The organism is Aerococcus sp. HMSC23C02, assembly GCF_001806805.1.
GTDB classification, from domain to species: domain Bacteria; phylum Bacillota; class Bacilli; order Lactobacillales; family Aerococcaceae; genus Aerococcus; species Aerococcus sanguinicola.
This window is the reverse complement of sequence record NZ_KV786060.1, coordinates 402,288-459,958: the sequence shown is the minus strand read 5'-3', so window position 1 is coordinate 459,958 and position 57,671 is coordinate 402,288. Positions and strand designations below refer to the sequence as shown.

49 protein-coding genes (1 of these 49 only partly in view) are annotated in these 57,671 nt (G+C 47.6%); 39 read left to right on the top strand and 10 right to left on the bottom strand.

The window, feature by feature from the left end:
- The 3 genes from HMPREF3090_RS08795 to HMPREF3090_RS08785 all read left to right on the top strand — a co-directional run.
- Positions 1–624, top strand: partial view of a pyridoxal phosphate-dependent aminotransferase gene (locus tag HMPREF3090_RS08795; RefSeq protein ID WP_230081929.1) — the 3' portion only. Its footprint begins 531 nt before the window's first position; only the last 624 of its 1,155 coding nucleotides appear in the window; its start codon lies beyond the left edge, outside the window; it ends in the stop codon at positions 622–624.
- Positions 625–1,059: 435 nt separating this feature from the next.
- The gene (locus HMPREF3090_RS08790) at positions 1,060–2,526 is read left to right on the top strand and encodes an MFS transporter (protein WP_070486487.1); all 1,467 of its coding nucleotides are present in this window, start codon (positions 1,060–1,062) and stop codon (positions 2,524–2,526) included.
- A gap of 116 nt (positions 2,527–2,642) precedes the next feature.
- Positions 2,643–3,530, top strand: coding sequence for a DMT family transporter (locus HMPREF3090_RS08785; RefSeq protein WP_067974345.1), 888 nt, complete (start codon positions 2,643–2,645; stop codon positions 3,528–3,530).
- A gap of 431 nt (positions 3,531–3,961) precedes the next feature.
- Here the strand turns inward: HMPREF3090_RS08785 and HMPREF3090_RS08780 are convergent, their stop codons facing one another.
- Both HMPREF3090_RS08780 and HMPREF3090_RS08775 read right to left on the bottom strand, forming a co-directional pair.
- The gene (locus tag HMPREF3090_RS08780) at positions 3,962–5,320 is read right to left on the bottom strand and encodes an HD domain-containing protein (RefSeq protein ID WP_067974349.1); all 1,359 of its coding nucleotides are present in this window, start codon (positions 5,318–5,320) and stop codon (positions 3,962–3,964) included.
- An 18-nt stretch (positions 5,321–5,338) separates the two neighbouring features.
- A complete protein-coding gene (locus HMPREF3090_RS08775) occupies positions 5,339–6,169 on the bottom strand; it encodes a lipoate--protein ligase family protein (RefSeq protein WP_168140270.1) in 831 nt (276 codons plus the stop codon).
- A 120-nt stretch (positions 6,170–6,289) separates the two neighbouring features.
- Between HMPREF3090_RS08775 and HMPREF3090_RS08770 the strand changes: the two genes are divergently transcribed.
- The 5 genes from HMPREF3090_RS08770 to HMPREF3090_RS08750 all read left to right on the top strand — a co-directional run bounded on the left by HMPREF3090_RS08770 (position 6,290) and on the right by HMPREF3090_RS08750 (position 11,114).
- Complete coding sequence (locus HMPREF3090_RS08770; RefSeq protein ID WP_067974355.1) at positions 6,290–6,730, top strand: YwiB family protein; 441 nt, start codon at positions 6,290–6,292, stop codon at positions 6,728–6,730.
- Between the two features lie 63 nt (positions 6,731–6,793).
- The gene (gene rpoE / locus HMPREF3090_RS08765) at positions 6,794–7,387 is read left to right on the top strand and encodes a DNA-directed RNA polymerase subunit delta (RefSeq protein ID WP_067974358.1); all 594 of its coding nucleotides are present in this window, start codon (positions 6,794–6,796) and stop codon (positions 7,385–7,387) included.
- A 294-nt stretch (positions 7,388–7,681) separates the two neighbouring features.
- On the top strand, positions 7,682–9,289 hold the full coding sequence (locus tag HMPREF3090_RS08760; protein ID WP_070486485.1) for a CTP synthase: 1,608 nt from the start codon (positions 7,682–7,684) through the stop codon (positions 9,287–9,289).
- Positions 9,290–9,484: 195 nt separating this feature from the next.
- Positions 9,485–10,744 (top strand): UDP-N-acetylglucosamine 1-carboxyvinyltransferase, encoded by a 1,260-nt coding sequence (locus HMPREF3090_RS08755; RefSeq protein WP_070486483.1) that lies wholly within the window; start codon positions 9,485–9,487, stop codon positions 10,742–10,744.
- A 112-nt stretch (positions 10,745–10,856) separates the two neighbouring features.
- A complete protein-coding gene (locus HMPREF3090_RS08750; RefSeq protein WP_067974368.1) occupies positions 10,857–11,114 on the top strand; it encodes a type B 50S ribosomal protein L31 in 258 nt (85 codons plus the stop codon).
- Between the two features lie 154 nt (positions 11,115–11,268).
- Here the strand turns inward: HMPREF3090_RS08750 and HMPREF3090_RS08745 are convergent, their stop codons facing one another.
- Positions 11,269–12,198, bottom strand: coding sequence for a LysR family transcriptional regulator (locus HMPREF3090_RS08745; RefSeq protein WP_070486481.1), 930 nt, complete (start codon positions 12,196–12,198; stop codon positions 11,269–11,271).
- Positions 12,199–12,680: 482 nt separating this feature from the next.
- On the opposite strand from HMPREF3090_RS08745, the gene HMPREF3090_RS08740 reads away from it, so the two are divergent.
- The gene (locus HMPREF3090_RS08740; protein ID WP_083272449.1) at positions 12,681–13,619 is read left to right on the top strand and encodes a LysR family transcriptional regulator; all 939 of its coding nucleotides are present in this window, start codon (positions 12,681–12,683) and stop codon (positions 13,617–13,619) included.
- A gap of 89 nt (positions 13,620–13,708) precedes the next feature.
- On the top strand, positions 13,709–14,425 hold the full coding sequence (locus tag HMPREF3090_RS08735) for a class A sortase (RefSeq protein ID WP_070486479.1): 717 nt from the start codon (positions 13,709–13,711) through the stop codon (positions 14,423–14,425).
- A gap of 406 nt (positions 14,426–14,831) precedes the next feature.
- On the opposite strand, the gene HMPREF3090_RS08730 is transcribed toward HMPREF3090_RS08735, so the two are convergent.
- Positions 14,832–15,593, bottom strand: a complete 762-nt coding sequence (locus HMPREF3090_RS08730; protein WP_070486477.1) for an SMI1/KNR4 family protein — start codon at positions 15,591–15,593, stop codon at positions 14,832–14,834.
- A 172-nt stretch (positions 15,594–15,765) separates the two neighbouring features.
- On the opposite strand from HMPREF3090_RS08730, the gene HMPREF3090_RS08725 reads away from it, so the two are divergent.
- The 11 genes from HMPREF3090_RS08725 (at position 15,766) to HMPREF3090_RS08675 (ending at position 26,471) form a co-directional block, all read left to right on the top strand.
- Positions 15,766–16,554 (top strand): hypothetical protein, encoded by a 789-nt coding sequence (locus HMPREF3090_RS08725; protein WP_067974384.1) that lies wholly within the window; start codon positions 15,766–15,768, stop codon positions 16,552–16,554.
- A 3-nt stretch (positions 16,555–16,557) separates the two neighbouring features.
- On the top strand, positions 16,558–17,646 hold the full coding sequence (locus HMPREF3090_RS08720) for a D-alanine--D-alanine ligase (RefSeq protein ID WP_067974388.1): 1,089 nt from the start codon (positions 16,558–16,560) through the stop codon (positions 17,644–17,646).
- Between the two features lie 10 nt (positions 17,647–17,656).
- Positions 17,657–19,087: a UDP-N-acetylmuramoyl-tripeptide--D-alanyl-D-alanine ligase gene (gene murF / locus HMPREF3090_RS08715; RefSeq protein ID WP_067974392.1), complete on the top strand. Its 1,431-nt coding sequence runs from the start codon at positions 17,657–17,659 to the stop codon at positions 19,085–19,087.
- A gap of 398 nt (positions 19,088–19,485) precedes the next feature.
- The gene (locus HMPREF3090_RS08710; RefSeq protein WP_067974396.1) at positions 19,486–20,970 is read left to right on the top strand and encodes a degradosome RNA helicase CshA; all 1,485 of its coding nucleotides are present in this window, start codon (positions 19,486–19,488) and stop codon (positions 20,968–20,970) included.
- Between the two features lie 12 nt (positions 20,971–20,982).
- Positions 20,983–21,360 (top strand): holo-ACP synthase, encoded by a 378-nt coding sequence (gene acpS, locus HMPREF3090_RS08705; protein ID WP_067974399.1) that lies wholly within the window; start codon positions 20,983–20,985, stop codon positions 21,358–21,360.
- A gap of 193 nt (positions 21,361–21,553) precedes the next feature.
- Positions 21,554–22,696 (top strand): ABC transporter ATP-binding protein, encoded by a 1,143-nt coding sequence (locus tag HMPREF3090_RS08700; RefSeq protein ID WP_067974402.1) that lies wholly within the window; start codon positions 21,554–21,556, stop codon positions 22,694–22,696.
- Positions 22,696–23,343, top strand: a complete 648-nt coding sequence (locus HMPREF3090_RS08695) for an ABC transporter permease (RefSeq protein WP_070486475.1) — start codon at positions 22,696–22,698, stop codon at positions 23,341–23,343. The genes HMPREF3090_RS08700 and HMPREF3090_RS08695 overlap by 1 nt, the downstream gene beginning before the upstream one ends.
- Positions 23,336–24,298, top strand: coding sequence for an osmoprotectant ABC transporter substrate-binding protein (locus tag HMPREF3090_RS08690; RefSeq protein ID WP_067974405.1), 963 nt, complete (start codon positions 23,336–23,338; stop codon positions 24,296–24,298). Before HMPREF3090_RS08695 ends, HMPREF3090_RS08690 begins: the two co-directional genes overlap by 8 nt.
- 1 nt (position 24,299) lies before the next feature.
- Positions 24,300–24,962, top strand: a complete 663-nt coding sequence (locus HMPREF3090_RS08685; RefSeq protein WP_067974408.1) for an ABC transporter permease — start codon at positions 24,300–24,302, stop codon at positions 24,960–24,962.
- Between the two features lie 9 nt (positions 24,963–24,971).
- Positions 24,972–25,592, top strand: coding sequence for a DUF2179 domain-containing protein (locus HMPREF3090_RS08680; RefSeq protein WP_070486473.1), 621 nt, complete (start codon positions 24,972–24,974; stop codon positions 25,590–25,592).
- 372 nt (positions 25,593–25,964) lie between these two features.
- The gene (locus tag HMPREF3090_RS08675) at positions 25,965–26,471 is read left to right on the top strand and encodes a QueT transporter family protein (RefSeq protein ID WP_067974411.1); all 507 of its coding nucleotides are present in this window, start codon (positions 25,965–25,967) and stop codon (positions 26,469–26,471) included.
- 90 nt (positions 26,472–26,561) lie between these two features.
- On the opposite strand, the gene HMPREF3090_RS08670 is transcribed toward HMPREF3090_RS08675, so the two are convergent.
- The 4 genes from HMPREF3090_RS08670 to HMPREF3090_RS08655 all read right to left on the bottom strand — a co-directional run bounded on the left by HMPREF3090_RS08670 (position 26,562) and on the right by HMPREF3090_RS08655 (position 31,773).
- Entirely contained in the window at positions 26,562–27,440 is an 879-nt protein-coding gene (locus tag HMPREF3090_RS08670; RefSeq protein ID WP_070486471.1) for a MetQ/NlpA family ABC transporter substrate-binding protein, read from the bottom strand.
- Positions 27,441–27,669: 229 nt separating this feature from the next.
- Positions 27,670–29,049, bottom strand: coding sequence for an MFS transporter (locus HMPREF3090_RS08665; RefSeq protein ID WP_198434427.1), 1,380 nt, complete (start codon positions 29,047–29,049; stop codon positions 27,670–27,672).
- A 442-nt stretch (positions 29,050–29,491) separates the two neighbouring features.
- Positions 29,492–30,868 (bottom strand): MFS transporter, encoded by a 1,377-nt coding sequence (locus HMPREF3090_RS08660; RefSeq protein WP_083272448.1) that lies wholly within the window; start codon positions 30,866–30,868, stop codon positions 29,492–29,494.
- Positions 30,869–31,521: 653 nt separating this feature from the next.
- Positions 31,522–31,773, bottom strand: a complete 252-nt coding sequence (locus tag HMPREF3090_RS08655; RefSeq protein WP_067974425.1) for a DUF896 domain-containing protein — start codon at positions 31,771–31,773, stop codon at positions 31,522–31,524.
- A gap of 169 nt (positions 31,774–31,942) precedes the next feature.
- On the opposite strand from HMPREF3090_RS08655, the gene HMPREF3090_RS08650 reads away from it, so the two are divergent.
- The 7 genes from HMPREF3090_RS08650 to tsaD all read left to right on the top strand — a co-directional run bounded on the left by HMPREF3090_RS08650 (position 31,943) and on the right by tsaD (position 38,857).
- The gene (locus HMPREF3090_RS08650; RefSeq protein WP_067974428.1) at positions 31,943–33,373 is read left to right on the top strand and encodes a biotin/lipoyl-binding protein; all 1,431 of its coding nucleotides are present in this window, start codon (positions 31,943–31,945) and stop codon (positions 33,371–33,373) included.
- A 12-nt stretch (positions 33,374–33,385) separates the two neighbouring features.
- Positions 33,386–34,177: an ABC transporter ATP-binding protein gene (locus HMPREF3090_RS08645; RefSeq protein WP_067974432.1), complete on the top strand. Its 792-nt coding sequence runs from the start codon at positions 33,386–33,388 to the stop codon at positions 34,175–34,177.
- Positions 34,178–35,398 (top strand): ABC transporter permease, encoded by a 1,221-nt coding sequence (locus tag HMPREF3090_RS08640; protein WP_067974435.1) that lies wholly within the window; start codon positions 34,178–34,180, stop codon positions 35,396–35,398.
- A gap of 690 nt (positions 35,399–36,088) precedes the next feature.
- Positions 36,089–36,823, top strand: coding sequence for a tRNA (adenosine(37)-N6)-threonylcarbamoyltransferase complex dimerization subunit type 1 TsaB (gene tsaB / locus HMPREF3090_RS08635; protein ID WP_067974439.1), 735 nt, complete (start codon positions 36,089–36,091; stop codon positions 36,821–36,823).
- On the top strand, positions 36,792–37,394 hold the full coding sequence (gene rimI, locus HMPREF3090_RS08630; RefSeq protein ID WP_168140269.1) for a ribosomal protein S18-alanine N-acetyltransferase: 603 nt from the start codon (positions 36,792–36,794) through the stop codon (positions 37,392–37,394). Before tsaB ends, rimI (HMPREF3090_RS08630) begins: the two co-directional genes overlap by 32 nt.
- The gene (rimI, locus tag HMPREF3090_RS08625) at positions 37,387–37,821 is read left to right on the top strand and encodes a ribosomal protein S18-alanine N-acetyltransferase (RefSeq protein WP_070486469.1); all 435 of its coding nucleotides are present in this window, start codon (positions 37,387–37,389) and stop codon (positions 37,819–37,821) included. The genes rimI (HMPREF3090_RS08630) and rimI (HMPREF3090_RS08625) overlap by 8 nt, the downstream gene beginning before the upstream one ends.
- Positions 37,822–37,840: 19 nt before the next feature.
- Entirely contained in the window at positions 37,841–38,857 is a 1,017-nt protein-coding gene (gene tsaD / locus HMPREF3090_RS08620) for a tRNA (adenosine(37)-N6)-threonylcarbamoyltransferase complex transferase subunit TsaD (protein ID WP_067974451.1), read from the top strand.
- Between the two features lie 206 nt (positions 38,858–39,063).
- Here the strand turns inward: tsaD and HMPREF3090_RS08615 are convergent, their stop codons facing one another.
- A complete protein-coding gene (locus tag HMPREF3090_RS08615) occupies positions 39,064–40,995 on the bottom strand; it encodes an ABC-F family ATP-binding cassette domain-containing protein (RefSeq protein WP_070486467.1) in 1,932 nt (643 codons plus the stop codon).
- A gap of 170 nt (positions 40,996–41,165) precedes the next feature.
- Between HMPREF3090_RS08615 and HMPREF3090_RS08610 the strand changes: the two genes are divergently transcribed.
- On the top strand, positions 41,166–43,232 hold the full coding sequence (locus HMPREF3090_RS08610) for a glycoside hydrolase family 3 protein (RefSeq protein WP_070486465.1): 2,067 nt from the start codon (positions 41,166–41,168) through the stop codon (positions 43,230–43,232).
- A gap of 78 nt (positions 43,233–43,310) precedes the next feature.
- On the top strand, positions 43,311–43,937 hold the full coding sequence (locus HMPREF3090_RS08605) for a redox-sensing transcriptional repressor Rex (RefSeq protein ID WP_101603602.1): 627 nt from the start codon (positions 43,311–43,313) through the stop codon (positions 43,935–43,937).
- A 103-nt stretch (positions 43,938–44,040) separates the two neighbouring features.
- On the opposite strand, the gene HMPREF3090_RS08600 is transcribed toward HMPREF3090_RS08605, so the two are convergent.
- On the bottom strand, positions 44,041–44,235 hold the full coding sequence (locus HMPREF3090_RS08600) for a hypothetical protein (RefSeq protein WP_067974465.1): 195 nt from the start codon (positions 44,233–44,235) through the stop codon (positions 44,041–44,043).
- 248 nt (positions 44,236–44,483) lie between these two features.
- On the opposite strand from HMPREF3090_RS08600, the gene HMPREF3090_RS08595 reads away from it, so the two are divergent.
- The 9 genes from HMPREF3090_RS08595 (at position 44,484) to HMPREF3090_RS08555 (ending at position 57,289) form a co-directional block, all read left to right on the top strand.
- Positions 44,484–44,756: a co-chaperone GroES gene (locus HMPREF3090_RS08595; RefSeq protein ID WP_067974468.1), complete on the top strand. Its 273-nt coding sequence runs from the start codon at positions 44,484–44,486 to the stop codon at positions 44,754–44,756.
- A gap of 61 nt (positions 44,757–44,817) precedes the next feature.
- Positions 44,818–46,443, top strand: coding sequence for a chaperonin GroEL (groL, locus tag HMPREF3090_RS08590; RefSeq protein ID WP_067974471.1), 1,626 nt, complete (start codon positions 44,818–44,820; stop codon positions 46,441–46,443).
- A 429-nt stretch (positions 46,444–46,872) separates the two neighbouring features.
- Positions 46,873–47,424 carry an NADPH-dependent FMN reductase gene (locus tag HMPREF3090_RS08585; RefSeq protein ID WP_067974474.1) on the top strand — a complete coding sequence of 184 codons (552 nt, stop codon included), beginning with the start codon at positions 46,873–46,875 and terminating at the stop codon, positions 47,422–47,424.
- Positions 47,425–47,560: 136 nt separating this feature from the next.
- Entirely contained in the window at positions 47,561–48,970 is a 1,410-nt protein-coding gene (locus HMPREF3090_RS08580; RefSeq protein ID WP_067974478.1) for an aldehyde dehydrogenase family protein, read from the top strand.
- 647 nt (positions 48,971–49,617) lie between these two features.
- Positions 49,618–50,997 carry an argininosuccinate lyase gene (gene argH, locus HMPREF3090_RS08575; RefSeq protein WP_067974482.1) on the top strand — a complete coding sequence of 460 codons (1,380 nt, stop codon included), beginning with the start codon at positions 49,618–49,620 and terminating at the stop codon, positions 50,995–50,997.
- A 335-nt stretch (positions 50,998–51,332) separates the two neighbouring features.
- A complete protein-coding gene (locus HMPREF3090_RS08570; protein ID WP_067974485.1) occupies positions 51,333–52,571 on the top strand; it encodes an argininosuccinate synthase in 1,239 nt (412 codons plus the stop codon).
- Positions 52,571–54,082, top strand: a complete 1,512-nt coding sequence (locus HMPREF3090_RS08565) for an ABC transporter substrate-binding protein/permease (protein ID WP_230080801.1) — start codon at positions 52,571–52,573, stop codon at positions 54,080–54,082. Before HMPREF3090_RS08570 ends, HMPREF3090_RS08565 begins: the two co-directional genes overlap by 1 nt.
- 335 nt (positions 54,083–54,417) lie before the next feature.
- The gene (locus HMPREF3090_RS08560; RefSeq protein ID WP_067974492.1) at positions 54,418–55,764 is read left to right on the top strand and encodes a hypothetical protein; all 1,347 of its coding nucleotides are present in this window, start codon (positions 54,418–54,420) and stop codon (positions 55,762–55,764) included.
- Between the two features lie 130 nt (positions 55,765–55,894).
- On the top strand, positions 55,895–57,289 hold the full coding sequence (locus HMPREF3090_RS08555; RefSeq protein WP_070486463.1) for a sugar transferase: 1,395 nt from the start codon (positions 55,895–55,897) through the stop codon (positions 57,287–57,289).
- Positions 57,290–57,671 lie beyond the last annotated feature (382 nt).

Genomic DNA, 57,671 nt, shown 5'->3' with positions numbered 1-57,671 from the left:
ACTTACAGCAAGGCAGAGATCCAGGCTTTAGCTGAAGTGATCCGAGCTTACGATGTGCTGGTGCTCAGTGATGAAATCTATGCGGACTTAGTTTACGATGGGGACCACTATTCTATCTACCAAGAAATTCCTGACCAAACCATTCTGATGGCCGGCGTCTCCAAGACTTACGCCATGACGGGTTTCCGGATTGGTTTCCTCCACCTGCCGGCTGACTACTATTCTTACTTCTTCACCTACCACCAAGCCCTGGTTACCTGCGTGTCAACCCCTGACCAGTACGCTGCCCTAACCGCCTACCGTGATTGTGACGATGTAGTGGCAAGCAATCTAGCAGAATTTAAAAGACGGCGCCAAGTCTTAATAGACCGCCTATCTGCTATGGGGATGGATTTTATTCAACCGGATGGTGCTTTCTATCTCTTTGGTAAGGTTCACCCAGCTTATGGGGATGATGATTTCCGCTTCGTTGAGGACTTAATCGCCAAGGCTAAGGTCGGTGTGGTGCCGGGTTCCGTCTTTGGTCCTGGTGGCAAGGGTTGGTATCGTCTCTCCTATGCGGCCAGTTATGAAGACTTAGTGGAAGCCATGGACCGGCTGGAAGTTTTTGTAAAATCACTTTAAACATCTTTTTTCGATTAAGAGGTTGTGACCCTGTCCTGCCTCTTTTTTATTTTTAAGGCAAAATTGTTTTCAATGAAAAGGGAGGGCTAGAAAGGTTGATATATAGGCCTTATGAGGCATTTATTAGTCGAAAATAAGAAAAATATAATGAATTCACATAAAACCGCTTCCATTTTTAAAAGAAGTATGCTATTCTATGTCTTGTAGATCAGAAGGATGAAGCGATTCGCATGGTGAACCAAGGCAGAAAAGCTTATCCTATCACGATCTATGCGGAGAAGCTCCTCCTTAAACCAGGCCACTTGGAATAGAGAAAACCATATTCGTGAATCTATTCACTATTGGGCTCTTTTTAAAGAAAAATGAAAACGGTTTATTGGGGCTTTGAGGCAAAAAATGAAGGGAAGTTCCCTGAAAAATATTGGAGGTATATGTATGGCAAAGTTAGTATTAGAGGATGCGAAATACCATCGCGCGAAACCCTGGGAGATTGCCCTGTTCTCCATGAACAACTCGGCATCTAACCTTTACCTTTTCGCTTTTGGTTTCCTCACTTATTATGCGACCGGGGTGGCTGGTCTGACCACACTCTTGGTTTCTTCTGTTTTGGGTATGGCCCGTTTATTCGATGGGATTATTGACCCAACAATTGGTTTTATTATTGATAACTTCAACACGCGTTGGGGTAAGTATCGTCCGATTATGTTGGTATCTAATATTGGTTTGATTTTATCTTTCTTAATGATCTTTAACCTACATAATTTATCTGGAACGAGTCAGACAGTCATGCTATTTATTTCTTTAGTTTTCCATAAAATTGTCTACTCCTTCCAACAAACGGTAACCAAGGCTGCTCAATCTGCCCTAACCAATGACCCTGAGCAACGGCCACTCTTTACTTTATTCGATACGGCCTTCTCATCCATTGGGGTCTTCGCAGTTGGCCAATATGTGGTATCGAACTTGCTCTTACCACAATACAATAATGAGTATAATGGCGACTTCTTTAGCGTCTTTATCCCAGGTATTTGTGTGATTTCTCTTGTCTTAACGGTCCTGGCGATGATCGGTTTAGCCCGTAAAGACCAGACCAAATACTTCGGCCTTGGTCATGAAGCAGACCAAAAACTTTCTTTACGCGATGTTTGGAGCATCATCAAGGGTAACCGTCCTTTACAGATTTTGGCACTCTGCGGGGGTCTCGTGAAATTTGTGGCCCAATTAATCGGGGACCAGACCTTCCTTGTCCTTCTCTTCGGAATTATTCTTGCGGACATGCAGTTAGTCGGCCAAGTCTCCCTCTATCTCATCATTCCACAGTTCATTATGATTGCTATCTTTACCCGCTTGGCAGGTAAGAAAGGCTTGAAATTTACCTATAGGACTTCTATCTTGCTCGGTTTAGTATCTTGGATCTTAATGACCGTTGTACTTGCAGTAACACCTGATACCACTCAAATCTTCTCACCAGCTGGTTTCCTTGCTTATTGCTTCCTTGGCCTCTGGGTAGCTGCCAAGATCTTTACCACCTATCCAACGTCAACCGTTCTAACAATGTCTGCTGATATCACGGACTACGAAACAGCCCGTTCTGGTAAGTATGCCGCAGGGGTTATCGGGACCATCTTCTCCCTGACTGACTCTATTGCTTCTTCACTTTCACCAATTGCTTTAGGTTTAGTTTTTGCGGGGATCGGCTATGTTGATGGTTTCCCACAACCTAACGAACCGCTGAACCCAGCTCTGATGCAAGGGGGCTATATCCTCTTAGGGATTGTTATTGCGGTCTTCGCCTTAACAGCTATCTTGATCCACTTCTACCCACTTGATCCTCAAACCATGGAAGACGTTCAAGCTAAGATTGCAGCCAAGAAAGCTCAGAAATCGAATGAAACAGCTTAATTGAAAGCTAGCCAGGAAAGGGGGTGCCCTTTCCTGGTTTTTCTTTTGCCTTCATCTTGTCTAATCCGCGATTGCTTTAGTATGATAGATGAATAAAAATGATGGGAGATGGTCGGATGACGAATAAGACAAAAGGGATTTTTTTAGCAGCTTTTGGGGCCTCGATGTGGGGCTTTTCAGGTATTTTGGCCCAAATTTTTTTTGAAGATTATGGTGCGAGTTCAGAATGGTTGGTCTCTTGCCGCTTGGTCTTCGCAGGGCTCTGCTTATTGGCCTATGCCAAGTGGGGACAGGGGACGGACGTTTTGTCTATTTTTAAAAATACTAGGGACCGGCGTGAACTTTTCCTCTTTGCCTTGCTGGGCATGCTAGGGGTCCAATACCTCTTCTTCAAGACGATTGAAGGGAGTGGGGCAGGCATGGCCGCGATTCTCCAGTTTACTTCACCCATCTTTATCTATGCCTACCTGGTCTTAAAGGGTGAGCGGTCAGCGAAGAAGCTTGAGGTCGCCTTGGTTGCGTCTACCATCCTGGGCGTGGTCCTCCTCGTGACGCGCGGCCAGTTCGATGGGCTCAGTATTTCTCCCTTGGCTTTAATCACTGGTCTGGGATCAGCTGTTGCAGTGGCTTATTATACCCTCCAACCGCGTCGCATCCAGAAGCGCTATGGGTCTACCCTTGTGGTTGCTTGGGGCATGCTGCTGGCGGGACTGGCCTTCCAATTGATCCAACCTCTCTGGCTCTTAGACTTTACTTTGGATGGTCGGGCTATCTTGCTTTTACTTCTGATCATTAGCTTCGGGACAGCCTTTGCCTTCCTCAGCTACTTATCGAGTACGGCCTATATTAATCCGGGTCTGGCTAATCTCATGACGGCTCTCGAGCCCCTCCTAGCCAGTATCTTATCTGTTCTGGTTCTTGGCCAGCCCCTCAACTGGGCGGAGTTATTGGGGATTGCCTTGGTGATTGTCTCGATTATGGCCTTTTCTCGCCTTTCTGAATAAAAATATAGGCATCAAAAAAAAGCGGTCTTTGCCGCTTTTTTTGATAAATGGTGTGATGAGCATGCCTTTCGCTTTTGAATTTGTCCCTTGGATGTTTAGAGGATCAACCCGGCTAAAGTCGTCTTGAACTTTAGGCATATTTGATTTTGGCTCCAGAGGTCCACTTCTACCCGCGCTCCCTCAAACCCTTTCTAGTCGGGTTCGCAAGAGCAGACTTGAAGTGATTTCACCCAATCGGAACGATCGGCTAAAGCCGCTCTTTTCCTCTTGGGCTCCAATCATTCAAGCCTAACCGCTCTTGCTCACACCCTTTCTAGTTGGGTTCGGTCTGGCAACTTTCCTGTCACTTCACAAGTCTCCGCCGCAGTCTTTCAGACTGCTCTGGTGACTTGCTCCAGTGAAGGAAAGCTAAACGCCAGCCCTCACACCCTTTAACTAGGCTTGAGTTTGCCGGTTCCGGTCATCTGGTGGAGGTCGTCCAAGAGAGGTTGGAAGAGGTTGAGCTTGTCAGGGTTCTTCCCGGCATAGAGTTCGCTGGGGAAGTAGAGGCGTTGGTCGCCAATCTCTTGGCCTGTGACTGCGCGGATGAGCTGGCTGGCCTGGGAGAGTTCGGTTGTGGTGCCATCCTTGCTGATGATTTCTAGCTGGGTCCGTGGTTTCTTGGCGTTGGGCCGGTAGAAGTCATAGGGGAGGTCGAAGTTGCTGTTTTGGGCGGTATAGTAAGTGGTGTCATAGCCCAGAGCTTGGATTTTCTCCTTGACTTCAGCCACTAGGTCCTGGTCTTCAGGTTCATAGGTCACTGACTTGAAGGGTTTACGGTTGATATAGCGGTGGGCTAGGTCAGTGAGGATGGGGTCGTCGCTCGTGGCTAGCCAGTGCTGGAAGTAGGTCTCCAAAACCCCATCATCCAGGTGGAGGTAGTCGGTCAAGGTCCAATTTCCTCGGAAGAAGGGGAGGAGGAAGGGGGAGGTCTTGACGAAGTATTTAGGATTGCCCTTGTAGAGGGCTTGGGCCCGGGCCAAGAGTCGACTGAGCAGGACTTCCATGCCCCGGGAAACGGGATGGAAGTAAACCTGCATATACATCTGATAGCGGCTCACCACATAGTCTTCGACGGCATGCATGCCAGCTTCGTTGAAGATGATGCCGGTTTTTGTTGGTCGCATGACGCGGAGGATCCGGTTGAGGTCGAAGGTTCCATAATGGGTCCCGGTGAAGTAGGAGTCGCGTAAGAGATAGTCCATCCGGTCAGCATCGCACTGGCTAGAAATCAACTGGACGACTTGGGGATTGGGGTAGGTGTGGTCAATGACGGCAGCTACCTTTTGGGGGAAGTCGTCGCTGATGGCAGCGAGGATTTTGTGGACTTGGGTTTCGTCATTGAGGATAATTTGCCGGGTAATGGCCTCGTGGTCGGTGTCGAAGAGCTTCTCGAAAGTATGGGAAAAGGCTCCGTGACCGATATCGTGGAGGAGGGCGGCACAGAGAACGACGAGCCGCTCGCTGTCGTCCCAGAGCCCGTCGCCTTCGCTCTGTGAGGGATAGTTGCGGACGAAGCGATCGCAGATGCGCCGGGCGATATCATAGACGCCCAGGCAGTGGCTGAAGCGGTTGTGGACGGCGCCGTGGAAGGTGAGGTGGGCGGTGCCCAGCTGCTTGATCCGACGCAGGCGCTGGAATTCAGGCGTATTGATTAAGTCCAAAATCACTTGGTGCTGGACCCGGATTTCGGAGTGGACCGGGTCGAGGAAGATTTTCTCGCGGATAGTCTGTTGGCTGCTAAGCGACATGGCTGGGCTCCTTTCTGCTTAAATGTCCTGGTTGCGCTTGCTCATCTTGGCCAGGTCCTTGCTGAGGTCTATTTGGTCCAGGTCAAGGAGGCTTTGGCTGGCGGTATCGGCGCTTAAAGCGTCCTGGATGGCTGCCTTGAAGCGGTCCAGTTGACCGAGTTCGGGCACCACATCGGAAACATTGTGCATGCTTTCGGGGAGGACATCGGGGTAGTCATCACGCTTGGCTTCTTGGACCTGGCTGGCTTGGTAGAAGTCGCGGATCAGCTGGCCGCGGCGGATCTGGTCGCCTTCTAAGGAGACATAGGCGGAAATACCAATAGCTGAACCAATTCGGCGTTGGGCGAGTCCGGCAATTTTTTTACCTTGGAGACTGAGGTCGTAGCTACCAGGGCAGTAGGACCGGGTGATTTCGCCGGCTTGGACCTGCTCTTGGTAGGGGGCGAGAACCTGGTTGATTAAGCGGAGCAGGACTTCATAAGCGTCATCGATACTGAGTCGGCCGCCAGCTGGCTTGATGAGGAGACTGAAGTTTAGGATGCCGGGGTCACTGACGACCGCCAATCCACCAGAGGGACGGATGACTGGGCGGTAGCTAGAAGCCTTGAGGAAGTCTACGCCAGCTTGGAAGTCGGGCAAGCGGGTGTCGACCATGCCGAGATAGACAGCAGGGTCACCCGGCCAGAAGTGGAGGACAGCATCTGCTTCCAGTTCGTCCTTGCTTAAAGCGCGCAGGAGGTAATCGTCCACAGCAAAAGGGCGGAGGGCTTGGTCGTTAGGGACGAATTCATCCACAATGGCTAAATGGGGGCTTTTTGAATAAAGGGCACTAATAATCACAAGCGTCACACTTTCTATACTTAATTTACTCTTAGTATAACCCAAATTGGCCCGGGACAAAACGCTTGAGGCCTTTTCTTTTGCCTGTATTTCGTGTAGGATTAGGGGAAGACAAGTGGAGGTGGCCAGATGCCCAAAGGAAAACAAGCAGTCCATGTGAATTTAAGAAATCGGATCAGTCAAGCAGGTTCTAAGGAAGACCTGCAATTGAATAGTCAGGGGGCGTATTTCCGTTTAGGGGACAAGCACTATCTCGAATACCAGGAAGAACAAGCGGACCAAGCGCCCGCCCAAGTCCGCGTCAAGGTCGATCTGAAAGCGGGACGGGCCCTCATCCAGCGGCGGACCGCTGAGGGGGCTATGCGCCTGCCCCTAGTTGTGGGACAAGCCATTCCTACCCACTACCAGGTCGGGGCTTACCGGATCCCCATGACGGTTGAACTCAAGTCCTTGAACCATAACTTGGGGACGGATAAGGGTAGCCTGCGCTTGGTCTATGAGATCTCAGGCCTTGACGACCAACCTATCCGCCATGAATTAAAATTGCATTACCACGCTGAAATAGTGTAAAATTATAAGGAATGGATTTTTTTGATACCTACTATAGAGGAAGCTTGAAAGGATGAATAATCAGTGAAATTAGAACGTTTAGATCATCAAAATAAATCAGAGCTCTCAATGATTGAAGTGGCCCACGAAATCTTAAGAGAAAGTAACCAAGTTTATGAATTTAACCACTTACTAGAAGAGGTCCAAGAGTATATGGGCTTGACTACCGATGAATTGGAACAACGGATGGTACTCTTCTACACCCAAATGAATGCTGATGGGTCCTTCATTTCACTAGGGGAAAACCGCTGGGGGCTTCGAGCTTGGTACCCTGTGGATTCTATTGATGAAGAAATTATTTCGACGATTGATGATGATGACATCAAGAAGAAACACAAACGCTCGAAGAATGTCCTCACTGCCTTGGATGAAGATGTCATTGATTACTCAGACGACGATCCAGAAGACCATGAAGTGGACGAAGATGACTATGATTATGAGGATGAAGACGAGGACGAAGAAGACGAAAGCCGGGAATTGAATGATTACCGGGCTGATCTCGACGAACTCGGCGATGATGATCCGGAAGATGAACTAGAGGACGGCCTAGAAGGCGACCTAGGGATTATTGATGATGATGATCTGGATGAGGATGAAGACGAGGACGATGACCTCTAAGTATCGGCTTCTGGATGCGATGGGCGTGATGCAAGAGTATGCTGACCATCTATTACTGGTCAGAACTTAGTTATAGGAAGCTAATTATTATTGCTAGCTTATATCAATCATGCCTATCGAATATCAAAATATAATAATTTCGACTTGACTCGAAAGCTTTTTTGCCTTAGAATTTTCTATGGGCACTTTAAGAACGATAGTGAGTGAGCTCCTATTCCAATTGCGGAATGGGAGTTTTTTTGTTTTTTGTCCTGGAGTGTTCGCCTCAATTTATGGGAAAGGTTGGACAAAAAAATGACACAAGAAACTAAGTATATCTTCGTAACGGGAGGCGTTGTTTCATCAATCGGTAAGGGGCTCTTGGCGGCTTCGCTGGGGCGGCTCTTAAAGAACAAGGGCTTGGCTGTGACCCTGCAGAAATTTGATCCTTATATCAATGTTGATCCAGGGACGATGAGCCCCTACCAGCATGGGGAGGTCTATGTGCTCGATGATGGGACGGAGACGGACCTGGACTTGGGCCACTACGAACGCTTGACGGATAGTCCCTTGAACCAATATTCTAATGTGACGACGGGCAAGATCTACTCCGAAGTGCTAGCCAAGGAGCGCCGGGGAGATTATCTGGGGGCGACGGTCCAGGTGATTCCCCATATTACGGATGCCATTAAGGAGAAGGTCCTGCGGGCAGGCCATTCGACCCAGGCAGATGTGGTGATTACGGAGATTGGAGGGACCGTGGGCGATATCGAGTCCCAGCCTTTTATGGAAGCTATCCGTCAGCTGAAAAAAGACCTAGGCGCCAAGAATACCTGCTATCTCCATACCACCCTCCTGCCTTACCTGGAAGCAGCAGGGGAGCTGAAGACCAAACCTACCCAGCATTCAGTGAAGGAATTGCGGAGTCTGGGTATCCAGGCCGACTTCTTAATTGTCCGCAGCCAGCTGGCCATGCCAGAAGGAATGCGGGCCAAGCTCTCCCGCTTCTGCGATGTAGAAGAAGACCATATTATCGAAAACCGGGATGTGGAAACTATCTACGCCCTGCCGCTTGCCCTCAAGGCCCAGGGGCTAGACGATAAGGTCTGCCAGGCCCTAGCTCTGACTGGCCTGCCTGAAGCCGACATGACCAGCTGGACCCAGCTCGTGGACCGGGTGGTAACGGTTAAGGACAAAGTAAAAATCGCCTTGGTCGGCAAGTATATCGCCTTGCCCGATGCCTATCTTTCTGTAGCGGAAGCCCTCCGCCATGCAGGCTACCAGGAAGGCCTAGAAGTGGACATTGACTGGGTAGACGCGGAAAGCTTAAGTCCTGGCCAGGTCCACCAAGCCTTGGCCGGGGCGGATGGTATCCTGGTGCCCGGAGGTTTTGGTAGTCGGGGGATTGAGGGGAAGATCCGCGCCATCCAATACGCCCGCGAAGAAGGGGTAGCTTTCTTAGGGATTTGTCTGGGCATGCAGCTAGCTTGTGTGGAATTTGCCCGCCATGTCTGCGGCTTAGCCAAAGCCCAGTCTTCTGAGATTGATAGCCAGACGCCTGACCCTGTGATTAGCTTGATGGCCGACCAAGTGGGGCAGGCAGAGCTCGGTGCCAGCCAGCGTTTGGGTGCCTATCCCTGCCACTTGCTTGAGGGCAGCCTGGCCCAGTCCCTCTACGGCCAAGCAGAGATCAAGGAGCGCCACCGCCACCGCTATGAATTCAATAATGCCTACCGTGACCAATTGGCAGCAGCTGGGCTCAAGTTCTCTGGCCTTTCGCCTGACGGGCGCCTGGTTGAAATCGTGGAATTGCCCGACCATCCCTTCTTTATCGCCAGCCAGTTCCACCCTGAATTCTTATCCCGTCCGGACCGTCCCCATCCGCTCTTTATGGGCTTGGTCCGGGCAGCTAAAGGACATTAATTGTTCTTTTATCGATGAAAAACTTTCAACTTTAAACTTTTCTTAAAAACTTCGATTGGGGCTGTCAAACGACTGAATATCCGTTATAATGTTAACTTGAGAAGATAGTAATTTTTTTAATTTTATCGATAGAATACTTGCGCCTGATCGAAAGCTCACTTAGCGGGGACCGGTTGGGGACGAAAGGAATGCAAAATGAAAAAGTTTATCATAAATGGTGGTAAACCGTTAAAGGGAGAAGTTTTAGTTAGCGGTGCTAAGAATAGTACGGTCGCTTTGATTCCTGCTGCTATTATGGGGAATAGCCCAGTCAGTTTAGACGGTGTGCCAGACATTGCTGACGTAAAGGCCCTTATTGAAATTTTGGAAGATTTTAACTGTGAAGTTTCTTTTGAGAACAACCATTTAGTCATTGATCCAGAGCATATGGTCAATATTCCGATGCCGGAAGGAAAAATCCAGAGTCTTCGGGCATCCTATTATTTTATGGGCGCTTTATTAGCTAAGTATGGGGAAGGGGTAGTTGGCTTGCCAGGGGGCTGTTCCATCGGTCCGCGTCCAATCGACCTCCATATTAAGGGCTTCGAAGCATTGGGAGCAGTGATTGAGAACCAACAAGGGGCGATTCACTTCTCCACCCCTAACGGCCTCCATGGGGCAGAGATCTATATGGATGTGGTGAGTGTGGGCGCAACTATCAATGTCATGCTGGCTGCAACCATGGCTAAGGGCAAGACGACCATCGAGAATGCGGCCCGCGAACCGGAGATCATCGATGTGGTCTCCCTGCTCAATAAGATGGGGGCTAAGATCAAGGGAGCGGGGACTTCTACCATCCGGATTGAAGGGGTGGATGAGCTGACAGGGACCAACCATCAGATCATTCCCGATCGGATCGAGGCCGGGACCTATCTGACCGCAGCTGCTGCTATCGGCCAAGGGGTTACTGTGAAGAATGTGATCTTCGAACATATCGAAGGTTTTGTCGCTAAGATGGGGGAAATGGGTGTACAAATGGATATCTATGAAGATGAGATCTATGTTCATCCCGCCCAAGAGGACCTGGCTATGGTCAGCATTAAGACCATGCCTTATCCAGGTTTTGCGACCGACCTCCAGCAGCCTATCACGCCGCTTTTACTCAAGGCACAAGGTGAGGGAACCATCGAAGACACGATTTATCCTAAGCGTATCAAGCACATTCCTGAACTCGTCCGCATGGGCGCCCAGGCCAAGGTTCTTAATGACCAGATCCACCTCTCTGGGCCATCTTGTCTCCGGGGTGCAGAAGTGACTGCTTCTGACTTACGGGCAGGGGCCTGCTTGATTAATGCCGCCCTGATGGCAGAAGGCCGTACAGATCTTTATGGTGCTGAGCATATCCTGAGAGGCTACGACAAAATTGCTGACAAGCTCCAACACCTGGGCGCTGATATCGAATTAGTCGAAGAATAGAAAAAATAAAAAATCCCATTGCATTGGCTAATGGGATGTGGTAACATATCAATGTTATGTCAAAATAATCTCTGGCTAGCAGATAGCCAGGGCGCAAAGGAGAGAAAGAATAATGAAACAAGGCATCCATCCAGACTACCAACCCGTTGTATTTATGGATACAACAACAGGTTTTAAATTCTTATCTGGCTCAACTCGTGGGTCAAGCGAAACCGTTGAATGGGAAGATGGGAACACTTACCCATTGATCCGTGTTGAAATCTCATCAGATTCACACCCATTCTATACTGGCCGCCAAAAATTCACGCAAGCCGATGGTCGTGTGGACCGCTTCAACAAGAAATACGGTTTTGCAGACAAAAATGCTTAAGAAATGGTCTCTTGACCAAGCAGAGCAGCTCAATCGAGCTGCTCTTTTTTTCGCCTTATGGGTAAGTTTCTGATAGGATAGGGGAGAAGCCGGTAAAAACATCAAATCTATCTGTTTTTTCTTAATAGAGGGGGAACTGAGCAGGGCTGACCTTTTACTTGGCTTTTGGCTCTATGGGGGCTGAACGTTTGACCGCCTCTTGGAGTTGCTGGATATAGGCTTGGCCGATAGGGTTGAGGGGGGGGAAGTTGTGGGGGATGTAACCAATCTCAATCGCTTCCTCACAAGCTAAGGGCTTGGCCAGGATGTCGCCACCATTGAGGTCGGAATTAATAATCCCTGAGCAGATGGTGTAGCCGTCCAGACCGATCAGTAGGTTGAAGAGGGTGGCCCGGTCAGATACAATAATTGATTTGTCTGCCACATGGTCGGCCAGGACCTCCTCCCAATAATAGAAAGAATTGTGGACGCCTTGTTCGTAGCTGAGCTTAGGATAGGGGGCCAGGTCGTCCAAGGTCAGCTGGTCGCAGTTGGCTAGGGGGTGGTTGGCGTAGATGAAGACGTGGGGCTCCGCTTGCATAAGGGGCGTAAAGCTAAGGTCGCGTTCGGCTAGGGCATTGGCGATGACTTGCTGGTTGAAACGGCTGCGGTAGAGGACACCGATTTCAGAACGTTGGTTGGCGACATCTTCAATTACCTCATAGGTCCGGGATTCCTTGAGGGTCGCCTGGTACTTGGGGTAGGAGTTCTCCTTGAGCAGACGGACGAAGGCATCTACGACGAAGGCATAGTGCTGGGCTGATACGCTAAAGATTCGCCGGGGTCGTTCGCTTTCCTGGTAGCGGGTCTTAAGCAGGTCGACCTGGGCAAGAATTTGTTGGGCATAAGTGAGGAAGTCTTCTCCCGCTTCTGTCAACATAGCTCCTTTCTTGCTTCGCTTGAAGAGTTGGACTTCCATTTCCTGCTCTAATTCCTTGATGGCGTTGGAGAGAGAGGGTTGGGAGAGATAGAGGGCCTTGGCTGCCTGGGTAATGGAACCCGTCTCGGCCACCTTGCTGAGGTATTGTAATTGTTCGATGCGCATAGGAAATCCCTTCACTTTCTGTTTTGATCCATTATAGCGAAAGTTAGATTCTGTGATTAGAGTTTAAATAAAGAACAAAAATTGGTTTCTCTTATGATAAATTAGGCTTAAGTATTTCTAAAGTGTTCAGTAATGTATTTTTTGACTGGAACAAATTTGCTCTTATTTTTTCGGCCGATTCTTGCAGAATGAAAGCTTCTTATTCTTTTGGTTTGGACCATTTGTAGCTTTCAAAAGCCTATCATGTCAGGCTTTAAGGGAAGGGAATAGATGAAGAGATAATCAGATTGCTAGCCAGGCAATGGAGCTAGGAGGCAGCTTTATAAGAGGCAAAAAAGCGCTATGCTAAAGACTTTTCAGTAAGACTTTTCGTTCTTAAAGAAATTCTTGACGAATGAACAACAGAGGAATATGTTATATTATCGATTAGATATAAGTCAAGAAAGTTATAAGTGGAATAAATATAGAAGAGGTATTGAGTAATGATTGAAATGAAGGATATTGAATACGTAAAAGCCATCCATGAGCATAGTACCCTGACTAAGGCTGCGGAGAGTTTATTTATTACCCAACCCTCCCTTAGTATGTACATCAAGAATATGGAAGAGCGTTTGGGCTACCATCTCTTCCAACGGGTTGGTAAACGTCTCGTTCTCAACTATGCCGGGGAAGAGTTCGTGAAGTATGGCAATGACATCTTAACCATGCGTGATGAGCTGGAGATGACCATGCAGACCATTAAAGATAAGAACTATGGCCGGATTCGCATTGGGATCCCTCTTATTCGCGGCTCTTATCTCATGCCACCCGTACTGCCCGAGTATGAGAAGCTCTACCCACGGGTTGAAGTTCAGCTGGTTGAAGAGACAGCAACTATTTTGGAAGATCGGATTATGAATGGCGATTGCGACATTATCATCATTAATGCCAGCAATGAGAATGCCAACCTGACCTATGACAAGATTGGAACAGAAGAAATCCTCGTGGCGGTTCCACACGACCACCCGGCTGTTGCAACGGCTGTAGAGAATCCTGATTCCAAATATCCTAAGATCGACTTAGAAGAATTGAAGGATGACCGCTTCATTATTTCTACCAACGACACCAAGATCAGCCGGGAGATGGATAAGCTCTTCAGCCAGGAACACTTCCATCCTGCGCGCACCATCAAGACCAATAATATTCAAACAGCTGTTAATTTAACCATCCGGGGTTATGGGGTTTCCTTAGTTTATGAGAACCACTACCGCAACCTAAACCTCAAGCATGACAATGCGCCTAAACTCTTCTCCTTCTCTAGCCCAAGCTCTAAGTCAGATGTGATTATTGCCTACCGTAAGGGGATGCCGTTGCCTAAGTATATGGAAGATTTTATCGAATTAGCTAAGAAAATTTTTTCTACAGCCCTGCAGTTTAATTAATTTTTAAACTTTTTATAAGTAATATGACTTGTCATCCCCAGGGAAAACTAAGATAATAGCTCTATAGTAAACGATTTAGGGGGGCAAGTATGCGTCATCATCTTATACGTCTCTTGGGAGTGGACCTGATTGTGATTGGGCTCTTCTTCCTAGGCCAGCACTATATTAGTGGCTATCAGATCCAACAGAATCAAAATGACGTTGCCATTGAGAATATGACGGCTGATCAGTTGAAGGATAACCAGACTAAGGAGGCAGTCTTCGACCATAGCGAGATCCGCAATGTGAGCGAGAAGGAAGTCCGTGAATCGCGGGAACGGATCAAGAATGGTTATGCGGACGTGAATGTTATTGGAGCTCTGGCTATGCCGGATGCCGATGTTAAGGTCTCCATTATGAAGGGCTTAAGTGAGGACGTCCTCCTGTCAGGAGCGGGTACCTTCTACCCTGAACAGAAGATGGGGGAAGGCAACTACCCATTAGCTAGTCACAATATGAATGTGGTCCAAAAAGGCCTCTTGCTCTCACCGATTGTCGACAAGGCTCAAGTAGGGCAAAAGATCTACATGACCGATTTAGAAAAAATCTATATCTATGACACCTTCTTTGTCGAAGATGTGCCACCAACCCGGGTTGACTTGGTTGATCCTAATCTCTTGGATCCTGAGACCCAAAAGCCGATTATTACGCTGATGACCTGTACGGATGATGCGACCGAACGGCGGATTGTCCAGGGACGTCTTGTGGAGACCCAGGACTTCAGCCAGGCCAGTCCCGACTTATTAGCGCTCTTTGAGAAGGACTAGTTCAATCTTTAGCCTCAGCTTAGCTGGGGCTTTTTTGTTATAGATTATATTGTGCAAGTGAGCATCCGTTCCACTTTTGAATTGGATCATTAAAAAGCCGTGGCACCGGTTCGGGCCAAGGTCCCTCACCTAGCGAGCTTCAAACGGCTAGTACGGCTAATCGCCTACTATCCCTAATTCACAACGCTTGCTTGGTCACGGCTAATGATCAAATTCAAAGCTCCACTCCTGCTCACAAACAATTGATAGAGACTTTTTGATTATTAAGCGCTGAAATAAAAAATTAGAGAACCCATGTTTTCCCCTTTTGAATTTGATCATTAAAAAGCCGTGGATTTAAATATAAGGAAGGTGAAAGCAGCCCCAGTCGACCTGTAAACATCAACTGGGGCTGCTTTTGTTTTTTCTAGCTTTCTTTTCCTAATAGGTCCTCAAAGCCTTTGGGCAGGAGGGGGCGGAAGTAGTCGGTTTGGAAGTCGAGGGCTTCTTTGGCTACGGCGGCTAGGCGGAAGTCCTGGGACTGGAGGAAGTGGCGGATCCAGTGGAAGTACCAGGTCTTGTCGGCTTGCCCTTGGAATTCTTCGAAGAGTCGGGCCAGTTGCTCGGGGCGCTGGACGGCGATAAAGGCGGCATTGGCCCGGTGGTAGGTTCGCATAGGAGGGGCCGGCAGGGCAAAGCCCCGGGATTCGAAATGTTGGATAAAGTAAGCAAAATTAGGGGCGAGGTCCATCCACTGGTCAGTTTCCAGGTCCCGGTAGCGGACGCTAGGGGTTTTGGCTAGGCCGCGCTGGTCACGGTCTCGCTTGTCATGGGGGTCATAGTCCAGGAAGACAAGACGGTCGCCGTCTTCGTAGATAATCAGGCTGCTTTCGGGCAGGCTATCCCGGTGGTTGAACTGGTCTTGGAAGGCCAGGCTAGGAATGAGATATTCCTTATGAACAGCTTGGGGAAGCAAGCCGGCCAGGTAAGGGATATAAACGGCGCTTAGTGAATCTGAAGTTGGGGCAGAGGTGGGATAGTAAGATTTTGAGGTATAGCCGCCATTCTGTTGGGTGAGGAGTTGGTGGTAGCCAAGCGGCAGGCCCTCTACCATAATCTCCCCGTAGAGGGGGCTAGTGGGTAGGTAGGTGAGTTGTTGTTTTTGGAAGGCTAGGCCAATCAGATGCATGTTCTTCGCTCCTTTAAATACGTACAGTCCCTCCCATCTTAATATAAGCAGCTAAAGAAAGTAAAGCTTGAGATCTAGTTTGGCCTGTGTTTTTAGGCTTTTTAGTTAAAGCTTATAGTTTTTTGTGGGGGGAATATGCTATCATTAAGGGGTATGATAAGGAGGTGGGGACGTGATTGAGAATTATATTTATATCTTAGTAGATGAGGTATCCAACCATGTGTTATCGCGCGGTTTGGGCCTGGCCTACTTGCAGCGCAGTATGAAGAAGAAGCCGCAGAACTTACTGATTCTATCTTGCCAAAAAGATTATGGCCAAGCGGATGACCATACGCATTTTAAGCTCATCCGGGGCGAACGGAGTGTCCAAGATTTCTTAAGTGGGCAGAGTCGCTTAGCTTTTCCAGATACCAAGTGGGTGGATTATTATTCCCAAGAACTCCTGCACCAGCTAACACCAGGTGAAATTGCAGAGTTATTATATCTAGGCCATGTGAACCGCCACCTGCACTCGCCATTCTTCTATAAGTTGCAAAATAATTATGTCTTCCTGCCCATGGCCAATGGGATCTTGAAGACTTACTACCGGGATGTCAAGGAGTTTTACTTCCAGCTGGCTAATGTGATTCGCGACAAGCTCTTGGCCCAACGCCCTGAGCGCCGTTCTTTGTTCGGCTGGCGGTCACATAATCTGGGCGAAGAGGCGAAGATTCCTTTGCCTCCCATGGCAGTCATGCAGGAAATCCGTCCGCTTTTAACGGAAGGGGTTATCTTTGACTTTAGTCAGCTCACTTGGCGGGAGGACCAGGCGATGGCGATCCCTCTCCTGTTAGCAGAAGACCAAGTTGATGATATTCTTCAACGCAAGCAAACCGTTCTTTTAGCTAAATTAAGCTACTCAATGAAAGATAAAAAATGGGCATTTGAGCGCATCGCGGATGCCAACCTATTTGGAGGTTAAATTATGAGAATTGTACTACTTTATGGTGGGGACAGCGCGGAGCATGATATATCCGTCTTAACGGCTGCTTCCATCCTCAAACATTTGGATTATAAGAAGCACCAAGTTCAGCCTGTCTTTATTGACCGGGAGGGGCAGTGGATTGCTGGTGAGCTGCTTGAAGAATATAGCCTCAGTGAGGATAGCATCCTCTATCTCGAGGCCAGCGACCAACAACACTTCTACCGCCAAGGTGAAGCTGAAATTTCCCAAGGGCTGGCTGTTGTTCCGACCGATGTTTTGACCAAGGATAGCCTGGCCTTCCCCGCCTTGCATGGACCGAATGGGGAAGATGGTACAATCCAAGGCCTTTTTGAAGCACTGAATGTCCCTTATACCGGGGCAGGTGTCCTTGCTTCAGCGGCTGGTATGGATAAGATTATCTCCAAGCAGCTCTTCCAACAAGCTCAGATCCCTCAGGTGCCTTTTGTTGCCCTGACTAGCTACCAGTATGAGACCGAGCGCAGCGAAGTAATTGCCCGCATTGAGGGGCAGTTAGTCTATCCTGTCTTTATCAAACCTGCCAATATGGGCTCTAGCGTAGGAATTACCCAGGCCCAGGACCGGGATGCCTTGCTCCAAGGCCTAGAGACAGCCTTCCATTATGATACCCGGGTGGTGGTTGAACAAGGGATTGAAGCTCGGGAAATCGAGGTGGCTGTCCTCGGGAATGAAGAGGTTCAGGTCAGCCAACCTGGTGAGATTGTCAAGGACCAAGGTTTCTACGACTATGAAGAGAAGTATATTAACAACAGCATCGAGATGGCGATTCCAGCCGACCTCCCAGAGGAAAGCGCCCAGGCTATCCAAGCCTACGCCAAGAAGGCCTATTTAGCTATTGATGGTTCAGGCCTCACCCGCTGTGACTTCTTCGTGACCCACAACATGGATATCTATATCAACGAGGTCAACACCATGCCTGGTTTCACCCAATTTAGTATGTATCCCTCTCTCTGGGCAGCTTCAGGCTTGTCTTATGAAGACTTGCTCGAGAAATTACTTAAGCTGGCCCTAGAGCGCTTTAATAAAAAACAAGGACTAGCCAACCAATAGGATGTGTGCCATGAAAAAATTAGCCTTAAATGAAATTGCTAAAGCTGTCCAAGGACAGGTCCAAGCAGAAGACCCCGACGCGGTCTGGCTTGACCATGTTGTTTTTGATGCTAGACAGGCCCAGCCCGGAAGCCTCTTTGTTCCCTTAAGCGGGCAACGCGATGGCCATGACTTTGCCCAGCAAGCCCTAGACAATGGGGCGGTGGCTGCCTTTTGGTCCAAGGATCCGGCCCAGGCTCCTGCTGGCCTGGCTTTGATCCAAGTGTCGGACACCCTGGCAGCCCTCCACGATTTGGCAGCTTACTACTTGTCTTTAATCCAACCCAAAGTCGTGGCGATTACAGGGTCTTCCGGTAAGACGACCACCAAGGACATGACAGCAGCTTGCCTATCGGTGGCTTACCGGGTCCATAAGACCCAAGGCAATTATAATAATGAAATTGGCGTTCCGATTACTATTCTCGAGATGCCAGAAGAAACGGAAGTCCTTGTTTTAGAGATGGGGATGTCTAATTTTGGTGAAATCCGAGAATTGAGTCTCCTGGCCCAGCCCGACCTGGCTGTGATTACCATGATTGGGGAGGACCACCTGGAATTTCTGAAGACCAAGGCCAATATCGCCAAGGCCAAGCTTGAAATTTTGGACGGTTTAAAAGAAGGAGGCAGCTTCATCTATCCTGGTGAGGAAGACTTGATTACTTCCCAATTAGGCAATATCCGAGAAGATATCGAGACTCTATCAGTCGGTTTAACGGAAAACCAGGATGTTTATGCCCTGGATATTATTGTAGACCAGTACCAGACCCAGTTCAGCAGTAACCTTTCTCCAACGGTTCAGTTGACAATTCCGGTTTCGGGCCGTTATAATGTTGTGAATGCCTTAGATGCCTGTGCGGTCTCTTACCGCCTGGGCCTGTCGATTGAACAAATCCAGGATGCCCTGGCTAATTTCCAAATGACGGCCAATCGGACAGCCTGGATCGAAGGCATTAATGAGAGTCAAGTGCTGGATGATACTTACAATGCTAGCCCTTCAGCGATGAAGGCTGTAATTAGTAACTTCGTTCAAGTTCCGCGGGCAGGTGATGCCCAACAGGGACGCAAGCTCTATGTGCTGGCTGACATGTTAGAATTAGGCCCAGATGCAGGCCAGCTCCATGCCAGCGTAGCAGAGGTCTTGGCCCTTGAAGACCAGGACCAGGTCTTACTCTATGGCTTGGAGATGGAAGCCCTCTATGAGCGCCTCCTAGCTGCCGGTCAAGCCCGGCCAGACCAGGTGCATTATTTTAAAGAAGATAAAGCGGCCCTCATTGCTTGGTTGGAAAACCATACCCGCCACTATGACCAGATTCTGGTGAAGGGGAGCCATGGGATGGGACTTCTGGAAGTAGTTGAAGCCCTCCGCCGCCCAGATATAGAAAGCCAAGCTAAAGAAGATTAGCTCAGCAGCCTCTGTCTCGCCACACAGCCCTCGACAAGCTGCCCAAAGAAAACAGTCGACTGGTCGGCTGTTTTTTTAACTAATATTAACTTAATAATTTTTGACATGTGTACTGATTTGACAAATTGTATTGATAAGCATTCGTTGCGCTGTTGAATTTGCCCCTTAAAAAGCCATGGCACCGGTTCGGGCCAAGGGCCCTCACCTAGCAAGCTTCAAAGGGCTAGTACGGCTAGCGCCTACTATCCCTAATTCACATCGCTTGCTTATTCATGGCTAAGGGACAACTTCAACGCTCCACTATTGCTTAAAAGTAATTTGTTGAATTAATAATTTTAGATCTGTCAACTGCCAATATAAGAAATTAAAAATTTAGATATGAAATACGGAGGAATGGAATGAAATTTACAGAAATGGGTTTGAGCCCGCGATTATTAAAAGCTGTCGATAAGATGGGCTTTGAAGAAGCCACACCGATTCAATCAGAAACAATTCCCTATGCCTTAAAAGGACGGGATGTCCTGGGCCAGGCGCAGACGGGGACAGGGAAGACGGCCGCTTTTGGTCTTCCCCTCTTAGAGAAGATTGATCCCTACGCTAAGGAAGTTCAAGCCTTAGTTATTTCGCCAACCCGGGAATTGGCTATCCAAACTGGGCAAGAGCTCTACCAATTGGGTGAAGAGAAACGGGTCCAATGCCTGACAGTTTACGGTGGGAGCTCGATCCAACGGCAATTGCGCCAATTGGAGAAGAAACGGCAAGTGATCGTGGGGACGCCTGGTCGTTTGCTCGACTTGATCCGTCGTGGAAAATTAGACTTGTCCCACATTCAGACCTTAGTCCTCGATGAGGCGGATGAGATGCTTAATATGGGCTTTATTGATGATATTGAAGCGATTATTGCTAAGACACCAGCAGACCGTCAAACTCTGCTCTTCTCGGCGACCATGCCCAAGGCCATCCAACGTATTGGGGAGCAATTTATGCAGGACCCAATCCAGGTGAAGATTAAGGCTCAGGAAATGACGGCCGACCTGATCGACCAATACTTTACCCGCTGTCGGGAGAGTGAAAAGTTCGATGTCTTGACCCGTTTCATTGATGTCCAAGACCCTGTCCTAGCTATTGTCTTCGCACGGACCAAGCGCCGGGTGGATGAAATTTCTCGTGCCCTGATTGAGCGCGGCTATACTGCAGAAGGCCTGCACGGGGACTTGAATCAAGACAAGCGGTCTATGCTGCTCCGCCAATTTAAAGATGAGAAGCTGGATATCTTAGTGGCAACGGATGTGGCAGCTCGGGGCTTGGACATTTCTAATGTGACCCATGTCTACAACTTTGATATTCCCTTGGATCCCGATAGCTATGTTCACCGCATTGGTCGGACGGGTCGGGCAGGCCGCCAGGGGGTTTCAGTTACCTTTGTTGGTCCCAATGAATTAGGTTACCTGAGAACGATTGAAGACCTGACCAAGAAGAAAATGATGCCCCTGCGTCCACCATCGGCTAAGGAAGCCTTCAGCGGCCGGATCAACCAGGCCTTGGAGGAAGTTAAGAAACTGACCGAGGAGGCCGATCCTTCTTACTACCAAGAAGCCATCGACTACCTCTCCGCCCACTACAGTACGGACCAATTGGCCCTAGCAGTTCTCAGCAGTCTAACCAAGGATCCTAATGAGGTTGAGGTTCGGATTACACCGGAACGAACTCCGCGCAAGAAGTCGGGCGGACGCAAGCGCAAGGGCTCGAAGCGAAACAATAATAAACGGTCTTATCAACAACACGATAAGAAGGGTAAAAAGAAGTCCTATCAAGGCTCCAAGGACCATCCAAAAGGCAAGAAACGGGGCTCACGGAAGAAAGCATCCTTTGACATTCGCTAGGAGGCAAGCTTTATGATTATTGGAATTGGCACTGATTTAGTTGAAATCAAGCGGATTGACCAGGCTTGTGCTAAACAGGACGACCGCTTCATTCAGCGGGTTCTAACAGAAGAGGAGCTAGCGGTCTTTCAAGCCTTCACTTCTTCCCAGCGCCAGGCGGAATTTCTAGCGGGGCGCTGGGCAGCCAAGGAGGCTTGTGCCAAGGCTTGGGGGACGGGGATTTGTAAAGAGCTTTCTTTCCAGGATATGGCTATTTTGTCAAACGAAAGCGGCCAACCCCAGCTCTTTTGTCTTAAGATTCCTTACGCTATCCATCTCTCGATTACCCATACGGCCCATTATGCCAGCGCTTATGTGGTCATCGAGGACCGAAGATCTGAACATAATTAAGAACAATAATTGTTTATCGTAAAGATTGAAAAATAACGCATCGAAAGCCTTAGCTGAAAAGGCTTCGATGCGTTATTTTATTACCGATTATAAATACTAAAATTATCAATTGCCCCTGACTTGGCCTGATTAGTCGCTTTTGGTGCTTAGTTTGTTACAATAAAATTAAGAAAAAACGGAAGGGACCGAAATTATGATTGAATTTAAGAATGTCAGTAAGGTGTACCCAGGCAATGTTCACGCCTTGAAAGATGCGAATTTGACCATCCAAGACGGAGAATTTGTCTGCTTTATCGGCACCTCAGGGAGTGGGAAGACGACGGCTCTGCGGATGATCAACCGTATGCACGATCCATCCGAGGGGGAGATCCTAATTGATGGCCAGGCGACCACTTCGATGAATGCAGTCGATATGCGCCGCAAGATCGGCTATGTGATTCAGCGCATTGGCCTTATGCCCCACATGACTGTCTATGAAAATATTGTGACTGTCCCTCGGCTCTTGAAATGGGACGAAGACCGCTGTCGGAGTGAAGCGGAGAAGCTGATGAAACGGGTGGAACTCCCCCTCGACTATCTGGACCGCTATCCGAGTGAATTATCCGGTGGCCAGCAGCAGCGGATCGGAGTGATCCGTGCCTTGGTGGCTAATCCGAAGATTGTATTAATGGATGAGCCTTTTGGGGCCCTAGACCCGATTACCCGGGACGCCCTGCAAGAATTAGTCAAGGAACTACAGCGGGAATACCACAATACCTTCATCTTCGTGACCCACGATATGGATGAAGCCTTGAATCTGGCTGACCGTATCGCCATTTGGGACAAGGGTAATTTACTCCAGTACGATACCCCAGAGGAAATCTTGCGCCATCCAGCTGATGATTATGTGAAGAGCTTCCTGGGTGAAGACAGGCTCTTTGAAGCCAAGACCCAGTATATCCAAGTTAAGGATGTCATGAATGACAAGCCCCTGTCCATCAGCATGGGCCAGTCTCTCAGCGATGCTTTGACCATGATGCGGGACAGACACGTGGACAGTCTCTTCGTTGTGGATGACCGCAAACGGCTCAAGGGACAGATCAGCATTGAAAATATTATGAATGCCAGAGACATGGAAGCCAGCGTGAGTGATGAGATGGTTAGACGCCGGGGCGTCCAAGAAGATGCCCTCGTCCAAGATACCATCCAGCGTATCTTGAAAGCCAAGGTGCAAAATGTGGCGGTTGTTAACCGTGAAGGGCAGCTAACGGGGATTGTGACCCGGTCTAACCTGGTAAATATTGTTTATGAAGTGATCTGGGGCGAGACGAAAGCGATTGAAGGAGTTGAGATCTAATGGCAAACTTCCTAGCTGAAAACGGCCAAGAACTCCTTAATTTAACCCTCCAACACCTGCTCTTGTCTGTGGTTTCTCTAGCCTTGGGGATCTTGATTGCGGTGCCTTTGGGGATCCTTCTCTCCCAGCACCCTAAGATCGCAGGAGGGGTCATAAGTGTGGTCGGTGTCCTTCAAACCATTCCTACCCTGGCGCTCTTAGCCTTGATGATTCCAATCTTTGGGGTGGGACGTTTGCCCTCCATTGTGGCTCTCTTTATCTATTCTCTCCTGCCCATCCTCCGCAATACCTATCTGGGGATGACCTCGGTTGACCCGGACCTCCTGGATGCCGCTAAGGGGATGGGCTTGACGGCCTGGCAGGTCATTAAGGACGTCCAGCTCCCTCTCGCCATGCCGGTGATTATGGCAGGGATTCGTTTGTCAACGGTCTATGTAATTGCCTGGGCCACTCTGGCAGCCTATATTGGCGGTGGGGGCCTCGGTGAGATGATCTTTAACGGCCTCAACCTCTACAAGCCAGACCTGATTATTGGGGGGACGATTCCGGTCACCCTGATTGCGGTTCTGGCAGACCTTTTGATGAATTATCTGGAAAAACTAACCCAACCTCAAACGACCTCGAAAGGAGCTGGTGAAGATGCGTAAATTCTTAAAGACTGCCTTCACCCTGGGGCTGAGTCTATTCTTATTGGCAGCCTGTAGCCTACCAGGACTCGGAGCCTCGACTTCTGAAGATGAGATTGTTATTACGGGCGGTATGTCGACGGAAATGCAGATTCTCGCCTATATTGTGGAGGGGATGTCCAATCATTATATCGATGTGCCCACCAAGGTGATTTCTAACCTCGGGTCTTCCTCGCTCAACCACCAGGCCTTGATGAAGGACGATGCCAACGTTTCAGCGGTCCGCTATACTGGGACCTCAGTGACTGGAGAGTTGGGGATGGATGCCATCACCGACCCTGAAAAAGCTGCGGAAACGGTAGTTAAGGGCTTCGACCGAGAATTCGACCAGAAATGGTACCCCACTTACGGTTTCGCCAATACCTATGCTTTCATGGTGAGCCGAGACAAGGCTGAAGAGTTAGGACTGGAAAAAGTTTCTGACCTGGCCCAATATGCGCCTGATCTAAAAGCAGGGGTGGACTCTTCCTGGCTGAGCCGGGAGGGGGACGGTTATGAAGACTTCAAGCGGATTTATGGCTTTGATTTTGGCCAGACGCTGCCCATGTCGATTGGCTTGACCTATTCAGCGGTAGCCAATGATGAAGTGGATGTCATCTTGGGTTATTCAACGGATGGGCGGATTATTTCCGAAGACTTAAAAGTTTTGGAAGATGATAAACAGCTCTTCCCGCCCTATGATGCCAGCCCTGTTGCAACCCACCATATCCTAGAGGTCCATCCTGAACTAGACAAGGTCTTACACAAGTTAGAAGGGACCATCGATGAAGAAACCATGCAGAAATTAAACTACCGGGCGGACAATTATCTCTTGGAACCCAAAGTGGTTGCCGATGACTGGTTGAAGGCCCATAATTATTTTGAAGACAAGGCACCTGAATTGAAACCGATTGAAGACACTGTGGGGGGTGACTAAGATGACCGATATGACACAATTAAGCCTATTAGAACAACTGGGCGTCTACTACCAGGAAAACTTAAGCTATGTGGTGGGACAGTTCGGCCAACATTTCTTGATGGCCATCTATGGTGTCCTCTTTGCTTGCTTGGTTGCTATTCCACTCGGCTTCTATATTGCCCGCCACCATCGCTTGGCGGATTGGGTGCTGGGTTTAGCCAATCTCATCCAAACCGTGCCCTCACTAGCTATGCTATCTGTTCTGATGTTGGCGATGGGCCTAGGGAGTAACTTGGTGGTCTTAACCATTTTCCTTTATTCCCTCCTCCCCATTCTTCGCAATACCTATACGGGGGTCCGCAATGTGGACGCCGATATTATTGACGTTGGAATCGGTATGGGGATGACTAAGCTTCAGATTATCTACAAGGTGGAACTTCCCCTGGCTATGTCGGTAATCATGGGGGGCGTCCGCAACGCCTTTATTACAGGGATTGGGATCGCCACCATCGGGACCTTTGTTGGGGCAGGGGGCCTGGGCGATATCCTCTTCCGCGGGGTCAATGCCTCAGACGGCACGAGTATTATCCTCGCTGCTGTTATCCCCATTGCTCTCATGTCGATTGTTGCCGATTGGGGCTTAGGCCGGATCGAAAAAAGTTTAGACCCTAGTCAAAGATAGGAGAATGCTGTGGACTATCATTTATTAATTAAAATATTTAGTATTAACTTAGTTTATATTATGCTAAATACCATGCGCCTCTTGCTTTCTATGAGAGGTTATCGTTTCCCAGCCTCCTTCTTGGCAGTGATTGAGATTACCATCTATGCGATCGGTTTGTCCATGGTCATGCAATACCTGGACCAGCCGGCCTATCTCTTGGCCTATGCCCTAGGTTTTGGGGTAGGTATTTACTGCGGGATGCTCTTAGAAGACAAGATTGCCTTGGGATATGCTGTGATCCAGATCTTCATTGCCAGTGACAACCATGCCCTGGCTGAGGAATTGCGGAACCGCGGTTATGGGGTGACGGTCCAGTCGGGCTACGGCCGGGATGGGGACCGTTTGATCCTCACTATCCTGACACCCCGTTCAACTGAACGGAAACTCTGCCGAACTATTGAAGAGGTCGACGACCGGGCCTTTTATATCTCCTATGATGCCAAGTATATCCACGGTGGTTTCTGGACCAAGCGGGTGACCAAACTGCGCGTCCAGCGTGCCCATGAGGCTCTGGAAGACCAAGAACCCCTGGATCCTCGGACAGAACGGGTGAGCGAAGACGAGTTCGTTAATGATGAGGATAAATAAATTATAAGCATGCGAAAAAAACCAGAGAAGGAAGTAACTTTCTCTGGTTTTTTCTTGGAGTAAAGAAAGATTGGGAAGGCTAGCTTATCAACGCTCACTCGAAAGTCTTGAGTGGGGGTTAAAGTTTGGCGATCCACATGTGAAGGCTTCTCTTGTGGCTTGTGACTGATCAACATTAACTCCGAGCCCTTGACTGTGGCCTGGATCCTGCCAAGCCACAGTCGCAGCCTGCTATTAGGTGTTGCCAGTCAGCAAGCCACACGCCTTCGAGCCGATTGGGGATTGGTCTTGTCAAAAATCCATAATTTCGCTATGATAAGTTCTGTGTTGTTCGAAACCCGCCAACATTAAAAAACTATGGGAGGAATTTTTATGCAAAGTAAACACAATCAAGCCCTGGTGGTTAATGCTTTAATCGCTGCGCTTTATGTCGCCTTGTATTTTGTGGCCCCGCAATTCGCTTATGGGCCGATCCAGTTTCGTGTGTCGGAAGGGCTCAATCACTTGAATGTCTACCACAAAAACTATAAGTGGGGTGTCGTTCTGGGCGTCTTCTTATCGAATTTCTATGGCTTTATGACGGGCCTAGGTTGGTATGATATTGCCTTTGGGACAGCCCATACCTTGATCAGTTTCTTGATATGCGATTGGATCTATCGTTACCTGAAGACAGATAAGCAGAAACTCGCCGCAACAACGCTGGTCTTTTCGACGATGATCTTTATTATCGCCTTTGAGTTGAACCTAGCCTTTGAATTACCTTTCTGGGCGACCTACGCTTCTCTCTTTGTCAGTGAAGTAATTATCTTAGCTCTGACGGCTCCTCTGATCTATTTGATCAACAAACGATTAAATTTTGCTAAAATGTTTAACCGTTAAAAAATAAAGAAAAGACACGCTGGCTGGGCGTGTCTTTTCTTTATGGGTGATGCTGCGCGAGGCAAGTTAGCGCAGGCTTAAGAGTATGGCTTATTTTTTGCTTTGGACGAAGGCATCGTAGTCCTTGATGGGCTGTTCGTGGTCTGACCAGGCGGGGACATAGGTGCCATTTGAAACGGTTTTGATGAAGTCTGCTGTGTCTTGGCTTTGGAATTCATCAACGACCTTTTCTAGGACGGGGTCATCGGCCCGGTCGCGTTGGGAGACAATGCAAACCTTGTAGATATTAGGAGTGGTCTTAGGATCTTCCACATAGATGGCTTGATCTTGGCTGATACCAGCGTCTTGGGCACCTGAAGCTCCTGTAATCATTAGGTCGGCATCGGCCAGGCTGCGGGCGATCCCGTCTCCCTTCATCAGGATAAATTGAATATTCTTAGGGTTTTCGGCAATGTCATCCAGGGTCTTTTGTCCAGATGTATCTCTTAGTTTGATTAAGCCGGCACGTTCAATTTCCAGGAGGCTGTGGTCTAGGTTGACTGGGTCATCAGGAATGGTGAACTTGGCGTTTTGAGGGATGTCTTCAACGGACTGGATTTTAGGATTAGCTGTGTAAATGCCGATTGGTGGGATATAAGAATAACCAATGGGGACTAGGTCAGTATTATGGGGTTGGTTGAATTCGGCGAGGAAGGGGATGTATTGGAAGACATTGAGGTCGATATCATTTTCGGCAACAGCCATATTAGGTTGCACCCAGTCTGAAATGAGCTTGACCTCTAAATCGATTCCCTCCTTCTCCTTAAGTCGTCGGGCGGTATCCTGCCAGACTTCCTGGCTAAGCTGGTTGGAGACAGCTAAACTGACTTTCTTATTCTTACTTTCAGCAGTTTTCCCTTGCTGGCCGCACGCTCCTAAGAAGAGGGCCAGAATGGCTAGGCCTAAGACCAGAGCCTTGCTTCTTTTCATCACAATCGACCTTTCTGTCTGTAGATTTATTGCCTCTAGTTTAAGCCCTTTCACAGGTCCCTTCAAGCTTAAAAGGAACAATCGATAGTTGCGACCTAGCTAAAAGGGGATAAGATCAAGCTTTATCAAAAATCGGAACAAAATTTGTTCCTAAGAAAGAACAAAATATGTACTGTTATAAGCAAAAAAACTGCGCCCTTACTGGCGCAGTTTTTGCTTATAAAATATTTTACCGGCGGTTGGCTAAGATGGTAGCATTCTCTTCGACACGCTTCTTATTCAGTGGATAGAGGAAGTAGAGAGAAGTAGCGAGTAAAATGGCGCCAACAGCTGGAGCTAGGCAAGTGATATTGTAGATGCCTTGGGTGACCTCAGGCTCGAAGGCTGTGGCTGCAGAATAGCCAACCAGGGTCAGTAACCAACCGGCTAGACCAGATGAGGCAGCTTGGCCCATCTTACGGGCGAATGAGTAAACGGAATAGATCATACCGTCTGACCGTTCATGGGTTTCCACTTCCGTTTGGTCGATGACGTCGGTGATCATGGCCCAGGTAATCAGCATGAAGCAGCCGATACCAGAATAAGCGAGGCCGTAGAAGGCAACGAAAACCCAGGCATTAGAAATCTGTAGGATGTAGGCTAGGATCAAGACCACGGCAGTGAAAAGGGCAGCACAGATACCGAGTTCCTTACGGCCGAGCTTGCTGGAGAGTTGGACCACAAAGGTGGATAAGATCAGAGTCGCTGCTGAACCCACAAAGGTTGCGGCGGCTTGGGCTTGGGTATTCCCGAAATAGTTAGGGAAGACGTATGGAAGCATGGCGCTCAAGGTTAATTGGGTGAGCAGTAAGCAGATGGAAGAGACTACAATCCCAATCAAGGCCTTGTTAGATGCCAGTTGATGGACCATATCAATGAAATCGAAACGCTCGGTTTTCTGTTCGATCTTCACCCGTTCCGTGGTTAGGTTGTAGCAGAGGGCGTAGCAGATAACTGCTAGGATCGAACAAACCGCTGCGGCAATTGCCATCCGGGTTCCCGAAAGGACTTGGGCGCCACTAGGATCGTTGTAGTAAACCACGAGTGGGAGCACAACCCCGATGAAGGTTTGGGCTAGGGTAGCGCCAATGGTCCGCCAGGTGGATAGTTCAGCCCGGTGCTTAGGGTCAGCGGAGATGGCTGAAGCCATCGAACCAAAAGGAATATTGATGGAAGTGTAGAAGACAGATCCCCATAAGATGTATGTGAAGATCATCCATCCAATCTTAAACCACATAGGCATATCCTGGAACCAGCTCGCATACATGAGAAAGGAAGCTAGAGCAACGGGACCAGCCATGCGGCGGATCCAAGGCAAGAACTTCCCAACTGGCGTTGGCTTGGTCCGGTCAACAATTTGCCCCATGGTCATATCTGTGAAGGCATCCACGATCCGAGCTCCGGCCATAATACCGCCGACAATCCCGCTCGAGATTCCCATAACGTCTGTATAGAATTTCATCAAGAACATTGATGAAAGAATAAATGTAAAGTCGTTCCCGAAGTCCCCAAACATATAACCAAGTTTGTCGGACATACCGAACGGCTTGGTGGCTGTTTTTTCTGCCACAATAATTCCTCCTTTAAAACAAAAAATATAAAAATAAAGCATTAGTCATTATAAGAGAAAATAATAGCTTTGAAAAGGGATTTTGATCAAACATGTGAAATTGGCAACAAATTAAATGAATTGTCAAGATAAAATGTGCAATTTAAACAATTGCTTCACATTTATCAAGAACTTTTATAGCAGATATGGTAAGGCTTACAAAAGATATTTGTGAAAAATTAATCGATATACAATATTGTTCGAATTGTTTGGAAACGGCACCATTGATCGAGGAGGGGAGGATTAGCGCTTACAAAATATAAGCTGTTGACCAGGGCTTGAACTTGTCTCTTGGCTGTAGAGGTCCCTTCTACCCGCGCTCCCTCACACCCTAAATAAAAAAGCACCTCCATAATGAAGGTGCCTATATCTATTGTATAGCTGCTTATTAAACTGAGAGGCTTTAACCGCGGCGTTCAGCTAGGATTGCTGAGTTGTTTTCTACGCGTTTCTTGCTTAATGGGTAAATGATTAATAAGGATAGAGCAGATAATAAGAAGGCAATCGCAGGAATAGAGGTTGCGGCGCTATATAGTTTATCAATAACTTCCGCTGTTTGAACTTCTGCTCCTGATTGGTAACCGATAAAGCCTAAAATCCAACCTGCGCTGGCACCGGCAAAAGCTTGACCAATCTTACGGGCGAAGGAATAGAAGGCGTAAACCGTACCGTCGTCCCGGGTGCGGGTTTGAACTTCGATATCATCGATAACGTCAGTGATAATGGCCCAGATAATGGCATTGAAGATACCAAAGCCTAGGTAACCAATAGTTGAAATCACGATATAGGTCCACATACTTTCAGTGTGCATGAAATAAAGAACAGCGAAAGCAGCGGAACCGACTGAAACGCCGAGAATACCAACTTCACGTTTCCCTAAGGCTTTCGCTAGGGCTGGCGCAATCGGTGCACCTAAGAGCAAGATGGATAATGGATAGATCACGTTAACTGTAGCTAACATGTCAGCATTTTCAAAGTAATTAGCAAAGAGGTAGTTGTTCATTTGGCCGATGCCTAATTGGGCAAAGATGAGGAAGAGGGCGGCAAAGATAATGCCCCAGAGTGAACGGCTCTTCAGTACCTTACCGAATGTACGTAAGGTTCCCATCAGTGAGCTATCGGGATCGGAAGGAATCTCTACCCGCTCAGTTGTCATGCGGTAGCAGAAGAAGTAGAAAATAAGACCCAAGACGGAGAATACCCCAGCCAGGATGGTAAAGGTAGCGTCTGTCTTAACGATGTTATTTTCGTAAATCATGAGGGGCACAATTGCACCGATAGCTAATTGGGCGATGGTTGCGCCAATGGTCCGGAAGGTGGACAGGCTAGCCCGGTGGTCAGGATCAGAGGTAATGGCAGAAGCCATAGAGCCATAAGGAATGTTAATGGCCGTATAAGCGAAAGATCCCCAAAGTAAGTAAGTGATGTACATATAAACAATCTTGAAGGTCATGGACATGTCTTGAAGTCCTGTTTGGTACATCATAAAGCTGGCTAGGGTTACAGGAATCGCAATCCGGCGAATCCAGGGTTTGAACTTCCCTTCGCTGGTTGGCTTGGAGACGTCAACAATCCGTCCCATGGTCACATCTGTGATGGCATCAACGAAGCGAGCGGCTAGGAATAAGTTCCCAACTGTTGTCGGGTTAATCCCCCAAACTTCCGTATAAAAGACCATCAGGAACATACTTTGTAAGATAAAGGTCATGTCGTTGGCTAAGTCCCCGAACATGTACCCCAGCTTATCACGCATGCCAAATGGTTTAGCATTTGTATTCATTTTTATAATTCCTTTCTTCAAAAAAAGTGCATACACCTAGAAAATAAATAATGGCAAGTGTATGAAAATAATAATATTTTACTAAGTAAAAAGCTGCCTCCTTCTCAGTTTCTTAAGCGCTATCATTAATAGATAAAACCCTATAAATAGAACTAGCTAATTGCCAGTAAGAGTATTATATATAAATTCCCACACAAATGAAAGCCCTTTTAAGTAAAAAATGCGGAAAAAACATTTCTAGCTTAGACTTTCACAAGAAAAATAAGGGGAAATGGGTTTATAGCAATATTTTGGAAATACAAGAGCCCGTAAATGATCAAAAAATGAGAACGATATTGTACTTTATGAGCAAGCAAGTTTAAAAAAGAAAAAATGTAATCGCTTTTAAAAAAGCCCTTTCATTTTTGATTAGCCTATGCTATAATTTTGATTGAGCAGTCGAAAGATTGCATCATCCTTTCATTTTTGTTTTTTCCTTTTTCATCTTTGCCAGCTTTGGCAAAGATGTTTTTTATTATTAAAAAAGCCGAGATTAAATCCCGGCTTTAGATAAAAATATATACAAGTCATGAAGGCTAGAAGCAACAATAAGCTGTTAGCTTCTAGTGAAAAAGACTTATTTCTGCTAACTTGTCCTAGTTTCTAGCAAACTTTTATTTGGATCCTGATTGATCGTTTTGCTCGCCCCGGCGTTTGGCTTGGGCGTCTTTTAGTTTTTGTGGGGTGACATCGGTCCCTTCAGGATCAACCACCTTGGTGTTCATGAGGACAGACCGGAAGTTTTCCCGGAATTGCTTAAGGTATTGGCTCCGTAATTTTTCTTGTTCGGCTGCTTCTTCTTTGGTAAGCGTGCCTTCTTTTTTCTTTTTGGCTAATTCGTTGATACGTGGTAGTAATTCGTCCATGCTTAGACCTCCTTGTATAGACTTTCTTCCAATATACTGCCTCCTGTCTTAAAATGCAATTCTTTTGCTTCAAGGGGATTTTCGTGCTTTTAGCAAAATTTGGTAAAGCTTAAGCCCTTAATATGGTAGAATAAAAAAAGAAAAATAATTAGGAAGATGAGGGGAACACATGATCCATTCAAAAAAACTTTGGTGGGGACTAGCTGGCGGCTTAGCTGCGCTCCTAGTCCTCGGCGTACTCGCTTATAATGTTTTTTATGCGGCTAACTTCGGTGAGGAAGGAAGCGATACGAGCTACGAAACGGTCAAGGTCACGGAACAGGAACCGGTGACGGTTGATGGGAAGGCGAAATTGAAGACCGACGATGCCTATTACTATAGCCGTGAAAAAGGAGACTTGGGGATTGTGAATGTTGCTGACGGCCAGCGGGTTAACAAGGGCGATGTTCTTTTCTCCTACCAACAAGCTGAGGCCCAGTATAAGATTGACGATACCAAGCGTCAACTTAACCGCCTCTATGACCAACGCAACCGCCTGCAGAACCAGGCAGCCAGTCCCATGGCCAGTGTCAACCAGGCCTTCGTAGCCAGTCCGCTAGTTTCGGGTTTGGGAGCCTATGTTGCGACACCTGTGAACTTATCAGGAGCTGGTGTCGGAGCAGGACAAGCTCCAGCTGCAAGTGATCCGAATTGTCCTCCAGCGGTTAGTGGTCAAGCTGGCCAAGCAGCTATTCCAGGTGCAGCTACTGACCAGGCTGTGGCAAGCCCAGGCCTAGCGGGTCAAGCCGGATCTGAAGCGGGAGGAACAGTACCATCTGGTCTAGAAACAGGCAGCCAAGCAGGTGGCATGGGAGATCTTCCGGCAGCCGGTGGTCAAGCTGGTGTGGATGAACAAGTTCGCCAGCTCAACCAACAGATTGAAGACTTGGAGATCCAGCTCAACCGGGCCCAAGCCCAGACTGATAACCAGGTCAAGGCGCGGACGAGCGGTAAGGTCATCTATGACGCCAAGGGGATTACAGACTCAAGTGTGCCCCTAGTGCGGATTATCAGTGACGACATTTCTGTGACAGGGACCGTTGGCGAGTATGACTTCTACTTGCTCAAGGATGGACGCAAGGTAGACCTGACTGTTCCAGCCAGTGGTCAAAAGACAACGGGTGAAATTATCAGCTATGAAAACTTGCCAGCAGCTCCTGGCGAAGCCCCAAGTCTTGGTGGAGATGCAGGTGCTGCTATGGCCGGTCAAGCCGCCCAAGCCGCTGGTCAAGGGGGCGAGAGCCAATATCCTTTCACTGTTAAAGCTAAAGACAAGATCCAACCAGGCTTTAGCACTAAAGTTCACTTCAAATTACCTGGCTTTGTCCTCCCTAAAGAAGCCATTGTAGAGGACAAGGGTAAGTCTTATGTCTTTGTCTACCGCGATGGCAAAGTTAAAAAAGTCGAAGTCACGACTGCCAAGCAAGGCCGCCAAGAAGTGGTAACCAAGAATATCAAGGCAGGTGACGAGGTCATTAAGAATCCTGAAGGCCTCCAAGATGGCCAAGAAATTGACTTGGCTGAATCAGCGGACAAAGCTGACGCAGAAAGTAAAAACTAGGAGGCAGAGGCCATGGTAATTGAACAATCCAACCTTGGCCAGGCATTAGACCAGGCCGAGCCTTTATTTGAACTCAAAAATATCAACAAGTATTACGGCGAAGGAGAAAACCGTGTCCATGTCCTGAAAGATGTGAACTTATCCGTCTATGACGGGGAATTCATTACCGTTATGGGGCCCTCTGGATCGGGGAAGTCTACTTTGATTAATGTGATTGGTTTTTTGGATAACCAATTCGAAGGGTCCTATCTCTTCCATAATGAGCCGCTCAAGCAGCGGACGGACCAGGAAGTCTCGCATTTGCGCAATAGCTATGTGGGCTTTATCTTTCAAAGCTTTAACTTAATCCAAAATATGACGGTCGCCGATAACGTTCGTCTGCCCCTGCTTTATAGTGGCTTGAGGACCGGACAGACCCATGAACGGGTCCAAGAAGCCTTGGAACGGGTAGGTTTAGGAGACAAGGGCAAGTCCAAACCCTATGAGTTATCGGGTGGCCAGCGCCAGCGGGTGGCCATTGCCCGTGCCCTGGTCAATCGACCCAAATTTATCATTGCGGATGAGCCGACCGGGGCCTTGGATACCAAGACCTCGCGGATGATTATGGATATCATTTCTTCTCTCCACCGCCAGGAAGGGGTGACCATCCTGATGGTTACCCACGATCCGACTCTCCAGGAATATGCGGACCGCCACATTACCATTGTGGACGGGGCCATTCATTCAGATGGAACGGATATCATCATGCCCCAAGCCTATGAACAATTAATGGCAGGCGGCGATCCAGCGGAAGGAGGGGACTAGATGCGTTTTAGTGAAATATTAAAGTCCTCCCTAGCAACCATGCGGATGAACGGACGACGGACTTTCCTGACTATGATCGGCATTGTCATCGGGATTGCCGCGGTTATTACCATCATGAGCCTCGGGAACGGTTTTCAAAAAGAAACGATGGATTCCCTGACGGATGATAAGGAAGGCCGGGTGAGCCAGAATTTACTCTTCCAACCGACTGACCAGAACTTCGATTCCTCGAAGACCAAGGTCTACACCCCACAGGATATCCAATTGGTCGAAGATTTCGAGGGGGTTAGTGAGGCCAAGGTTGACGATGAAGACAATGGTATGCCGACCAATGTGACGGTTAAAATAGGCAAAGAGACTAAGTCCCAACCGGTCCGGCCTTTTAAGGAAACATCTGATAACTTGGTCGCTGGCCGTAATTTGAATCCAAGTGATTCAGAAAGTTATGCTCGTAATGTCCTTATCAGTCAGAACTTGGCTGAAAAATATTTTGGTCAGGCAAAGGAGGCTGTGGATAAGAACCTCAGCATTAATGGTAAGAACTTTACGATTGTGGGTGTCTTTGAAAGTCAGGGGCCGGCCACGAATGAGAGCGCTGGCGCCTTCTCGATCAGCAGTGGACCTGAAATCAAGATGCCAGAGAAGACCATGGAGATCTATAATCTGATTGATCGTGGCAGCCTGTCCCTCAAAGTTTATTTTGAGGAGGGGGTTGACTCCAAGAAGATTATGGATGATATTGTCGATAAGCTGAATTCAGAAGGCAGCAAGATGCAGAAGGGCCAGTATATGTTCTTCGATATGTCTAAGATGCTGGAAGGGGTCGGCGATACTTTGAATATGGTGACCTACTTCATCTCGGCTGTTGCCGGAATTTCCCTATTGATTGCAGGGGTTGGGGTCATGAATATGATGTATATTTCCGTCTCTGAACGGACCCAAGAAATCGGTATCCGTCGCTCACTCGGGGCCACCCAGTCCAATATCCAAAAACAATTCCTCTTTGAAGGCATTGCCATCACCACAGTCGGAGGCGTGGTCGGCTATATCCTCGGTATCCTGCTGGCCCACCTCATCGCCAGCTTCCTCCCCTTCGGCGCCTCCGTCGACTTTGGCACCGCCTTATTAGCCGTACTAATCTCTGTCCTCATCGGTATCGTCTTCAGCGTCTTCCCAGCCCGGGCCGCCGCCCAGAAGAACGTCGTTGAAATATTAAGATAGGGTGTGAGCAGTTGCGTTCAGGCTTGAATGACTGGAGCCCAAGCGGAAAAGGCCGGCTTTAGCTGGTCGTTCCGATTGGGTGAAGTCACTTCAAGACTGCAACTGCGAACCCGACTATAGGGTGTGAGCAAGAGCGTTTAGCTTTGGATGCTTGGAGGCCAAACGGAAAAGACCTACTTTAGCCGGTCGCCCTTTTTGCTGAAGCCAGTCCCTTTCTGCCTTTGTGATTTCAACTACTCAGGGTCAGAGTAAGACCTAAAAAATAACGACCAACGAACAAGCTAGCAAGTATCGATTTTCTTGCTGGCTTGTTTTATTATTGAGAATAAGATTTTTGAACAAGCAACTTGCGAATAGCGGTCCAATTAGCAAATTATATTAGTTGAACTCGCGAATACCAGAATCAATAGCAAGTTCGTGGCTGGCTACTTGCAAACGGGGCTTTCGATAGCAAGTTGGCAGTCGTCTATTTGCGAATGGCCCCTCAAATGCAAGTAGCCGCTAGGGAACTTGCAAACAAGATCTCTGTTAGTAAGTTGACCACCCAGTTCTTATAAAATAAGTTTTAAAAACAAAGGTTTGCCTAAAGCTCAAATCAGCTTTTCCTAAGGGCACGTCTGCACATTGTTCAGGGCTCAGATATTTGCTACAATAAGAGCTGTGAATAGTCAAATTAGAGAGGGTGCTAAGATGCGTTTTTTAGCGATTGATAGTGCGACGCTATCCCTGAGCCTGGCCCTGCTGGAGGACCAGACGCTGATCAGTGAGATAACCACCAATACCAAAATTAAACATTCTACCCAGCTCCTGCCCTTGGTCCAGACCATGATGGAGACAGTAGCTTGGCGACCTGAGGACCTGGAAGGGGTTATTGTTTCCAAGGGACCTGGTTCTTACACAGGACTTCGGATTGGGGTCACAGTGGCCAAGGTCCTGGCTTCTACCCTGGGGATTCCCCTATACTCCGTGCCTAGCCTTCTCGCCTTGGCTGCCAATGTTAGAGCCCAAAAAGCTTTGGTCTTGCCCTTCTTCGATGCCCGCCGGCAGACGGTTTTTGCGGCGGCTTACTTGAAGGATGGTCAGGCTTGGACAGCTCTTGAAGAGGTTAAGCACGGTGCTTTTTCCGATTGCTTGGCTGCCTGGGAAGACCGCTTAGATGACTATGACCAGGTTTACTTTATCAGCCCGGACCTGGCTAGCTATGAGGAGGCGCTGGCGCCTATTTTATTCCGTCACGACCATTGTCACTTGGCGGCGCCAGAGGATCGGTTGATCTATGCTCACAAGATGGTCCAGCTGCCCCTGACTTTAGAAGATGTGGATACCTTCCTGCCCGATTATGCCAAATTAGCTGAAGCAGAAGAAAACTGGCGGGAGAAAAACCCCGGTCATGATGGGGAAACTTATGTTGAAAGAGCGGATTAACCAATACTTTAGCTGGCTAGACCACTTATTTAGAGCGCCCCAAGCTGACTTGTTGGACCGCATTGAAGTCCGACAAGAAGAAGGGGTCTTGGCTTCTGGTCTAGCTTTCAGTTTGCGTTTATCCGACCAGACGGCCTTGAAACAGATGGTTGACTTGGAAAAATTAGCTTATGGCAAGGTCATGTGGGGGATGAAGGATTTCTACCGGGACATGGTGGGGCGGCCGGATACTTTTTATCTCCAGGCTTTTTCCCATGGCGTCCTCTTGGCTTTTATTGCTTGCCGGGAAGAGCCTGATCATCTCCATGTGTCTAATTTCATGGTGGCCCCTAGTTGCCAGGGTCAAGGTTTGGGTAGTTACTTATTGAAAGAAGCAAAACACTTGGCCCAACAAGTTGGCCTCCAAGAAATTCAATTGGAGGTCCGCCAATCCAATAGGCAGGCCCAAGCTTTTTACCGGGCGCGGGGCTTTCAACGCTTGAAGACCCGGCACTTTTACTATCACGATAACCGTGAACATGCCGACTTGCTGGCTTGGCGCTTTGAGGAGGCTGACTCCAAACATGATTAAACGATTAGAGCTAGGGGCTGGACAAGCAATTTGGATGGTTTTGGAAGCTGCTTATCCCCAGCCACCGACTTGGACCGTTGAAGCCCTCGACCACTTTCTCAGTCGCCCCCATGCCCAGGTCTTTGCTTATTATGAAGAAGAAACTTTGCTTGCTTTGGCTCAGTTTCAGTTCTTAGCAGGTGAAGCCGAACTGCTGAATCTGGCGGTATTGCCTAACTTTCAGCGGAAAGGCTTGGGAGAGGCCCTCCTAAGAGAAGGAATCAGCCAATTGAAGGTCCTAGGGTTGGAACGTATTTTTTTAGAGGTGCGCGCAAACAATCGCTCGGCCCAGGCCCTCTACCAGAAACTGGGCTTCGACCGGCTAGCGGTCCGTCCCAACTATTACCAGGATGGGGAAGATGCCTGGATTTATTGTTTATTAGTCTAAAGATAGAAAAGGTGAGAAGATGTCAGTAACCCTATTAGCGATTGAATCGAGTTGTGACGAGACAGGGGCTGCGATTATTCGTGACGGCAAGGACTGCCTGGCCAATATCGTAGCCACCCAGGTCAAAAGTCACATGCGCTTTGGTGGGGTGGTTCCGGAAATTGCCAGCCGCCACCATGTGGAACAAATTACACAAATTGTGGACCTAGCCTTTGAAGAGGCTGGATTGACTTGGGAAGAAATTGACGGGATTGCGGTGACCAAGGGCCCAGGTTTGGTGGGTTCTCTCTTAATTGGGATTACCGCAGCCAAGGCACTAGCCTTTGCCCATGACAAGCCCTTGCTTGGTGTCAACCATATTGCAGGCCATATCTACGCCAATCAACTGGTTCAAGCCATGGCCTTTCCCTTGCTTGCCTTGGTGGTGAGTGGTGGGCATACGGAATTGGTTTATATGCCAGAAGATGGCGTCTTTGAGAAGTTCGGAGATACCCGTGATGATGCAGTTGGGGAGGCTTATGATAAGGTAGGCCGCTTGCTCGACCTGCCTTATCCGGGTGGCAAGCGGATGGATGAATTGGCCCAGGAAGGTCAGGATACTTATGCCTATCCCCGTCCCATGCTCGATGAAGATAATTTTGATTTCAGCTTTAGTGGGCTGAAATCGGCCGTTATTAACCACCTTCACAATGCTGACCAACGCGGGGAAGAGCTTGTTAAAGAAGATGTGGCGGCTTCCTTCCAAGCCGCAGCAGTAGAAGTCCTCGTTGAAAAAACCTGCCGGGCCCTGGATGAATATCCTGTTAAGCAGCTCTTAGTGGCTGGTGGGGTAGCAGCTAACAGTGGCTTGCGCCGCGAGCTCCAAGCGGCCCTAGCTGACCGCCATCCAGAAGTGACGCTTTACTTCCCACCCCTCAAATATTGTGGTGATAATGCAGCCATGATTGGTGCGGCTGCTTATAGCCTCTACCAAAAAGGCGCCTTCGCTAATTTGAGCTTGGATGCTGTGCCAGGCTTGGATATTAGCGATTCTTAACAATGCTGAGAAATGATAAAACCACTCTCTTTACTCTTAGCCGAGTGAAGAGAGTGGTTTTATTTTGTAGCTTGTTAATAGTGTAGGCAAAGGGCGAACTGGCTTTCTGGTCCCTAGTTCGCAAGTTATTCGTCCATAATTAAAAACAAGCTAGCAAGTGGTTCTCTGTTTGCTAGCTTGTCTCTTTAGTCTCAAGTTTCAACGGCCTACAATTGACTGAGCAATTCTTCCCATTGGTCCATGAGTTCTTGGTGCTGGGCCTTGAGGGGTTCGAGTTGGGCGTTGAGATCGAGGATTTGGGCGTTGTCTTGGTAGACTTCGGGTTTGGCCATTTCCTGCTCGATGGCTTGGATTTGTTCTTCGATTTGGGTGATTTCTTCTTCGCATTGGTCGACGAGACGCTGTTGGCGGCGTTGTTCGCGTTGTTTTTGTTTATTTTCTTCGTAGCTGAGCTTGCCCGAAGACTTCTCTTCGACTTTTTTGGCTGGGTCTTGACCAGTGTCTTGGGCGGCTTGCCGGGCTTCTTCTTCGGCCTTTTTGGCGAGGTAGTAGTCATAGTCGCCCAAGTAGAGCTTACTGCCTTCTGCTGAGATTTCGAGCACTTCGGTAGCTAGGCGGTTGATAAAGTAGCGGTCGTGGCTGACAAAAAGCAGGGTGCCATCATAATCGATCAGGGCATTCTCTAAAACTTCTTTGGAGTCAATATCCAAGTGGTTGGTGGGTTCGTCAAGGACCAGGAAGTTGTCGTGGTCCAAGGCGAGTTTGGCCAGTTCCAAGCGGGCTTTTTCACCACCGCTGAGACCATGGACGGGTTTCTCAACATCACTTCCGCTAAAGAGGAAGCTGCCCAGGATGGTCCTAATGTCTTGTTCATTCATACTGGGGTGTTCATCCCAGAGTTCGTGGAGGACGTCCTTTTTGGAATTGAGATTGCCTAGCTCTTGGTCGTAGTAGCCTAGGCTCACATTGGTTCCAAGTTGGTAGTCGCCCTTTAATGCTGGGATTTGTCCCGTAATGGTTTTGAGCAAGGTAGACTTGCCGACGCCATTTGGACCGACAATGGCCAGGGCCTTCTGTTTACGTAAATCGATATTAATCGGATAGGACAGGCAGTCGTCATAACCGATGGCCAGGTCATCGACCGTGAGAACGACATTGCCGCTCGACTTTTCCGTAGAGAATTGGATACGGGCTGAGCGTTCGTCCTGTTGGGGGCGGTCTAGCTTGTCCATTCGCTCCAGCTGCTTGCGTCGACTCTGGGCCATCTTGGTAGTAGAAGCCCGGACCAGGTTGCGGGCAATATAGTCTTCTAACTTATGGATTTCTTTTTGTTGCTTCTCATAGGCCTTCATTTGGGTCTCTAGGCGGACCGCTTTTTCCTTCAAGTAGAAGCTATAATTTCCGGCATAGTGTTCGATGCCGTGGTGGGTCATTTCATAGGTTTCGTTGGTGACATGGTCGAGGAAGTAGCGGTCGTGGCTGACGATCAAGAGGGCGCCGGGATACTTGGGCAGGTAGCCTTCCAACCAGTTGAGGGTATCGATATCCAAGTGGTTGGTTGGTTCATCCAGGATCAGGATGTCCCGCTTCTCTAGGAGCACCTTGGCTAAGGCCAACCGGGTCCGCTGCCCACCAGACATCTGTGAAATGGGCTGGTCGTACATATCCTCGGGGAAGCGGAAGCCGTGGAGGACCATGCGGATCTCCGAATCATAGCTATAGGCGTTGCGCTGGTTGATTTCTTCTTGGAGCTGGTCATAGGTCTTCAGTGCTTGTTCATAGCGATCAGGGTCTTGGATGACAGCTTCATCGGCCAGGACCATGGCCGCTTCATTGGCCTGGTCAATCAAGGCCAAGTCTTCCGTGAAGACGCTCTTCATCTCTTCATAGACTGTCCGTTCGCTGTTGACGGCGGAGTGCTGGTCCATATAGGCAATCCGGGTTCCCTTGCGCTGGGAAACGGTACCTTGGTCTGGACTCTCAATGCCTGCTAGGATCTTCAGTAGGGTCGATTTACCGGTACCGTTTCTACCGACTAGACCAATGCGACTGTTATCTTGAACTGTAATTTGAATGTCTTCAAAAAGGGTCTCAGCCCCAAAATGTCGGGCTAAATTGGAACCTTGTAAAAGAATCATTGTCTAGCCTCCTTCTAAAATACTATTCCTAGTTTAGCATAATTCCGCCACAGGGACGACTAACAAAATTTCGCTTAGCTTGTGAAAGGCTTTGCAAAAATAACTTTATCCCTTAAAATAGACTTATGGTGTGCTTAAAATCATTCAAATAAATAATAAGGAGCGATTCAATGGAACAAAGGAAATTAGTGAGCCGTCACTTAGAAGAAGTTGAAGTCGATGGCTTACGCTTCAAAGACCATAATAAAGATGGTCGAGTCAATCCCTATGAAGACTGGCGATTGAGCCCGGAAGAGCGGGCTAAGGACTTGGTCGGGCGGATGAACCTCCGCGAAAAAGCCGGTATGATGGTCCTCATTGACAAGCCCATGGGAATTTCAGCTGAAGAAGGTGAACCAACCAGCCATAATGGGGTCATTAACGAAGCCGATAAGGAGATCCAGTATCCCCATCCTAAGCATGAGCACCCGACCTCAACGCTTTTAGAAGACTTCCAAATCCGGCATATTATCTTAAGAGAGAATGCCAAGCCGGAAGAGATTGTGACCTGGGTCAATACCATGCAGGAAATGGTCGAGGAAAGTCGCTTAGGGATTCCCTTAGTGGTTTTGTCCAACTCCAAGAACGAAAACAATGAGGCTACTTTTAATGCGGAGTCAGCGATCGGCCGCTTTACCCAATTCCCTGGTACCCTGGGTCTGGCAGCGACTCGCAATATTCCTTTGATCAAGGCCTTTGCTGAAATTGGTAAGCAGGAATTCTGGCACAACAACATTCGCAAGGGTTATATGTACATGGTAGATACCGCGACGGATCCTCGCTGGTTTAGAACGTCGGGAACTTTTGGCGAGAACCCCGAACAGATTTCAGAAATTGCTGAAACGATTATCCCAGTCTACCAAGGAGAGGACTTAGACGACCAGGGTGTTGCCCTCACCATCAAGCACTTCCCAGGCGGCGGTGCACGGGAGAACGGTTTCGATCCCCACTACGAAGAAGGGAAATTTAATGTTTACCCAACTCCTAATAGTTTAGAGACCTACCACTTACCACCCTTCAAGGCAGCTATTAAGCACCAACCAAGCTCGATCATGCCTTACTATGCGATTCCTAGCCAGGAAAAATCCAACCTGCCCCAAGAACCCTTCCAAGCAGGTTTTGAAGAGGATGTGGCTTTTGCTTACAACCGTCAATTCCTCCAAGAGCTCTTGCGTGATGACCTAGGCTTTAAAGGCTATATCAACTCAGATACAGGAGTCTTGGATGCTTGTGCCTGGGGTGTTGAAGACCTAACTAAGCCGGAGCGGGTAGCTAAGATGCTCAAGGCGGGGACGAATATTGTCTCGGGGACCACAGAGGTTGAAGCCTTTGAGGAAGCTATGACCCAGGGCTTGGTCGATGAAGAGACGGTGAATGCTCGCTTGGAAGGCACTTTGAAGGAGCTCTTTGCTCTCGGCTTATTCGAGAATCCTTACCAAGATACTGACCAGGCAGAAGCCATCACCAATACGGCAGACAGCCGCAAAGTAGCCTACCAGGCCCACCAGGAATCGGTGGTTCTCTTGAAGAATGACCAAGAGCTCTTGCCTCTGACTGAGGACAAGTTAGCGGGTAAGAAAGTTTATGCGGAAATCTTTACCAAGGTCTATAATGAAGAGGAAATGGCCAGTCGCCGCAAGCAAGGAATCTTCGGTAATACAGATGAACTCAACCAAGAATTACTAGAGCAGATCCGCAAGACCTTCCCACAGATTGACCTGGTGACGGATTACCACGAAGCCGATATTGCCCTACTCTTCTTAGAACCAATCTCGGGTTCTTACTTCGAAGCCACTTCAGGCTATCTGGACTTACAGATCCACCAAGCAACGAACGTGGACCTCGACCGGGTGAAGGCCATCCAAGCAGCGGTTGACCATACGATTATTAATGTCAACCTCGACTTGCCATTTATCTTGGAGAATGTAGAGCCTCTAGCTGACGCCTTAACTGCCAGCTTTAATAGCTTTATCCAGGCCATCATTGATGTCTATACAGGGGCCTGCCCTGCCAAGGGGAAACTGCCTCTAACCCTACCCGCCAATGATGACGTGATTGCGGTTAATGATGAAGGTATTTGTGCTTCCCCTAATGATGTACCGGGCTACGATAAGGACAAGTATATGGACCGCGCTTATGCCTATCAAGATAGTGCGGGAAATAGCTACACTTATGGCTTCGGCTTAAGCTTAAATTAAAGTTTTAGATTTGCTACGAAGTCGAAATCCTGGTAAAATATTCCTATTCTATTTTTCACAATTGAACAAACAGGGGGGATTCTAGTGAAAAAGATACCAAAGGCAACAGCTAAGCGCTTATCAATCTACTACCGTTGCTTGAAGAATTTCAAGGCAATGGGGATGGATCGTGTCTCTTCCGAACAGATTTCTGATGCAGTAAAAGTCGACAGTGCTACCATCCGACGTGATTTTTCTTATTTTGGTACTTTGGGCAAACGGGGCTATGGTTATGAAATTGATCATTTAATTGAATTTTTCAGCCGCCTACTGAGCCAAGACCAGCTCACCATGGTCGCTCTGATCGGTGTGGGGAATTTGGGGAATGCCTTAATTTCTTATAACTTTAAGCAATCTAATAATGTTCATATTAATGCAGCTTTCGATATTGATCCAGAGAAGGTCGGTAAGATCCACGAAGGGGTGCCAATCTACAGCATGGACGAGATCGTCGACCAGCTAGAAGCCCGTCAAATTGATATTGTCATTCTAGCGGTCCCTAGTCATGCCGCCCAAAGCGTGGTGCCACAACTTGAAGAAGCTGGAGTCAAGGGAATATTAAACTTCTCAGCTAGTCGGCTCAATGTGCCTAAAGACATGTTTGTTCAGACTGTGGATTTAGCCAATGAATTACAGACTTTGATTTATTATGTGACCCACCATTAAGAAATCAGCTTAATATAAGTGATCAAAAAAGTGCCTCAAAGGAGCGAAATAGCTCTCTTTGAGGCACTTTTCGATTAATTTCTTTTAAGACCACTTACCTGGTTTATAGGTTTTTGATTCTTCGGTAGGCTCGAATTAACTGGATACTTTGGAAGATATCGTGGCTTGCTAAGAGAATATTAATGAAGGGAAGGAAGGACCAACCGTTTTCACTGACCATTGAAATAGCCAGGGAGAGGAAGAGGCCAGCAAGGATGATTTTTAGCACAATATTCATGACTAGTGATTGTAAAGACATAGCAACACTCCTTTTTAATCTTGCATCGTAATATGTAATGTAACGAAAATATGGCTAAAAGACAAGTGAGATCAGCTATTTTGGCGGAAAAATTTAAAGAAAAACTAAAAGGTCAAAAAAGTCAACAAAAGACTTGCATTCTAAAATAAAATGTTTTAAGATAATAAATGTAAGTTAGCACTTGGAAGTTGTGAGTGCTAACGATAAAAAGTGAATTGTTTTTTGGAACTGATGGAGGAATGTGAATTATGTTAAAACCTTTAAATGAACGTGTGATTGTTCAGCTTGAAGAACAAGAAGAAAAAACAACGTCTGGTATTATACTACCATCTGCAGCCCAAGAAAAATCCCAAGTGGGACGTGTTATTGCAGTTGCTGATGAAACAGAAGATTTCACAAGTCCAGTTAAGAAAGATGACCTTGTCTTATTTGAAAAATATGCCGGCAATGAAGTGGAATATGCTGGTGAAAAATACCTCATCTTAAAAGCGAAAGATATTGTCGCTGTTATTGAAGACTAGATCAAAAATTAAATTTAAAGATTGAATCATTACTTGTGTATCGAGAGGAGCATGAATTTTAATGGCAAAAGATATTAAATTTTCAGAAGATGCCCGTCAAGCTTTAGTGCGTGGTGTGGACAAGTTAGCGAATACGGTGAAGATTACCTTAGGGCCTAAGGGACGTAACGTTGTCCTCGAACAAAGCTATGGCTCACCATTGATCACTAATGATGGGGTAACCATTGCTAAAGATATCGAATTAGAAGACCACTTCGAAAACATGGGGGCTAAATTAGTCGCTGAAGTAGCTTCTAAGACCAATGATGTAGCTGGTGACGGAACCACCACTGCAACGATCCTAACCCAGGCCATTGTTCGTGAAGGCTTGAAGAATGTGACCGCTGGTGCTAACCCTGTTGGCGTTCGCCGCGGGATCGACGAAGCAATCCGGACAGCTGTTGAAGGCTTGAAGGAAAACTCTGTTCAAGTGGAATCTCAAGATGCCATTGCTAACGTTGCTGCGATCTCTTCTGGTGACCAAGAAGTCGGCAAGCTGATTGCTGAAGCTATGGGCAAGGTTGGCGAAGATGGTGTGATTACCATTGAAGACTCTAAGTCTATCGATACGACCTTAGACGTGGTTGAAGGGATGGAATTCGACCGCGGTTACCTCTCCCAATATATGGTAACAGACAATGAAAAAATGGAAGCCAGCTTGGAAAATCCATACATTCTCTTAACAGACCGTAAGATTTCAAATATCCAAGATATCCTTCCTCTCCTTGAACAAATCTTACAACAAGGTAGCCCACTGCTCTTAATTGCTGATGATGTGGATGGGGAAGCTCTTCCAACCCTAGTACTGAACAAATTACGCGGGACCATGAATGTAGTTGCTGTTAAAGCACCAGGTTTCGGCGACCGTCGTAAAGAAATGCTAGAAGACTTAGCTGTCCTAACGGGGGGGCAAGTGATCTCTGAAGATCTCGGCTTAGAATTGAAAGACGCAACCATCAACCACTTAGGTAAGGCTGGTAGCGTTACTGTAACCAAGGACCATACCACAGTTGTTGAAGGTGGCGGCAATAAGGAACAATTAGAACAACGTATTGCCTTAATCCGTAAACAAATCGAAGAAAGCACATCTGACTATGACCGTGAAAAACTCCAAGAACGCTTAGCTAAATTAGCTGGTGGGGTAGCCGTTGTTAAAGTCGGTGCTGCAACTGAATCTGAACAAAAAGAACGTAAACTCCGCATTGAAGATGCCTTGAATGCGACCCGTGCAGCGGTTGAAGAAGGTATCGTTGCTGGTGGGGGGACTGCTCTCATGAATGTTCAAGATAAAGTTGAAAAAGCAACAGAAGCGCTGGAAGGTGACGCTGCCACAGGTGCACGTATCGTGGCACGCGCCTTAGAAGAACCTCTCCGCCAAATTGTTGAAAATGCTGGCTTAGAAGGTTCAGTTATTGTGGAACGCCTCCGTTCTAAAGACCAAGGTATTGGTTTCAATGCCCAAAACAATGAATGGGTAGATATGATTGAAGCAGGGATTGTTGACCCAACTAAGGTAACCCGTTCAGCCCTACAAAATGCTGGCTCAGTTGCCGGTCTTATCCTCTCAACAGAAAGTGTTGTTGCGGATAAGCCAGAACCTGAAGCACCAGCAGTTGATCCAAGTGCTATGGCTGGTGGCATGTACTAAGCCGCTGATTAAAGAAGAAGCAAGAACTCTCGCAAGGGGGTTCTTGCTTCTTTTTTAAGCTGCGTTGCTGAGCATACGTTCCGCTTTTGAATTTGATCGTTAAAAAGCCATGGCACCGGCTCGAGCCAAGGTCTCTCGCCTAGCGAGCTTCAAACGTCTAGTACGGCTAACGCCTACTATACGTAATTCACATTGCTTGCTTAGACATGGCTAACGATCAAATTCAAAGCTCCACTCCTGCTCAAGATTAGCTGATTAAAGAAAAATTGCTTATTCTTTAATTCTAGAAATAAAAATGTGATCTTAAATACCAACAAAAAATCTTTTTTCGAGTCGTTTGCCTTGAAGTTTCGAAACTGAACTATTATCATAGAAGTATAAGATAAGTTGTTAAGTCAAAAGTATAAAAGAAAGAAGGAGATTTATTTTATGGCAAAATATGGTGTAGTTTTAGGATCAATTCGTAAGAATTCATTTTCTGAAGCCATTGCAAAAGGATTAGTGGCAGGTTTACCAAGTGACGCTGAAGTGACCTTTATCGAAACAGCTGACCTTCCACTCTATAGCCAAGACTATGATGAAGCAGCTGAACAACCTGCTGAATATACGCGTTTCCGTGATGAAGTGCGTGCTCAAGATGCGATTATCTTCGTGACTCCTGAACACAACCGTAGCATTCCAGCGAGCTTGAAGAATGCGATCGACTTAGGTTCTCGTCCATATGGTTCAAGCGTTTGGGAAGGCAAGCCAGCTCTTGTTGCATCACAATCACCAGCAGGTATCGGTGGTGCTATCGCTAACCATACCCTCCGTCAATCTTTAGTTTTCTTAGATATGCCAGTTATGCAACAACCTGAACTTTACATTGGAAACTCTGCTGATTACATCGGTGAAAACGGTGAAATTACAGCAGAAGATACCAAAGAATTCTTAGCAAGTGCTGGTAAAGCCTTCGCTGAATTCGCAGGAAAATTTATCTAAACTAAGTTTCAATTTAGACCTCAAGCTCCCTGATTTCGGGGAGCTTTTTTGGACCCCTCTGACTTGAATTCTCCAGTCAATTACTTGATAATGGGAACTGTAAACCCTTAACAGCAAGCTGAAGGAGGCTTTTTTGATGAAGACCTATCAAAACTATATTAACGGTGAATGGGTAGACAGCAAGTCTGGTCAATATACCGATGTAATTAATCCAACAAGTGAAGAAGTGATCGCCCAAGTTCCAACCAGTAATGCCGAAGATGTGGACAATGCAGTGGCTGCAGCTAAGGCTGCTTTTCCGTCTTGGAATGGCTTAGCTGTAGATGAACGCAAGGCCTACTTAGAGAAGGTGCTTGAAGGCCTTAAAGCGCATAAGGAAGAATTAGTCGATATTGTGGTTGAAGAGATGGGCGCCAGCAAGGCTTTTTCCCGGGATAACCAGGTGCGCAAATCGATCGGGGAATTGGAAGGAAGTCTCAAGGCCTTGGACCGCTTCAACTTCGAAGAACGTTACGATACGGCGACTGTTATTAAAGAAGGATCAGGAGTGGTTGCCTGCATTACGCCATGGAATTATCCTTTGAACCAGATCCAACGTAAGCTCACTCCAGCTCTTTTAACTGGTAATACTATCGTGGTTAAACCAGCCTCGGATACCCCCCTCACAGCCATTAAATTCATGGAAATTATTGAAGAAGCTGGCCTGCCTAAAGGGGTCGTTAACTTGATTACTGGACGGGGGAGTGAGGCCGGAGACCTTCTCGCTGGTCATGAGGATGTCGCTATTATTTCCTTTACCGGGTCAACCGAAGTCGGTCGCGGTCTCTACGATAAGGCGAGTGGTAGTATCAAGCGCCTCGTCCTTGAACTCGGCGGTAAGTCTGCTCTTATTGCCCTCAAAGGCGGCGACAAGGAACTCGCTGTGGCTAAGTCGATGAACACTGTCCTCGATAACCAAGGGCAGACTTGTGCAGCCTTGACCCGTCTCTTTGTCCCAGAAGATGAATTGGAAGACTATAAGACGGCTATCAAAGACTTCTATGACAAGGAAGTGGTCCTCGATGACCCAGCCGATGAAGCAACCAAAGTTGGCCCCATGGTTTCCGCCAAGCAAAAAGAGACCGTTGAAGACTATATCGAAAAAGGTAAGGCAGAAGGTGCTGAAGTCTTGGTAGGCGGGGGTAAAGTTGACCGGACAGGCTACTATGTGGATCCAACGGTCTTTGTCAATGTGACTAATGATATGACCATCGCCCAAGAAGAAATCTTTGGCCCTGTCCTCTGCGTGCTGACCTATACCGACACAGAAGACGCCATCAAACAAGCCAATGACTCCCCTTATGGCCTCTCTGGCGCTGTCGTTGGTCCAGAAGAAGAAGCCAAGGCAGTAGCCCGCCAATTGCGGACAGGTAACGTCTTCGTCAACGACAACCCAGGCAGCGACCAAGCACCATTCGGCGGCTACAAAATGTCTGGCTTAGGCCGCGAAAAAGGCTACTACGGCCTAGAAGACTACGTCGAAATCAAAGCCATCTTTGAAAATTAAAGGGTGTGAGACTTGGCGGTTAGACTCGGATGATTGGAGCAATTAAGAATAAGAGCGAAGCATTCGCTCGTTTCTTAATTGTGAAATCACTCCGAGTTTGCCAAGTCGAACCCAACTAGGAAAGGGTGTGAAGGCTAGCGGGAGAAATAGACCTCTGGAGCCAAGAGCCAGAGAAGACTGCAAGTCTTCGGCGGATCTTTGTGAAGAGGAGCTATTTCTGCTAGCCTGAACCCGACTAAAGGGTGTGAGCAGTTGCGCCCAGACTTGGATGACTGGAGCCCAAGCGAAAAAGAGCGGCTTTAGCCGATCGTTCCGATTGGGTGAAGTCACTTCAAGTCTGCAACTGCGAACCCGACTAGATAAGGGTGTGAGGGAGCGCGGTCAGAAGTGAACCTCTGGAGCAAAGCGACAAAGAAAACTAAAAGTCTTCGGCGACGCTTTGTGAAGAGGAGCCACTTCTGCCAGACCAAACCCTTTCTATCCCAAGGCTCCAACTGAAGTAGAAGTTGGGGCCTTTTATAATGGCTTTTCACTTGTAGCTGCTGGCAAATAGGATTCTTTAAGCAGCTTTTCTCAATCAATCTTGCACCTGGGCCGAACTTTGTTTATGATTAAGCATAAGACTTAAAAAGAATGGAGTGGCAAAGATGGCAATTTGGTCGAATGACTTTCATGACGCGATGTCAGAAGCGGCTTATCAATTTAATCAATCAATTCAAGTGGATGATAGACTGCTGGATGCTGACCTGCAGGGTTCAATGGCCCACGCAAAGATGCTGGGGGCCCAGGGAATTATTGAAGAAGCGGAAGCGGAGGCGCTCTACCAGGAACTGGGGCAGATGCGAGAAGACTACCGTGACGGCAAGCTAGCCATTGACTATGAGGAAGAAGATGTCCATAGTTTTATTGAAGCGGAATTGACCCGGCGCTTAGGGAATACAGGCAAGAAGGTTCACACCGGCCGAAGCCGGAACGACCAGGTTGCCACCGCCCTGAAGATCTATGTTCGAGATGAGATTGAGGTCCTCTGCAGCCTCTTGGAGGATGCCATGCTGGGCTTTGCTAAGAAGGCCCTCCAGCATACGGAAAGCATCATGCCGGGCTATACCCACCTACAGCGGGCCCAACCCATTACTTATGGCCACTATTTGATGGCCTATGCGGAAATGCTTCTGCGGGACTATGGCCGCTTGCAGGATGTGGGTAAGCGGATTGATTTAACCATGCCACTGGGGGCTGGTGCCTTGGCGACCTCTTCTTTCCCCTTGAACCGCGATTTAACGACGGAACTCTTGGACTTCTTGACCCCATCGGCCAATAGTTTGGATGCGGTTTCTGACCGTGATTACAGTATTGAAATGCTGAGTGCCCTCTCGATTCTGGCCATGCATCTCAGCCGGTATGCGGAAGAGACGATTCTTTGGGCCAGTCAGGAGTTTCATTTCATTCACCTGAAAGATTCCTTCTCAACCGGGTCATCCATTATGCCCCAGAAGAAGAATGCCGATATCCATGAATTGATGCGCGGAAAGACGGGGCGGGTCTATGGCGACCTCGTTAACGTTCTTACCCTGATGAAGGGCCTCCCTCTCGCCTATAACAAGGATATGCAGGAGGAAAAAGAAGCCCTCTTCGACGCTATCGATACCATGAAGATGATGGTGAGCCTCCTACCTGCCATGTTGGAAGCAACGATTGTGGATGTGGATGCCATGTATGCTGCTTGTGGTCAAGGCTTCTTGAATGCGACAGACTGCGCCGACTATTTGGCTGCTAAGGGAATGCCCTTCCGTGATGCCTACCAAATTACCGGTAACATCCTTCAATATTGCAGCGAAAAGAACCTAACCCTAGAAGACCTCTCCTTGGAAGACTATAAGCGCTATGCGGATGACTTTGAAGAAGATATCTTTGACGCAATCGACTTGAAAGCCTGCGTCTACCGGCGTAATGTTCTGGGTGGGCCAGCCCCTGAACGGGTAGAAGAACATGCCCAAGCCCTCTGCCAAGCCCTCGAGCGGTCTTAGGATAAGTCCTAAAATAATTTAGCAAAGTTCAGTTGACATTTGATATAGCCGTGATATAATAACAATTAAATTAAAGTACTCTCATAAAAGAGATGCGGAAGAGTAGCAAAGTCCCTGAGTAAAGCGAGCAGGTGGTGGTGGAAGGCCTGTCTGAAGACTGTGTGAAGCGCGCCGCATAAGCTCGACTAGATAAGATAAACTAGTCCGTGTCCGAGCGTTAATCGGCTAGAGATGTTGGCTTTGCCAGCAAGTAGAGTGGTACCGTGGATGCTTATTAACTCCGCCTCTTCAGATTGGAAGAGGCGGTTTTTTTATATTTAAGGAGGAGTATATAAATGGCAGAGAAGGAAGTAAAGAAGGTTTTAATGGCGTATTCAGGTGGTTTGGATACTTCCGTCATTATTCCTTGGATCAAGGAAACTTATGGGGATGACGTTGAAGTGATCGGGATGACCGCTAATGTCGGCCAAGAAGAAGACTATGAATATTTAAAGAAGAAAGCTGTCAATTGCGGGGCTTCTAAATTATATGTCGAAGACCTCCGCGAAGAATTTATTACAGATTATATCTATCCTGCCATGCGGGCTGGGGCTAAGTATGAAGGCAAGTATCTCTTAGGGACTGCCTATGCGCGTCCACTGATTGCCAAGCGGATGATTGAAATCGCCCATGAAGAAGGCTGCGATACCATCGTCCATGGCTGTACCGGTAAGGGGAATGACCAAGTGCGTTTCGAGCTCGGCTTGCGTGAATTCGATCCAACCATTCAAATTATTGCCCCATGGCGGATCTGGGATATTCAATCCCGGGAAGACGCGTTTGACTATGCCGAAGCGCACAACGTTCCGCTACCGATCACCCGTGAGACGAATTATTCTAAGGATGAAAACCTCTGGCACCTCTCCCATGAAGGCTTGGACTTGGAAGATCCTAGCCAGCAGCCTAAACTAGATGATATCTTAGAATTAGGGGTGTCACCTCAACAAGCACCAGATGAGAGCACCTATGTGACCATCGATTTTGAAGCAGGGAACCCTGTCGCTGTGGATGGTGAAAAATTGGATCCTATCGCCTTAGTTGAAAAATTAAACGAACTTGGCGGAGCCAATGGGATTGGCATCCTCGATATTGTTGAAAACCGTCTCGTCGGCATGAAGTCTCGGGGCGTTTATGAAACACCAGGTGGCCACATCATCTACCATGCCCATGAAAAATTGGAAGAATTATGTTTAGACCGCGATACCTTACAGTTTAAACAAGTCCTTGCCCATAAATATGCGGAATTAGTGTATAATGGCTTGTGGAATTCACCTCTACGCAAGGCCCTCCAACAGTTTGTGGATGAAACCCAAAAACACGTCACTGGCCAAGTCAAGTTAGAGCTTTACAAGGGCAATGTCATTGATGCGGGAACTACCAGCCCTTACTCCCTTTATAATGAAGAACTCGCAACCTTTGACGAAGATGATATCTACAACCAAAATGATGCTGAAGGTTTCATTAAGCTCTTCGGACTTCCACAAACCGCACGGGTACTTGCTGAAAAAGAATGGAAAAAGGACGGCAAAATTTAATGAAAAAACTATTTAAGTATAGCCTGCAGGTCCTCATGGCCTTTGTCCTCGCCTTTAGCCCACTATTGGCGGGAACGGGGGCCTTGGTCCAAGCGGCTGAAGACCAGCCAGCGGCATCGGGGCAAGTAGCAGGCAACGACCAATTACTCGATGAAATTAAGAAGCGGGGCGTCATTAAGCTAGGTGTCAGCCCTGATTATCCACCCTTTGAGTTCTTGACTCGTGAAGGTGGCGAGAACAAAACCAAGGGAATCGATATCTCCCTAGCGGAAAAGTTTGCTGATGACCTCGGCGTTAAGCTGGAAATTGTAAATATGGAATTCTCCAGCCTGATGTCCTCACTAGAAACCGGCAACATCGATATGATTATCTCAGGGATGACCTATACCGAGGAACGGGATAAGTCCGTAGACTTCACCAAACCCTACGAGAATGCTGGCCAATCCCTTGTTATCCGCAAAGATGATACGGACAGACTCAAAGATAAGGATAGTTTCGTAGAAGGAACGGTGGTGGGGGTCCAACAGGGGTCTTACCAAGAAGACCTGGCTAAGGCCCATATGCCTAAAGCTAAACTCCTTACCATGCAACAGGTTCCTGACCTGCTCAGTGCCCTAGGAACCAAGCAAGTCGATGGGGTCTTAGTTGATGAAATTATGGCCCGGACTGCGACCAAGGGCAATGACCAGTTGACTTATGTCGACGCTAAAGTCCCACGGGAAGAAAATGATGGCAAGGCGGTCGTTATTCCCGAGAACCAACCGAGCCTAGGGGAAGCGATCAACCATACGATTGATGAAGTGGTTGAACAAGACTTGGTCAACCAATGGGCGGATGAAGCCGCGGACCAATTAGCCGATACCGACAATGTGGACTGGATGCAGTATTGGCCTTTCTTCTGGGACGGCATTAAGATGACCCTCTTAATCTCCATCCTATCGATTGTCTTCGGGATGATCCTAGGCTCCCTCCTTGCCGTGATGCGGATTTCTAACCTGAAATTTCTCTCTGGTATTGCAGGAGCCTATGTCGAATTTGTTCGGGGAACACCTCTGATGATCCAAGTTCTCTTTATCTTCCTGGGGGTTGGGGGCTTACTCGGTATTAGCCCATTGGTGGCTGGTTTGATTGCTGTTTCCCTCAACTCAGGAGCCTATATTTGTGAGATTATCCGTGGGGGCCTCCAGTCCGTTCCTAAAGGCCAGGCGGAAGCCGCTCGGTCTCTCGGTTTGGACTACAAGACAACTTTGCGGAAGATTATCTTCCCACAATCCCTGCGCTCCATTTGGCCTTCATTAGGGAACGAATTCGTGACCTTGATTAAGGAATCTTCTATTGTATCGACCATTGGGGTAGCCGAATTAACCTTCCAAACCCGGGCCGTTACCAGCCAGACTTACCAAGGCATTATCCCACTCTTTATCTCCATGGTGATCTACTTCATTATCACCTATGCCTTAACCAAGCTCTTGAACCATTACGAAAAACAAATGAACGCGAAGTATAATTAATGGGTGTGAGCACAGGCGTTCCAAAAGGGATGACTGGAGGCAAAGAGGCTAAAAGCGGCTTTAGCCGATTGTTCCACTTTGTTGAAGTCACTCCCTTTCCGCATCCTCGAATCCGACTAAACAGAGTGCGAGCAAGAGCAAGTATCTCAAACAGAATTTTTGAATCAAACAAAAAACTGGGCCTGGTCCCAGTTTTTTTGCTATTTACAGTCGCTTGACTTGTTAACTTCTTTAAAAATTGGTTACAAATCGGGAATACTTTTGCATTGAAAAATGAAACATGCTATCGTAGTGTAGATATAATATTGCGATAAATATTAACGGAGGAGATTGACTTGAAGAAGAATAAGAAGAAAAAGTTCAATTGGCAAAGAGTTTTAGTTGTCGCCGTATCTCTCTTCTTGATTGGGGGCGTGGGCGTCTATGCCGCCTTGCAGCAGGAACCTGTTCAAACCGCTATTGAAGACCACAAGGAGAGTGGGGCAGAGAAAGCTGTCGCCGATCTCTACTTTGATGAAGCAAAGATGTTCTTAGCTGAAGATATCAGTCAAGAAGATATCGAAGCGGCTAAAGAAGATGTGGCTAACTTGAAGGATGAAGAAGGGATTAAGGGGCAATTACAAGGCGATTTGGAAGATGTCCAAAAACGCTATGATGTCCAAAATGCGACCAACAATCTCTTTGAAAAGACCAAGGACAAGCAGCCGCTCAATGGGGCAACCTTACAAAAATGGGTCATTATCAAGGATGGCTTGAAGAAGGCTGATGTTGATAAGGTTAAAAACCAACATAAAGCTGCCTTGGAATCTAAGGAAGATGGCCTCTACGGGACGCTAGCTGACCTTGTGAAGACAGCTGAAGAACAAGCTGACAAGTTCGAGAAATTTACTAAGACCTTAAACGACTTGAAATCTGATAAGTCTTTAAAACATGAAGACTTACAAAAAGAATTGGATAAGTTGCGTGAGGAAGCTGAGAAGGAAGAAAATCCTTATGTGACCGCCAAGATGTTAGATATGATCAGTCAAGTAGATGAAGACTTAACGGAACGGATCAGCCAAGCTGAAATTGACCAAGCCCGCAAGTCTGGTGCTTCACAAGATCAAATTAAGAAGTTAGAAGAAGAAGCTAAGAAGGCCCAAGACCAAGCCCGTGAACGGAGCGATCGTCTCCAAAAACAAGCGAATGAAGCGCGTCAACAAGCGACCCAATCTAACCGCAACCAAAGTCAAAATGTGGGCAACCGGGGCAGCCAACGTGTGACCCCGCCAAGCTCTCGTCCAGCTTCTAATAATAATAACGCAAACAACAATAATAATCGTCAAAATCAAAACAACAATAACGACAAGAAGGATGACAAGAAGCAAGAGGAAAGCAAGGCACCAAGCAAGCAAGAAAATAATGCCAACTCAAACAATAACGGGGGCAAAAAAGAAGAAACTAAGCCAAGCGCCAGCTCTTCTGCCGTCTCTTCTCAACCGCTGAATCCAAACCAAGGCTCAGCCAGCCCATCAACGTCTTCACCTTCTTCTACAAATCAAGGCGGAGCGACGAACCCACAACCATCACCAGAACCACAACCTGAAACGCCAGCTCCAGCTAATCCAAACAATGGTGGAACAGCTGACCAAGGCGGTAGTGTTGAAGGTGGAAACGCCGAGACAGGTGCTGCTGCTAGCTAAGTTTAATTTTTAATAATTTGAAAATATTTGATAAATAGCTGCTTGAACTATGGGAATTATGCTAAGATACCATATAGTAGAACAGCTTGAGGGGCGGTTTGAACCGTCCCTTTTTCTTAGGAGGATCATTATGCAAAGAAACGGCGAATGGACCAATTGGTATCGGGTCATTATTGGGGCAACTGAGGCCCTGATCTTACTGATATCTTATTTTATTTCATTCTTTATCCGCTATGGCCGTTACGTTCCCTTACGCAATTTCCAAGCTTTCCAGGGGGCGATTCCGTGGATTTTAATTATCTTTATTGTCTTTAACTTATTGTTCGGGATCTATGTCCTCTACAATAAGTCCAAGGGGGATATTTTCTTTATCACCTTGATTATCCAGGCCTTATTGGCTGTGGTTGCCATGGTCTTGAGTTTCGTGGGGCGTTGGTTTGCCTTCCCCCGCTCAGTGATTTTGATTGACTTTTTTGTGTCAACCCTCTTGATCTATGCCTTCCGGGCTCTAGTCTTTAGTATGTACCGCCGCTATGCCAGCAATAAGCGGGTGATGATTGTAGGTGAGGAGGAAGAAGTTTTCCCAGCCATCTATAATTTTAAGTCGTCTAAGTCTACCCGGCATATCGTGACCCATGTGGTGATCGACCACTACTATGAGAACGTGAAAGCTCGTTTGGATGAATTTGATATTGTTTACCTAGCTTCACAGATTGAAGAAGAGGAAAAACTCCGCCTCTATTCTCTCTTGATGGCGGAAGATAAGAAGCTCTTCCTTAACTCCAAGTTTGAAAACTTAGTCATGGTTAACCCTAATATCATGAACTTTGAAGATGAGTCGATTATTGAAACCTCTGACTTCAAGATTCCAGCAGACCAGGCCCTGATTAAGCGCCTCTTGGATATTATCGTTTCCCTTGTCCTTTTGATCATTGCTTCCCCGATCATGCTGGTAACGGCCCTCTTAGTGAAGCTCACCTCTAAAGGCCCCGTCTTTTACCGGCAGACGCGGATTACCAAGGGCAACCGCGAATTTGAAATCTATAAGTTCCGGACGATGACAGCGACCGCGGAGGACAGCACAGGACCTGTGATTGCAACCAAAAATGATGCAAGAATCACAGGAATCGGAAAGTACCTGCGCTCCCTGCGTATCGATGAGTTGCCTCAATTATTCAATATCTTGAATGGAGATATGTCTCTAGTGGGGCCACGTCCTGAACGTCCCTTCTTTGTTGAGCAATTCCAAGAACAAACCCCTCACTATTACCTCCGCCATAATGTACCAGCTGGCCTAACCGGTTATGCCCAGGTCTACGGCAAGTATGCGACGGACTTTAACAGTAAGCTCAACTTTGACTTGATCTATATCAAGACTTATTCCATTATCCTAGACTTCAAGATCCTATTACAGACGATCAAAATTCTCTTCGACAAGGTCTCCTCTTCCGGAGTAGACGAAGAAAGCAAACAAGTCGTAGACCGCGAAGCCATCCAAAAAATGAACATCCAAGTCATAGACTAAGGGTGTGAGAGGATGCGTTAGAAAGGGATCTCTGGAGCAAAAAAACTGGAGAAGTCTGAAAGACTTCGAAAGATTTTTGTGAAGAGGAGCCACTTCTGCTTGACTGAACCCGACTAAAAGGGTGATAACTAAGGTGATTGTTTATCTTTTGTTCATTAAAGAGAAATCCAAAATCTTGTAACGTCAATAAAAAAGAAAGCAGTAGCTTTTTTAAGTATTTATCGCTTCTATTTGACTATCTCCGTTTCAGGTTTAGTGGTTAGTAATTAAAGAAAAGTTTTGATATTAGTTACTTGTGAGCAGTAGTGGAACTTTGAAGTTGATCGTTAACCATGAAAAATCAAGCGTTGTGAATTACGGATAGTCGGCGTCAGCCGTTACT

What these genes read in the sequence shown, in the direction of transcription:
- HMPREF3090_RS08735 (WP_070486479.1), top strand. Translation starts at nt 13,709, where the DNA reads ATGCGTCATCATCTTATACGTCTCTTGGGAGTGGACCTGATTGTGATT.
- HMPREF3090_RS08570 (WP_067974485.1), top strand. Translation starts at nt 51,333, where the DNA reads ATGGCAGAGAAGGAAGTAAAGAAGGTTTTAATGGCGTATTCAGGTGGT.
- HMPREF3090_RS08585 (WP_067974474.1), top strand. Translation starts at nt 46,873, where the DNA reads ATGGCAAAATATGGTGTAGTTTTAGGATCAATTCGTAAGAATTCATTT.
- HMPREF3090_RS08730 (WP_070486477.1), bottom strand. Translation starts at nt 15,593, where the DNA reads ATGCATCTGATTGGCCTAGCCTTCCAAAAACAACAACTCACCTACCTA.
- rimI (WP_168140269.1), top strand. Translation starts at nt 36,792, where the DNA reads ATGGGGAAACTTATGTTGAAAGAGCGGATTAACCAATACTTTAGCTGG.
- tsaB (WP_067974439.1), top strand. Translation starts at nt 36,089, where the DNA reads ATGCGTTTTTTAGCGATTGATAGTGCGACGCTATCCCTGAGCCTGGCC.
- HMPREF3090_RS08660 (WP_083272448.1), bottom strand. Translation starts at nt 30,868, where the DNA reads ATGAATACAAATGCTAAACCATTTGGCATGCGTGATAAGCTGGGGTAC.
- HMPREF3090_RS08555 (WP_070486463.1), top strand. Translation starts at nt 55,895, where the DNA reads ATGCAAAGAAACGGCGAATGGACCAATTGGTATCGGGTCATTATTGGG.
- HMPREF3090_RS08645 (WP_067974432.1), top strand. Translation starts at nt 33,386, where the DNA reads ATGGTAATTGAACAATCCAACCTTGGCCAGGCATTAGACCAGGCCGAG.
- HMPREF3090_RS08640 (WP_067974435.1), top strand. Translation starts at nt 34,178, where the DNA reads ATGCGTTTTAGTGAAATATTAAAGTCCTCCCTAGCAACCATGCGGATG.
- HMPREF3090_RS08770 (WP_067974355.1), top strand. Translation starts at nt 6,290, where the DNA reads ATGCCCAAAGGAAAACAAGCAGTCCATGTGAATTTAAGAAATCGGATC.
- HMPREF3090_RS08650 (WP_067974428.1), top strand. Translation starts at nt 31,943, where the DNA reads ATGATCCATTCAAAAAAACTTTGGTGGGGACTAGCTGGCGGCTTAGCT.
- groL (WP_067974471.1), top strand. Translation starts at nt 44,818, where the DNA reads ATGGCAAAAGATATTAAATTTTCAGAAGATGCCCGTCAAGCTTTAGTG.
- rimI (WP_070486469.1), top strand. Translation starts at nt 37,387, where the DNA reads ATGATTAAACGATTAGAGCTAGGGGCTGGACAAGCAATTTGGATGGTT.
- HMPREF3090_RS08610 (WP_070486465.1), top strand. Translation starts at nt 41,166, where the DNA reads ATGGAACAAAGGAAATTAGTGAGCCGTCACTTAGAAGAAGTTGAAGTC.
- tsaD (WP_067974451.1), top strand. Translation starts at nt 37,841, where the DNA reads ATGTCAGTAACCCTATTAGCGATTGAATCGAGTTGTGACGAGACAGGG.
- HMPREF3090_RS08595 (WP_067974468.1), top strand. Translation starts at nt 44,484, where the DNA reads ATGTTAAAACCTTTAAATGAACGTGTGATTGTTCAGCTTGAAGAACAA.
- HMPREF3090_RS08655 (WP_067974425.1), bottom strand. Translation starts at nt 31,773, where the DNA reads ATGGACGAATTACTACCACGTATCAACGAATTAGCCAAAAAGAAAAAA.
- HMPREF3090_RS08685 (WP_067974408.1), top strand. Translation starts at nt 24,300, where the DNA reads ATGACCGATATGACACAATTAAGCCTATTAGAACAACTGGGCGTCTAC.
- acpS (WP_067974399.1), top strand. Translation starts at nt 20,983, where the DNA reads ATGATTATTGGAATTGGCACTGATTTAGTTGAAATCAAGCGGATTGAC.
- HMPREF3090_RS08675 (WP_067974411.1), top strand. Translation starts at nt 25,965, where the DNA reads ATGCAAAGTAAACACAATCAAGCCCTGGTGGTTAATGCTTTAATCGCT.
- HMPREF3090_RS08565 (WP_230080801.1), top strand. Translation starts at nt 52,571, where the DNA reads ATGAAAAAACTATTTAAGTATAGCCTGCAGGTCCTCATGGCCTTTGTC.
- HMPREF3090_RS08580 (WP_067974478.1), top strand. Translation starts at nt 47,561, where the DNA reads ATGAAGACCTATCAAAACTATATTAACGGTGAATGGGTAGACAGCAAG.
- HMPREF3090_RS08690 (WP_067974405.1), top strand. Translation starts at nt 23,336, where the DNA reads ATGCGTAAATTCTTAAAGACTGCCTTCACCCTGGGGCTGAGTCTATTC.
- HMPREF3090_RS08720 (WP_067974388.1), top strand. Translation starts at nt 16,558, where the DNA reads ATGAGAATTGTACTACTTTATGGTGGGGACAGCGCGGAGCATGATATA.
- HMPREF3090_RS08670 (WP_070486471.1), bottom strand. Translation starts at nt 27,440, where the DNA reads ATGAAAAGAAGCAAGGCTCTGGTCTTAGGCCTAGCCATTCTGGCCCTC.
- HMPREF3090_RS08760 (WP_070486485.1), top strand. Translation starts at nt 7,682, where the DNA reads ATGACACAAGAAACTAAGTATATCTTCGTAACGGGAGGCGTTGTTTCA.
- HMPREF3090_RS08600 (WP_067974465.1), bottom strand. Translation starts at nt 44,235, where the DNA reads ATGTCTTTACAATCACTAGTCATGAATATTGTGCTAAAAATCATCCTT.
- HMPREF3090_RS08750 (WP_067974368.1), top strand. Translation starts at nt 10,857, where the DNA reads ATGAAACAAGGCATCCATCCAGACTACCAACCCGTTGTATTTATGGAT.
- HMPREF3090_RS08615 (WP_070486467.1), bottom strand. Translation starts at nt 40,995, where the DNA reads ATGATTCTTTTACAAGGTTCCAATTTAGCCCGACATTTTGGGGCTGAG.
- HMPREF3090_RS08740 (WP_083272449.1), top strand. Translation starts at nt 12,681, where the DNA reads ATGATTGAAATGAAGGATATTGAATACGTAAAAGCCATCCATGAGCAT.
- HMPREF3090_RS08700 (WP_067974402.1), top strand. Translation starts at nt 21,554, where the DNA reads ATGATTGAATTTAAGAATGTCAGTAAGGTGTACCCAGGCAATGTTCAC.
- HMPREF3090_RS08785 (WP_067974345.1), top strand. Translation starts at nt 2,643, where the DNA reads ATGACGAATAAGACAAAAGGGATTTTTTTAGCAGCTTTTGGGGCCTCG.
- HMPREF3090_RS08745 (WP_070486481.1), bottom strand. Translation starts at nt 12,198, where the DNA reads ATGCGCATCGAACAATTACAATACCTCAGCAAGGTGGCCGAGACGGGT.
- murF (WP_067974392.1), top strand. Translation starts at nt 17,657, where the DNA reads ATGAAAAAATTAGCCTTAAATGAAATTGCTAAAGCTGTCCAAGGACAG.
- argH (WP_067974482.1), top strand. Translation starts at nt 49,618, where the DNA reads ATGGCAATTTGGTCGAATGACTTTCATGACGCGATGTCAGAAGCGGCT.
- HMPREF3090_RS08710 (WP_067974396.1), top strand. Translation starts at nt 19,486, where the DNA reads ATGAAATTTACAGAAATGGGTTTGAGCCCGCGATTATTAAAAGCTGTC.
- HMPREF3090_RS08755 (WP_070486483.1), top strand. Translation starts at nt 9,485, where the DNA reads ATGAAAAAGTTTATCATAAATGGTGGTAAACCGTTAAAGGGAGAAGTT.
- HMPREF3090_RS08695 (WP_070486475.1), top strand. Translation starts at nt 22,696, where the DNA reads ATGGCAAACTTCCTAGCTGAAAACGGCCAAGAACTCCTTAATTTAACC.
- HMPREF3090_RS08780 (WP_067974349.1), bottom strand. Translation starts at nt 5,320, where the DNA reads ATGTCGCTTAGCAGCCAACAGACTATCCGCGAGAAAATCTTCCTCGAC.
- HMPREF3090_RS08790 (WP_070486487.1), top strand. Translation starts at nt 1,060, where the DNA reads ATGGCAAAGTTAGTATTAGAGGATGCGAAATACCATCGCGCGAAACCC.